Here is a 57,671-nt window from a genome sequence, read left to right on the forward strand (position 1 = left end):
GCTTTGGTAAAACGTCAAGATTGGCATTTCGTTGATAACTTAGGGATTGAAAGCGAAAGTCTTCAAAATATTATTGATGCCAAAAGTCTATCAAAAGGTTTAACTTTAGTAAAGCTAAAGTCAAATCAAATGGCTTTAATTGATAACAATTATGATAAGACAAGCAAACCTGTTTCAGCTATTTATGATGAAATCATCATTCTGAATAACAACACGTTAGCCGTTAAAACAAATGCTAAATGGGGAGTTTTCAAGTTGGGAGAAGGTGCAATCTCTGAAGTAAATTATGACTTAATTGAACCATCTGGAAAAGAAAATTTATTCAAAATTTATCTAAATAAAAAAGTAGGTTTGATTGATGCAAATGGTGAAATTTTGTGGAAACCAGACTTTAATATTATCACAGATGTTGATAATTATGGTTTTGTGAAAGGAATTAGCGAAACGAAGCAACAATTAATTAATATCAATGATTTTAGAGTAAGTAAAATTTACAAAAAAATTAGTGATTTTGATGCTCGTGGATTAGGAATTATTCAAGGAGAAAATAATCTTTTTGGTTTGGTTGATAAAGATTTAAAAACTGTGATTGAACCACAATTTAATACCATTGGTGCAATGGGTGAATTTGATTTAGTTCCAGTAAGTAAAGAGATTGCAGGAAAAGGTTTAAAGTTTGGTTTTATCAATCTGAAAGGCGTAGAGGTTATTCCATTTGATTATGAATCAGTTGGTAAAATCAATAAAAAAGGGCTTTTGGTGGTAAAGGAGACGGTAAGTTGTAATTTGGACGAAAAAGGGAAAAAGATTGGCACTTGTAAAGCAGACAAAGTAATTGATGTAAATGGCAGTACCGTTATTTTACCTATTACAAAATTTCCTGATGCTGGAAAAATCAATTATACCGTTACTGACTCAATGGTGCATAATTGTATCGTTGTTAGGGCATATCGTAATGAAGATAAGAATAAGAATGTTAAGTTTATGCTGGTAAGAGGCGATGATTTTAAAGTAATTACGCCAGAACCTTTCGATTTTGTACAAGCAGTTAGTAAACATCAATTCTTCTTTGTGCGTCAGAATGGGCTTTGGGGAACCTTAGATACCACAGGAAAATACTTGTCAAAATGTCAGTTTAAAACAGTTTTGATGGCTTCTGAAGATTATTATTTAGTACAGAATGACAATGGTAAATATGGTTATCTTGACCAAAGAGGAAAGATTCAAGTCACACCTGATTATGCAACGCTTGAATACTTCAAAAATGGTTTTGCCATTGCCTCTAAAGGAGAAAATCAAGTTGGCTTAATTAATAAATTTAATGCCAAAATTATTCCTTTCGCTTTCAGAGACATTAAATTCAAAGAAAATACCAGAGAATACGAAGTATTAGACAAAGACAATAATCGATTTATGCTTAATCAGCAAGGAGAATGTACTCAAAACTGTAAGCAATTGGAGATTATTCGTTCAAAAGCCAACGGTTCTGATAAACAATAAGCTGATATAATACCAAAAATAGTAAAACCTATTCTTCTCAGAGAATAGGTTTTTTTTTGTTCATTACAAACTAAAAGCTAAATTAGCGTAATTATTTAAAGATAACTCTGTTAAAACCGCTGTAAAAGGCAATCCTAATTCGTTGAAAAAAATACTTTTAACGATATTGTTAGCTTGGGGGAGCAACAATATCACCAAGGCTCAGGTACGCCCTGCAAAGCCCAAACTTTTGTACTCGCAAAAGACTAAATCTGTGCGAACAACCAAGAAAATTGTTCGGAAGAAAGCCCCATCTATTGGCAAAACCAAGCCAATTTCTCATTCCAATACATTAGTAATTCAAAACAAAGAAGCCATTCTATCAATTGCCAAAGCAAAAGATTTATTCAAGTCAGGCTATTTGCTTCAAACTTTCAGGTTATTAAATCAATACAAGGATTCTCCGCAAATGGACGCAGAAAGTTATCGTTATTTGGGCGAATGTCGTCGAAATATTGGTGGAGGAATTGATACAAATTACAAATTAGCCGAAGAATATTTCCTCAAATCCTTAGCTTTTCAAGATAATAAAGATGTGCATTTGTCATTAGGACAGATTTATGAATTAGGAGGTTTCAACCTTCATCGAGATAGCCAAAAAGCAATTTCACATTTCCAACAAGCTGCTAATCAGGACGTAACATTTGCAAAATTTGAATTGGGTAGACTCTATTTTCAAGGATTGGCAGATAGTTTAAAAAATGAAAACAAAGGAATTACTCTTTTGGAAGAAGCTGGTATTCAGGATATTCCAGAAGCTCAATGGATGTTGGGTTCAATCTATACCAAAGGGTATGGTAATAATCCGAGAGATATGACAAAAGCTAAATTTTGGTTCAAAAAGTATAAAGACAATAAAACAATCAAGCAAAATATAAAACTGTAAATTATAAAATCATGAAAACAACATTCTTAGTAGCCGCCACAATTTGGGTGTTCACATTAGTAAAAATTAATGCTCAAACTACCACTCCTCCTACATCAACCATCACAGTAGGGGCATCTGTCAATATTTCGGGAAAACAACGAATGCTTACGCAAAGAATGGCAAAAGCGTATATGTATATCGGGATGAATATCAATACAGAAGCTGCCAATCGAGAAAGAAATAATTCCATTATTCTTTTTGAAGAAAACCTAAAATCATTAATGACTTTCACCCCGACCGATAAAATTAATTTACTATTACTAAAAGAAGAAACACTTTGGAAGGAATACAAAAAACTCATTACTTCGGAAGTTTCAAAAGATAATGCCAAGCAAATTTTGGAAACAAATACCACTATTCTAAATGCTTGCGATGACGTTGTAAAAGCCTATGTAGAATATGCAGGAAGTCTAAAAAAAGAAGTTGACGGCGTATCTTCCGCCATTATTGCAGACAATATCAATACCTCAGGCAGACAACGAATGTTATCTCAAAGAATTACTTTTTATTATGCCGCTTACGTTTGGGGCGTTGCGGAGTCAGCGACGGCTTTACGTTTGAAAAATTTGGCAGAGTTTTTACAACAAAATTTCAGTCAATTAATTACTTCGGAAGTGAACAATACTGAAATTGACGATGCCATTGCGGGCGTTGTGGGCGACTGGCGAGAAATTGAAGAAAAGTGTGTGAAGGATAACTGTTATACCTTTGAAAATAAAGGTGTTGAAGTCGGAAAAATGTATTCCTTTTCCTCAACTGTTTTATCAAAAATGGATAAAATAACAGCAATGTATGCCAAGTTGTTGGAGTAGGTTTATCTCTTATCATTTTACCAAAAAGTCCCTCAAAGATAAATTGAGGGACTTTATTATCCAATACCAAAAGAAAAGTTAAGTCTCATAAATATTTCCTTAAGTATATTTTCTTCTAAATGCCATTTTTCTTTTAACTCTGAACTATCGAAAAATACTAAATACGCTATAAGTATTACAATTGGTTGTCTTCCCAAATACGATTTCGTATTGGCTAAAAGAGACTTCAATAATGATTTATTTCTTTGGATATTTTTTTCTATTTCTCTTATCTCAATATTACGAATTTCAAAAATATTGAAAATATCATTTGTTAAAGGTATATCAATAGAATTCTTATCAAACTTGAAGTCAAGTTCTGATTCGGCTAATTTAATTAGACCGTTTAAAAAGCTTTTCTCATATTCTTCAACCTTTTCCATTGTTTCGTAAGCATTGCAAAAATATTCATCCGTAACTTCCATCAGAGCTTCCGCTTTACTCAATAGTCTTACCAATTGATTATTAGAAGAGAATGCTCCTTTGTAAATTGTATCATGTGCTACTTCCGCAAATGCGTGCTGTAATAATGTTCTAATTTGTAATTCGCAAACATAAAATTCTAAATCTGTATTTGAAAACCCTTTAAAAATTGAAGAAGAACCCAACGGAGTTAAATTTAAATGAATTGCAGTGTAATCAAATTCTTTAGGTTTTTTATCAAAACTTTTGTCTGGATCACGACTTATTCTTACGTTCCAAAACTCTGTATTTGACAAAACAATTTCTTTGACGATTTTAACCTCTCTTAAGGAAGTAAGTACAATTCTTGTACCCACTTTATCTTCAATTCTTTTTAGTGGCTTAGAAGAATTTTTAAACTGATTATTATAAAAAGCCTTACCAATTAAAGATTCATCAGATTTAAGTCTATATTGGGGTGGAATTTGAATTTTGATACTTGCAGATTCAATGTTGGTATAAATTATATTTTGCAAAGTTAAATCAACAAAATTTGCCCATTCAATTAGCTTAGGCTTCAAGCTGTTATAATCTTTAATTAATTGTTCTTCTTTTTGTTCTTGAGTTTCCATAATTAACTTCTATTTGGCAAACCCTTAATTTTTATAATTGTATATCGGTTTTTATCATCCCATACAGCATCTAATTCTTCTTGACTATTAATAATTGAAATATTTTCCTCAAATACATCTTCAGGTGCTTCAATTTTCACCTTATCTAAGAAACATAATTTTCTTTTTTTCAAATCAAAATTAATTAGAGTATTATTCTTAATAAATGAACGGGGGAACCTTGATAAGATTTCATTATTATATGCTTTTCTCAAGTTTTCATCTATAAATTTTTCCCCAATTTCTTTGGGATTTATTAATCCCGTTTTATCCAATTTGAAAAGCCCCTTCAAAAAAACAATTAAATCTCTCTGCTGCGAATAATCTGTAATATTACTTTCTATTATTTTGATAAATCTATCATAAAAATCCTTTGTCTGTAATTTATCATTATTGGCGATACTAAACCCTAAAAACTTACTATAAAAATATTCCGCTGGTTGTAAGCCTGGTCTAAATTGATCATCATACAAAATACTTCCAAAACAGTCATTGGGTTGTTTTGATTGCAGTTTATCTTTTTGAAATAATATTCCAATTTTATAAAACTTACCAGATGGTGACAAAAAAATATTTTTTATAACTTCAATTTTAGAGTTTTTATTTTCATCCTGAGTAGAAATTAATGCCTCGTGTAATTCAACTTTTATCGTTATGATAATTTTCTTGTTATCCACATCAGATGCATCTATTATTATTAGATAGCCTCCAGGAACTCTTTTTGAGTCTTGGCTTTCAGCGAGAAGCCAAGCTATTTGTTTACTTCTATTTATAAAATTGGTATCATCAAGTTCTCTCAAATTATGTGAATAATTATAAAAAGATTTTTCCGTACTATCACTTATTTCAAGATTAAATGACTTACTTTCTTGACCACAAGCGTCATTGATTCTTGTTTTAAGAATATCTATAATTTCATTTTCAACGCTTAAAATACTCTCATATTCTTCAACTGAAGCATCTAATTCATTAGTTTTTGGTAAAATTTTGTGTGTTATTATTCTGTGAAATGTCGAATTTGCAATATCTAACATAGTTATAAGAAGGTGATTAAATTTGTATAACGGTAGTAAACATAGTTCTTTTATTGATGAACACAAAAAGACAACGAGAAAAATATTAAAATTATCAAATGGCAATTACCGCTTTTCCTCCACCCAAAAACTCGCTATGTAATAATTTATCAACATTTTCAAAAGGCACTACCGTTTTATTATAGCCAAAAGTCGTTGCTAAAGAACTCGTTTTATTGTTATCTCCCATTACCATATCCACGTCTTGCATAGACATTTGGCAAGGATGCTCGTAACCACAAGCGTGAGTAATTTCAAGAATTTCTTTATTAAGCGTTTTCACATAATTATAAAAACGTTCACTTTTTAAAGCGGGGTCAATTCCAGCTTGTAACCATTTGCTTGATGTTGCTACGCCCGTAGGGCAACGGTTGGTATGACAAACCTGTGCTTGGATACAACCAATCGACATCATGGCTTCACGTCCAACATTTACCAAATCGCAACCCATCGCAAATGCCATCATGGCTTTTTCTGGGAAACCTAATTTACCCGAACCGATGAAAACAATTTTATCGGCTAAATCATATTTCTGGAAAATTTTGTAAATCTTGGTAAATGCAAAATTAAAAGGCAAAGATACGTGGTCTGCAAAGGCGTGCGGGGCTGCTCCTGTGCCACCTTCTCCCCCATCAATGGTGATAAAATCTGGGCCTTTTCCCGTTTTAACCATGTACTGAGCCAATTCTTCCCACATTTCAGTTTTACCAACTGCCGATTTTATGCCAACTGGTACACCTGTTTTATTCGCCATGTCTTCAATAAAATCTACCATTTCTGGAATAGTTGAAAATTTACTGTGAAAGGCAGGAGAAAGGGCATCTTTTCCCATCGGAATATGACGAATTTCAGAAATTTCCTTCGTAATTTTTGCGGCTGGTAACATACCACCTTTTCCAGGTTTTGCTCCTTGAGAAAGCTTCAATTCTAAGGCTTTGATGAAAGGATTATCGGTAGTCATTTTGACTAATTTCTCCATCGAAAAATTACCTTCATCATCCCGAACGCCAAAATATGCCGTTCCAATATTGACAATTACGTCTGAACCAAATTTGTGATATGGAGATAATGAACCTTCGCCTGTATTATGATAACAGCCAAATTTTTCTGCTCCTTTATTCAATGATTCAATGGCTTTTGCCGACAATGAACCGTAACTCATTCCCGAAATATTTACGACTGAATATGGTTTGTAAGGCTTTTTACGCTTATGAAATTCTCCAATTGTTTTGGCACATGGCACAGCACTTGGTTCTTTTTTATTGGGGTGATTAGCGGGTAATTGATAACCCAACATAGCGTGTTTGATGAAAATATAGCCTACCGAATTAAAATCTTGGTCTGAGCCAAAGCCTTGCAAATTATTTTCTTGCTTAGATGAAGCATAAACCCAAGCACGTTCTCCCCGATTGAAAGGTAATTCTTCTCGATTATTTGCCACTAAATATTGGCGTATTTCAGGCCCAATTTTTTCGAGCATGTAGCGAATATGCCCAATTACAGGGAAATTATGCTGAATGGTATGACGATTTTGTAAAATGTCCCTAATTGCCAAAATGACAATTCCTGCGGGAATTAGTAGCCAGTAGTTCATAGATTAGTTTTAGTTTTTATTTTCTTGACTTAAAGAAACGCCACCCGAAATTATCATTTTCATAACGTCGGAGGTTGGAAGATGAAGTAACGTTACGCTGGTTGTTGGAACAATAAACATTTCGCCCGAAAAGGCATAAGAATGTGGACAATAAACCATTACTGAATCTTCGGGAATATCCAAAAATTGGAGGTCGGACTGAGTAATGAAACCGATTTTTTGAATTCCATTTTCTTTATTAAAAAGTATTTTGACTGGTTGATTAAATTTCTTTTTATCGCCTACAAATGCCTCCACAAGGTCTTTTAGAGAAAAGTAAATGAGCCGAACCAAAGGTAAACGAGCAAGTCCATCTTCAAAAATCTGAACAACAGGAACAGAAATAAAAGTAGAACCCAAGAAACCCACTACCATAATAATTGCCACCATTAGAGCAAGTCCAGTACCTCTAAAATAAAAGTAAAAATGGCTATCGAGAGAGTCTAAAAGGTTAAAAATAATATAGCCCGTAATATAAACAGGAGCTAACAAAAGTAAGCCTTTGACAAAGTAGCTAAACAGTTTTGCGGATATTCGCTTGAATTTGAAGGACATTTTCGATTCCTAATATGATTTTATTCTTTGGATATGTAACATTATATTTTACGTCAAGGTTCTTTTTTTCATTAGGTTTCAAACGAAAATTCCAAGCCAACCGTCCATGCGTAAAATCTATTTCGGCATCCGAACTTTCTAATATTTCAACTTCAACTGAACCATCTTTTGATTGAGGAAATAAATCTTCCACATCAAGTCTCAAAGATACTTTTTTAGGATTTCTAAATTCAATGCGATAAGCTCGATATTCAATAACTTTTTTGCCAACAATCTTTTTAGTATTACCCGTGATGGTTCGTTTAATATCAACTTTTTCATTTCTTGAAATACGCACAAATAAGGTATCTCTGCCTACTCCAGCAGATTTCCTTTGAGCTTTTGTTGCTTTTTGAGCATCAACAATTAATCCAGTTTGTAGAAAAAGTACACAAACTAAAAAAGTTTTGAATATTAGTATGATATTTCTTAGGGTCATCAAGATTAAAACGGATGATAAAGCAGTTAATGTATGTTGCGGGTAATTCTAAAATTTAAAATTATTGTAGTAAAATACCTTATCAATAAAAAACATAAATTATTACGAATTCTTTGAATAAGATGAACGAATCATAACAAACTAATAATCAGCAAATTAAATTCAAAAATCAACTATATTCTAAATCCAAACACCAACATATTTCATTAAGGTCATAGTTATTAGTAATTTTGCCGAATCAAAATTCACCATACTCTTACAAATCAAATTATGATTTACGAATATAGCTATTTACAAGATTTTATCCGAAAAGTATTTTTAGCCATTGGTTGTCCAGAACAAGATGCTCTCTTGGCATCAAAGGTACTCATTTCTGCCGATTTACGTGGAGTTGATTCACACGGGACGGCTCGTTTAAGTGGATATGTGCGTTTATATGACAATGGACGCTTGAATCCTACTCCACAAATCAAGATTGTTCACGAAACGCCTTCTACCGCAGTAATTGATGGAGATAAAGGGCTTGGTTTGGTGGTTGCTCCTCATGCCATGAAAGTGGCGATGGGAAAAGCCAATAATGTGGGTTCTGGTTGGATTTCAGTACAAAATTCAAATCACTTTGGCATTGCAGGTTTCCATGCCATGATGGCTTTAGAAAATGATATGATTGGTTGGGCAATGACCAACGCTGCTCCTTTGGTAACGCCAACTTTCTCGAAAGAAAAATTATTGGGTACAAATCCAATTGCAGTAGCTGTTCCTGCCGAAAAAAATCCTCCTTTCGTAGCGGATTTTGCCAGTACAGCCGTTGCTTATGGTAAAATGGAAATTCTTCAACGCAAAGGTTCTCCTGCTCCAATTGGTTGGGTACAAGACAAAGATGGTAATCCAACTGATGATTCAAATGCCGTGAAAAATGGCGGTGCATTGCTCCCATTGGGTGGCGACCGTGAGCATGGTTCACATAAAGGTTATGGACTTGGAGCGATAGTAGATATATTTTCGGGCGTATTATCTGGAGCAAATTTTGGTCCTTGGGTTCCTCCGTTTGCTACGGCAGGCTTCATGGCAGCAGGCGAACAAGTAGGCAAAGGTACTGGACATTTTTTGGGAGCGATGCGAATAGATGGCTTCCGTCCTGCGGCAGATTTCAAAGCTGATATGGATAGATGGATTGACCGTTTTCATGCCGCTCCGTCGGTAGAAGGACAAAAAGTATTAGTGCCTGGCGACCCAGAAAGAGCATTAGAAGCAGAACGTAAAGCCAACGGAATCAATTTATTAGAACCCGTTGTGAATGATTTAAAGACTTTGGCAGATAGATTTGGAATTGAGTTTTAGTATTGTTTCCAAACAATAAAAGCTACTGACAATTCAAAATAATTAGCAGTAGCTTTTATTGTCTAAAATAAATAAAAGACAATTTTAAGCAAGTCTTTAGAATTATCATAAATATTTTTTTTTATCTACAAATAAAAATTATTATTGGTTATATACAATTTTTCATAAGAATTATTAAGTTTGTGTTATAAAAAAACAAATTATATTTTTCCGTTTTTTTTGTTAAAAGTGATAAAATTTATATTTTTACCAAATCATAAACCCTAAATTATTATTACACAGTGGAAGAAAGAGATAGAGAAGAATTGTTTTCAAAACGAATCAGAGCTGGAAAACGAACTTATTTTTTTGATGTGAAGTCAACTCGCTCAAACGATTATTACATCACAATCACAGAAAGTCGCCGTTATCAGAAAGATGATGGGTTCGGGTACGAAAAACACAAGATGTTTTTGTACAAAGAAGATTTCGGCAAATTTATGGAAGGCTTACAAGAAGCCGTTGATCATGTTAAAAATGAACTTCTACCAGACGTAGATTTTGCACAATTTGACCGTGAGGAAGAAGAAGGCGGAAACAGTTTCGGAAGTGAATTAAAGTGGGAATAATCCGTAAAGCTCAATGATTTTGTAAGCCTCTGAATTTTTAGAGGCTTTTTTGTTGTTATTTCACTAATTTTGCATTCGTTTTAAAATAAGACATCATACAATACATACAATAAATGGGTTTACAATGTGGTATTGTAGGTTTGCCAAACGTCGGGAAATCTACTCTTTTTAGTGCAATATCTTCAAATAAGGCAGAAGCTGCCAATTATCCTTTCTGTACGATTGAACCAAATGTTGGTATCGTAACAGTGCCAGACCAAAGATTAAACATCTTAGAGACGCTTGTAAAGCCTCAACGTGTTTTGCCTACTGTCATCGAATTTATGGACATTGCAGGTTTGGTAAAAGGTGCATCAACGGGTGCTGGTCTTGGTAATAAATTTTTAGCTAATATTCGTGAAGTAGATGCTATTCTTCATGTGGTTCGTTGTTTTGCTGATGATAATATTATTCACGTGGAAGGTCGTGTCAATCCTGTTTCTGACAAAGAAATCATTGATTACGAACTTCAATTGAAAGATTTGGAATCGGTTGATAAGAAAATCCAGAAAGTGGAACGTGCAGCAAAAAATGGTGATGCAAAATCAAAAGCTCAATTGGCTATTTTGCAACAATACAAAGGCGTTTTGGAATCAGGGCAATCGGCTCGTACCGTTCAAGGTCTTGACGCTGAAGCTAAATTTGATGCCATTGGCGACTTATGTTTATTGACTGATAAACCCGTTATTTACGTAGCAAACGTGGACGAAGGTTCTATTGCGGTAGGCACAAACGAATATGTAGAACAACTAAAAGCAAGCGTTGCTCCTGAAGGTGCAGAGGTAATTGTTATTTGTGCGGCATTGGAAGCTCAAATTGCAGAAATGGAAGATGCTGACGACCGTCAAATGTTTTTGGAAGAATATAATTTGACCGAATCTGGATTGGATAAATTAATTCGTGGTTCGTATGCACTCTTGAATTTGATTACTTATTTCACTGCAGGTGTTAAGGAGGTTCGTGCTTGGACAATCCAAAAAGGTTGGAAAGCTCCTGCCGCTGCGGGTGTAATTCACTCAGATTTTGAACGTGGTTTTATTCGTGCGGAAGTAATTAAATTCGCTGACTATGAGCAATATAAGTCTGAAAATGCTTGCAAAGAAGCAGGAAAATTATCGGTAGAAGGTAAAGATTATACCGTAATTGATGGCGATATTATGCACTTTAGATTTAATGTTTAAAATTTAGTAACACAGACTTCAGTCTGTCAGTTAGACAACAGACTGAAGTCTGCGTTACTAAACTACAACTTCAACACTACAAACTCCACTCTTCTATTCACCTTTCTTTCTTCGTCAGTTCCTTTTTTGACAATTGGGCGAGTGTCGCCATAACCAACCGCTTGAATTCTCGCAGATGGAATTCCTTGTTTCACTAAATAAGTTTCACAAGCATCAACACGGTCTTGTGAAAGTTCCAAATTTGCTTCTGGGTCACCCACAATATCCGTATGGCCTTCCAAGCGAATTTCCATCATTGGGTTATCTTGCATCATCGTCACCAATTTATTCAATTCAGCGTAAGAGGCTGCCAATAAATCAGATTTTGATACTTCAAAGTAGATATTTTTCAGAACAATCTTATCTCCAACGGCAATTGGAGTCAAATAAATATCTTTTGTAACTTTCTGACCACCAGCAGTTTTTGACAAATCAACTACGTCATTGGTTACTAAATACCCTCTTGCCGAAGTTGAATAGGTATAAACTTGTCCTTTCTGTAAAGACATTCTGTAAACACCTGTACTGGCAAAACTTTGTACTGAATCAATTACTTGCTTGGAACTTGACAATTTATAATCAATCGTTGCACTAATTGGACGATTGGTCTTCGCATCTCTAACAATCCCCGATACTATTACATTCGTTGCAACTGGAGCAGGCGGAGGAGTATTATCTACTTCTCCAACTTTTCCTGATTTTGTTCTGCTCTTCGTAGGCGAATTATCTGTATTTGTTGGAGGTGTCGGCGTTGGAACTGGTGTTGTTTTGGTTGGCGTTGGCTGATAATCTGCTGGATTCGAAACTGTTAAATTATAGTTATTCCAACAAACATAATTATCAGAATTACATTCATTTAAGTCAAATGTCTCTAAACCTTTATCCAATCGTTCAAAATACACCACGAAATTCAAAGACTCTCCGACTCTCAATTTTCTTCCATATTTAGCTAAATCCCTTGCTTTTGTATCGTTCAAAAACGGGATATTGTCAGCCTTTAATGCTCTAAAAGTTCTTGCTCCATTAGCTGCTATTAATATTGCATTCTCTTGAAAGGCAATATTCTGAGTACCATCATCATAATAAGATTTGCCATTTTTATCTTGATAATTCCCAGCTTGATGTGTGTTCTTGAAGGTCAAATAAAGAATTGTGTATTGGTCAGTCAAACGAATATTGCCCACTACCAAATCTTTATCAGCTGAACGCCCAACTCCTGAGTTTGGAGTACTCGGATAATTAGTCGGTTCTGACTGAGGTGTTGTCTGTGGGCGGTCATTTCCAGAAGGATATTGATTCCCTCCTGTACTGTTGCCACCATCAGAATTTCCACCATTTGTTGGATAACCACCCGACCCTTGAGGATATGTTCCCAAACAACTTTGTAATAATATTGCAACACTGAATAGCAAAAATAATCTTTTCATTTTATCAAAATTTAGTAAATGGTTATTGAACGAAATTTACAAAAACTTCTTGTTTTCACACCATTACTTTAACTAATCATTAACAATTATTGCGTTTTTATCATCGAATAACCCACTAAAGCATCCGCTCTCGACCCTATCGGACGATGATAAACTAAAACTTCATATACATTTTCAGTTTGTGAATGCGTGCCTTCAAAATCAATTTCGCTTCTACTTCCCTGATTATCAATCGTGATATAATTGTAATTATAAATGCCTTGTTTCAATTGCAAATAAATTTCATACGACTGACTTTCAGGCACATAGTGCATCAAATTTCGTTCATCTAACTGCCAATCATGAAATGCTCCGTTTACATAAACCTTTTTATTCTCTAAGGAATCCGACTTTAACATAAAACTAACCCGCACATAATCCGATTCAGTTTCGCCTTTATTGGTTTCGTAATTATCAATAACATACATTCCGTTAAAATCATTGACAGAAATATACGCCAAATGATTTTGCGTTTTTTCGGGATAAAGCTCAATTATACTTTCACGCTCACCTTGAATGATTTTTGAGATATTCACTAACTTTTGTTGTGTGCTTCGTCCATCAAACATTCTAAATTCGCTACCACCTTCAAACTGATTTTCGCCATCGTAAAATTGATAATCTAACTTTTTATTGTAAGAATCAACCATGAACGGAATCAGCGGTTTTGTCACTTTATCATCTCTAAAATTTTGACGAATAATGACTTTTAAATCTTGTTTAGGGTCGATGATTTCATAACCACTAAAATTTATTCCAAAATTAACTTGTTGATGCGTCAAACGCTTTTGAACATTATTGGCAAAGCTCACTCTTCCTCCCACATTTACTCTATTTTGGTAAACCATAAATTTGCGAGTAAACATAATATCCTCCTCATTTCGATTTTTATAAACCATTACGATATAATTACCTGCTAATTTGACCTTTGGAAGTTCAATCGAAAAGTGAGTATATGGAATTTTAGTAGCGAATGAATTTCGATAATCATTAATCGGAAAGTCATTATATTCTGGCAAATATTCAATTTCATTTAAAACCGATGGTTTCCAGTCTGCATTACAATGAAAAATCTTCACTCTAAATGACTGAAATTCAGGATTCAAACAATCAAATTCTAATAATAAAGGTTGGTTATCTTGGAGATTTACAACAGGAGGATTAAGCGTAGATTGAGCATTTTTACCAGAACTCAAAGTTGGATATAATTGAACCGTGCGGATATATGGTTCATAAATATGATTATCGTAGATGATTTTTTTAGGCTCAAAATAATCTCGATTTTTCTTCTTTTGGGCAGAAATTGAGAGGGAGAATAGGGTAAAAATGATGATTAAGTTTTTCATAATAATATTGAGTTAGAATAACCGCAAAATAGACCACAGATATTACGGATTTTACAGATTAAAAATGACACGATTTAAGTCTAATAGTTTACTCTGAAGAGAGTTATAATTAAAAATAAAATCTGTGTAAATCTGTCAAATCCGTACCATCTGTGGTCTATTTCATGAGTATTTATTTTAAGCTAAACTTCCTTCCAACTCCTCAATTTCTAACATCACTCCTTCCCAAGAATCATTTACAGCTTCAAGATGATTAAGAATCTTTTGGTACGCTTCGTTTTCACGTTTCAACGCTGCTGGGTCGTTAAAAATTGTTGGGTCAGCCAATAGATTCTCTTGTTTTACTTTATCGGCTTCCAATTTACTAATTTGATTTTCAGTTTCAGATAAAGTTTGGTTCAGCTTTTTAAGGTTTTTCTGAATTTCTTTCTTGGCAGAATCATCAATAGTCGGCTTTTTCTCTACTACTTTTTCAACGGTTTTCTTCTGCGGTTTCGTTTCGGTCACTTCACCATTCAAAATTCGTTGCTCTTGCCAAGTTTCATATTCGTCATACGTTCCTGGATAAACTTTAATTTCTTCGTCTTCGATATACCAAATTTTATTCGCAATTTCAGATACAAAAAATCTATCGTGAGAAACTACCACAAAAGACCCTTCATATTGTTGTAATGCCTGAATCAAAATATTCACCGACATCATGTCTAAGTGGTTGGTAGGCTCATCGAGTAATAAAAAGTTGGCTTCAGAAATCAATACTTTCGCTAATGCTATACGAGATTTTTCACCTCCAGAAAGCACTTTAATTTTCTTGAAAGCATCATCACCTGTAAATAAGAAACAACCTAAAATACTACGTAATTCAGTTTCTAATTTACCCGTTCCCGTCATTTTCAATTCATCAAGCAAGGTATTATTAACGTCCAAACTTTCCAATTGGTGCTGTGCGTAAAATGAGTCAATCACATTATGTCCCAAAATGCGTTCACCATCAATTGGTTCAGAACCATCAATAATTCTCAAAAGCGTTGATTTACCCTTACCGTTTGCTCCAATTAAAGCAATTTTATCGCCCCTTTCAATCATTCCTGCCGTATTAGTCAAGATTTTCTTTGAACCATACGCTTTCGTCACTTTATCCAAAGTCATGATAAAGCGACCAGGTTGTGTACCAAAATTGAACTTAAAATTCACCTTTGCATTATCATCTACAACCGCATCAATCATATCCAAACGTTCCAGAGCCTTCACACGAGATTGCACCTGTCGAGCCTTCGTTGCCTTCGCTTTAAATCTTGAAATGAATAATTCGGTTTGTTTAATGGCTTGTTGCTGATTTTCGTAAGCACCCTTTTGAATTTCATTTCTAAGGGCTTTTTCTTCAACATAAAATTCATAGTTTCCTGCATAAGAAACCAATTTAGCTCCCGTAACCTCCACAATTGTATTCACGGTATTATCCAAGAAAAATCTATCGTGAGAAACCACTATAATTGCTCCTTCATAAGTATTGATGTAGTTTTCTACCCATTCAATAGACGGTAAGTCCAAGTGGTTGGTAGGTTCATCGAGCATCAATAAAGAGGGTTTTTGAAGAAGTAATTTGGCTAACATTACACGCATTCTCCAACCTCCCGAAAAAGTATGAAGCGGTTGCTGTAATTCTTCGGTAGTAAAGCCTAAACCTTCCAAAATCGTTTCTGCTTCCGACTGAATGGTATAACCTCCTAAATTCTCAAATTCATCCTGCAAACGACCCAATACATCAATATCTGAATCTTCATAATTAGTTTCCATTTTATGAAGGACTTTATCAATTTCAGCCTGAAGGAAATTCTGACGTTCAAAAGCCTGCATGGCTACTGCCAAAATAGACTCCTCACTTTGGTAAGAAAGTAAATCTTGATTTAGAAAACCAACAGTACAATCCCCTGATTTTGAGATTGTTCCACCATCAGGCTGATATTCACCGTCAATGATGCGGAGAAGTGTGGATTTACCCGTACCGTTTGCCCCAACAAGACCGATTTTGTCTTTGGGCTTAATATGTAAATTCGCCCCATCATACATAGGACGAGAACCGAAATAAAACGAAAGATTATTGATTGATAACATGATGCAAAGATACAGGTAAAAGAATTAAGGCACAAAGCATTGCATAATACAGACTTTAGTCTGTTCTCATTAATAAACAGACTAAAGTCTGTGTTACGTCATAAAAAAAGCCTTCAAACAGTTAGTTTGAAGGCTTTTAAAATTTTAAAATCTATTATTCAGTTTCCGCCGTAGCATTAACTCTTGAAAGCGTCAATTCATCACCTTCGCCCGAATAATCAGCAACTATCACATCGCCTTCGGCAAGGTCACCTTTCAGAATTTCTTCTGCTACTGGATCTTCCAAATAACGTTGAATAGCACGATTCAATGGTCTTGCACCGTATTGTGAATCATATCCTTTTTCAGCAATAAAGTCTTTTGCTTTTTCGGTCAATTCTACGCTATAACCCAATGAACTGATTCGAGTGAAAAGTTTTTTCAACATCAAATCAATGATTGAATGAATATGCTCTCTTTCTAATGAATTGAAGACAATAACATCATCCAAACGATTCAAGAATTCAGGAGAGAATGCTTTTTTCAAGGCATTTTGGATTGTTCCTTTGATGGCTTCATCCATATTATCAACCTTCGATTTTGAAGAGAAACCAATGCCTAAACCAAAATCTTTCAAATCTCTTGCTCCAATATTTGAAGTCATGATAATGATTGTATTTCTGAAATCGACTCTACGACCTAAACCATCTGTTAAAATACCATCGTCCAACACTTGGAGTAAAATATTAAATACATCTGGGTGAGCTTTTTCAATTTCATCCAATAATACAACCGCATAAGGTTTACGACGGATTTTCTCGGTCAATTGTCCACCTTCTTCATAACCAACGTAGCCTGGAGGAGCTCCAATCAAGCGAGATACACTGAATTTCTCCATGTACTCACTCATGTCAATTCTTACTAAAGCATCTTCTTTATCGAACAAATACGTTGCTAAAACCTTCGCTAATTCTGTTTTACCTACCCCCGTTGGGCCTAAGAAAATGAATGAACCGATTGGTTTTTTAGGGTCTTTCAAACCTACACGTGTACGCTGAATCGCTTTTACAAGTTTAGCAATTGGTGCATTTTGCCCGATTACTTTTCCTTGTAATTCTTCGTTCATGTTCAGTAGTTTTTGTCCTTCCGTAGCCGCTACACGATTTACAGGAATACCTGTCATTTGAGCAATTACTTCGGCAACACTTTCTTCTGAAACTGTATAACGACGACGTTTTGTATCTTCTTCCCACTCACGTTTTGCACGGTCTAATTGGTCTAAAAGACGTTTTTCACGGTCACGTAATTGGGCAGCCTCTTCGTATTTTTGTGATTTTACAACGGCATTTTTCTCTTTTTTGATATTTTCGATAGCTTCTTCTAAACGAATAATATCTTCTGGAACGGTGATATTTGAAATGTGAACTCTTGCTCCAACTTCGTCCATTACGTCAATGGCTTTGTCAGGTAAGAATCTATCCGAAATATAACGTTCTGAAAGTTTTACAGCTTGTTCAATCGCTTCGTCGGTATAAGTTACGTGGTGATGTTCTTCGTATTTATCCTTGATATTATTCAAGATTTCAATCGTTTCTTCAATCGAAGTGGCATCTACCATTACGGTTTGGAAACGACGAGCCAAAGCACCATCTTTCTCAATATACTGACGGTATTCGTCTAATGTTGTTGCCCCGATAACTTGGATATCTCCACGAGCTAAAGCTGGCTTGAACATATTTGAAGCATCTAATGAACCTGACGCACCACCCGCACCAACGATGGTATGAAGTTCGTCAATGAATAAGATTACATCTGGCGATTTCTCCAATTCATTCATTACCGCTTTCATTCGCTCTTCAAATTGTCCACGATATTTTGTTCCAGCTACTAATGAAGCCAAATCAAGCGTAACGACACGCTTTCCGAACAACACACGTGATACTTTTTTCTGAACAATACGTAAAGCTAAACCTTCTGCAATGGCGGTTTTACCAACACCAGGCTCACCAATCAGGATTGGGTTATTTTTCTTTCTACGTGAAAGAATTTGGGCAACCCGCTCAATTTCTTTCTCACGACCTACAATTGGGTCAAGTTTCCCAGATTCAGCAACTTTAGTAAGGTCTCTTCCAAAATTATCTAAAACAGGTGTTTTTGACTTTTCGGCATTTTTGTTTGTGGCAGAACCGCTATTACCCGCATTGCTACCACCCGCAAACATTCTTGCATCATCATCGTTATCGTCAGTATCTGACGGACCCGATTTGATATTTGGGTTTGATTGATATTCTACCATATCTTTAATTAATTCATAATGTATCTGGAACTTCTCAAGGATTTGTTTGGCGAGATTATCCTCATCTCTGAGAATTGCCATTAATAAGTGTTCCGTTCCGACAAGGTTTGTTTTGAAAATTCGTGCTTCTAAATAAGTTACCCTCAACACTTTTTCGCATTGGCGAGAAAGCGGAATGTCTTGCTTGTTTTTGATGGTATAAGAAGAACGAACCGTACTCCGAGTTGCCTGTTCAATAGTCACACGCAAGTCGTCGAGGGTTGTGCCACATTTTTGGATAAGGTCGAGTGCAATACCTTCGCCTTCTCTAATCATCCCCAAAATAAGGTGTTCTGTCCCGATATAATCATGCCCAAGCCTGATTGCCTCCTCACGGGCGAGTGAGATAACCTCTTTGACTCTGTTTGAAAATTTTGCCTCCATGTAAGAGTTTTGAGTTATGATTTGTTGTTTCTGTAATAGTTACTGGAAATTGGTTATTGGTTGATTAGTTGGAAGAAAGCTCTGAAATTAAAATAAAACAAAGAAAACTAAACTAAAATTTTCAATAACTTATATTACTTTGATGTTTACGTTAATCTAAAAAATTTCAGAATTTGCAATTAAAAGTGTCGTATCAGGTGTCTTAATTCTTTTAGTTGATTTAATTGGACCATCGGCTTCAAATCTTTTAAGATGAATAGATGGAGTATTTAACTCATGCCAAAACTCTCTATAAAAACCCTTTTTCCATGAAACATTTTTAAGTGCAAAATTTCGACTATTTTTAGTAAAATAAATAAAATACCCCCTCTCGAAATGATTAACATAGTTTTTCATTCGTTCTATATCTCTCATTGCACTTTCTGATGAAAAGTTTTGATATTTCCCTTTAACTTTATTCATATTCTTCATTTCAATTACAGCTAAATACTTTCCCTTTCTACGAATAGCAATGTCAGGCTTAACTGTTTCTTGAATACTATGAACATTGTGACTCATTAAAATTTGCAAATCTTCTTTATCTCCAATAATTGTTCTTAAATGGAAGTAAAAACAAGCTCTAAAATCTTCTTCAATTTCAATTCTATCTTCGTAAAAATCATCAACTGTTAGTTTAAAAGCCTTGATAATTGCATTTTCTATTGTGACGATTTTAGTGGTAACAGGCATATATTTTAGTAATTCTTCAAATTTGGATGTATTATAAAACTACAAGGTGAAAGAATTCGTAATCAAGAAAATATTATTTCCATATATCATCAAGAGCTATTTTGGTTCTTTTTCCAGCTTGCATATTACTTTCACTTTCCAATATTTTTTCAACAAATGCTGGATTATAAGGACTTTTATCTGTTTTTGATTTGATGCTTACAAAATCAAATTGTTGTAATAATTCAAGTAGAAAGTTAGCCCGTTCTTCTCGAACATCTAATAATAATTCCATGATTATCAATTTTAAAACTTTACAAAATCTTCTCTATCTGTACTCTTAAACTTTTCAAGATTCTGAAAATGTCAAATATTTCATCATCTACGCATGAAAAATCTTTACTGATAGCATATTCTTTCCCAACTAATGCCATAAAATACCAGTTTCTACCAATGATATACGAACCGTAAATTGGTCGTTCAGCGTTCTGACTTCCATTATTATTTAGTTTCTGGGCAACCAACATGGCTATTAGTGCTTGTCCTCTTGGGTCACCGTAAGGGTCTGTACCTCTTTTATATTCGTTTAAACAAAAATAAGGCATTCGAGGGCTTCTAAAACCTGTTGCAATCATTCCATCCACTTTTCCCGACAATTCGTACTCATCAATTGTTGTAGATAATTCTCTTTCTAAAAAATAAGCAAATTTTTTATTGTCTATTCCTGATGCTACAATTACAGGACTAATTAGTTTATTTTCTAATTCTATCTCGTTCCAATCGTCCCCTCCAAATTGAACATAATTAGTTCTGAGTGATTTTAAATTATAAACTTCATATTCGTTGATGTTATAACTTCTTTGTAATAATTCTTCCAAAACATCGAGATATTCTACTTGAACCAATCCAAATGTGAGTTCAACCTTCTCCAAGGTCCATTCTCTGAAATTACTCTTTTCCATTACTAATTGATTTTCTATTTAACCACAATTCTAATTTATTTGTTCAATCACCGCAGAGCCTTTTAATATTGATAATGCTTGATTTCCCTGACAAAAAAGCAAATCGAGAATAGAGAGATTTGGCACAAATTCATTGCCAAAATTTTGTCTGTATTCTAATGGCTTATAAAGATTATTCTCACTAAAAGGTGTTTTAGGATGAATTAGTCCTCTAAAGTCATTTTCGACTGTTTTTTGATAATTTTCAGTAAATATAATGTTTTTTTCGAGACGGAGAAGTTTCAGACAAATTGTCAGTAATTCTAAATTTATATCGAACAAAAAGTCAGGTTTTTTATCTAATATTTTTTTAAAATATTCTCCATAATATTCAAAAAAAGGCGATTTTCCGTAAGCAGAATGAATTGCTCCCCAATGTCGGCGTGTCCAATCTTGATGATAATCAATTTGTAAATCTCGGATTAATACTTTTTTATTCCCATTTTTAACGGGTATTGTGAGGCTATCAACTTTATTTGTTGTCTGAATTATACAACGATTTCGGTAACTTTGCTTTTCAAAATATTCGTGAGCCTCAATTGCAACAGTTTCGTGTTTTAATATGGCACAGAAATATTCCAAACTTGGTAAATATTGGAGGTCAATGGTCATTGTTTTAATGAGTGAATTGTGAACGGGATGCGTAATTTGAGTGAAAAAGGATTTGCCTTCACAAATTAATGCTATAAATTGTTTTTTATTGCTGAAAGCCGATAGCCAACAGCCAAAAGTCAAAATTATGTTTTTTATTAATCTATTCTCAAAGTTACCGTTTTTTGTGCTTTATGGCATTTCAAATTTTGCTTACTTTATTATTTATCGGGTGGTCGGCTATCGAAAAAAAGTAGTTTTTGAAAATTTACGTAATTCTTTCCCTAATAAATCAGAAAGCGAAATTGAACAAATTGCTAAAGATTTTTATCAACATATTGCTGATTTATTCATCGAATTTATCAAAGGTTATTCTATCTCCAAAGACGAAATTAGTCGAAGAGTTAAAATTGTAAACCTTGACGTTGTCAAAAAATATAGTGATAAAAATCAATCCGTAATTATTGTTACGGGGCATATCGGAAATTGGGAATGGCTACTTCATCCACTTAATTTAACGGGAATTCCGATGGATATTGTCTATCAAAAATTAAGTAGCCCATTTTTTAATGAACTAACGCTATTTATCAGAAGTAGATTTGCGGTAACTCCTTTAATTGAAAAAGATGATACTTTACGCAAAACGATTGAGCGTAAAGATATTACAAGAGCCTTAGTGATGGGGTCTGACCAATCGCCACAAAATTGGAAATCTGCTTACTGGACTAATTTCTTAAATCAAGATTCTGGTTTTTTCACGGGTACAGAAAGAATTGCTCGAAAATTAGACTATCCAGTAATTTTTAGTGAAATGAGGAGAATTAAAAGGGGATATTATGAAATAGAATTTACAGAAATTGCTCTGCCTGAAGAATTTAAGGAATTAGCAATGGGTGAAATTACAGAACGGTTTGTCAGAATTTTGGACAAATCTATTCATCAATATCCCGCAGATTATTTATGGTCGCATAGACGTTGGAAACATAAAAGAACAGAAGAAGATGCTGTAAAAACCAATTTTAGAGAATTGCGGTCATAGTACCGCAGACTTTAGTCTGATTTTTATTATTTCAGACTTTAGTCTGCGGTACTATCCACAGACTAAAGTCTGGTCTACTTAATCTAAATATCCTCCACCCTGCCGAATAATATCAAAATCGTCGGTGGTGGCATCTACAATCGTCGAAGGAATATTTTTTCCATAGCCACCATCAATAACAATATCTACAAGATTCTGAAATTTCTCAAAAATCAATTCTGGGTCAGTTGGATATTCCAAAACATCATCATCATCATGAATTGATGTTGTGATGATTGGATTACCTAATTCCTGTACAATAATTCTTGGAATAACATTATCAGGAATTCTAATCCCAACCGTTTTTTTGCTTTGTGATAACACTTTTGGCACACGATTATTACCGTCTAAAACAAAAGTAAATGCTCCAGGTAAAACCCTTTTCATGAGTTTAAAAGCAGCAGTTGACACTTTAGCATAGTCAGAAATATGACTCAAATCATTACAAATAAATGAAAAATTGTTTTTATTTGGTTTGATTCCCTTAATCTGACAAATTCTTTCTACGGCACGAGCATTATGAATATCACAACCCATTCCATAAACGGTATCAGTTGGATAAATAATCACTCCGCCATCACGCAGGCACGAGACAATTTGCTCGATTTTACGCATATCTGTACCTTTTTCGTATAATTTTATAAATTCAGCCATTGATAAAGTGTTTAAAATCTAAAATTTATATACCTCCGCACAGAGTTGTATTTGAGATACAAAAAGTTGGCAGGTAATTTACAGAAAATTAAAATTGAATATATCCAACTTTCCCAATTTTCTGCATTAAGTTGTTTTAACATTATTAAAACTTCCTTCCCAATTTCAAAATGTTCGGTAAAAAAACTTTGTCTCATTAAGCTTTTCAATCGAATAATTAACGCAAGATTTTCTTCTTGGGTTTCATTAAAGGAAAATGCTTTTTGACAAACAATGAAAGTTGAGGGTGTGAGAGCGTTCTTTTTTTGGATAAATTTTGTTGAATGTGAGTCATTTAACATTCTTTGTAGCATCAATATTTGAGGAACGTAATCAAACTCGCATATTCGAGAAGCACGAAGCCAGAAGTCAAAATCTTCGTAGGTTAAGGTTTCATCATAGCCGCCGAGTTGCTCAAAAATTGATTTCCGAACCATCATCGTTGGCGGATTAAGGTAAAGCTTTTTACCTAACAATTTAGTATAAACATTCCCTGTTGGGTACTCATTCCTTTTCTTTCTAAAGGCATTAAATATTGAATGTTTAATTTCATTTGACTCCTCATCAATGTATTTACAATCTGAAAAGATAACGCCAACTTTTTCAGATTTTTCAAAAATTTTGACTTGTTCACTAATTCGATTGGGTAACATTACATCGTCCGTTGACAAATCTATGATGTATTTTCCTTTAGCCAATTGTAGGGCTTTATTAAAAGAACGACAGTTTCCAATATTTTTATCGTTAAACATTAATAGTGTAGAAAAATTATTTTGCAAGAATTGTAAAATAATTTCACGGCTTCTGTCAATACTAAAATCATCCACCACAATCAATTCAATATTCCCATAGCCCTGATTTACAACAGATTGCAAAGATTCCAATATATAGTTTTCGTGATTATAACATAAGGCGATTACGGTAACGAGTGGATTTTTTTCATTCATAATTACTATTTAAAACAAAAAAATATATTTTGGCACGGGGTTTGTTATAATACTAACATAAGAAAATGATAGACATTTTAGTCTTCATTGATTTTTATGGGTTAGGGTTATTGGAAAGCCACACTTTTATGAAGGGTGGCTTTTTTTGTTTCCATACTTTTCTAAAAATGGCAATTGGACTATTGTTTTTGATTTCCAACACGTTTGCTTTCATCAATACTTGCATTGATTTCAAATCCTAATATTAAAATTAAAGCAATTAAATAAAGCCAAACCATCAATGCGATGAATGTCCCAATTGCTCCGTACAATCTATTATAGGATGCGAAATTGGAAAGATAATATGAGAATAAATTGGTAATGAGAATAGTAAGAATAGATGCCGTAATTGACCCAGCATTGATGAATTTCCAACGTTTATGAATGGTTGGAGCAATATAGTAGATAACTGAAATGGTCGTAAAAAAAACGGCAAATATGACAAAATACGTTATAAATTGTGCTGCATAAAAGGTAATATCTCGTGTCAAAAGCCCTTCTTCAAATAAAAAATCAACCGCAATTCTTCCCACAATTAATACAACAATTGCTATCACTAAAACGAATGTCAACAAAAAATTTAACATCACCGCTATCAATCTTGCTTTGATAAATCCTCTTTGCTCAACTGTTTTATTGGTCATATTAAAAGCTCTCATTAATGCCATCATGCCACTTGTAGAAGCATAAAGAGCGAAAATAAAACCGAAAGATAGAATTCCCCCACGTGGTTTACTCACAATTTCTGTAATGGTTGTTTGAGCTTCTTTGAAGATTCCTTCGGGCATTACTTCTGCAAATAGTGAAATAATACGCAAGTCCAAATGGGCAACTGGCACATAAGGAATTAATGAAAACAAGAAAATTATCGTTGGAAATATCGCTAAAGTGAAGTTATAAGCAACCGCAGCGGCTCTTACATCGATATCGAATTCGAGTATTTTTTTAATCAAAACTACCAAAACTTGATATACTGTTGCGGGTGTGTCTTGCAAGTGAAGCGTTTGTAAAAACAAGCGAACAGAACGAACAGGTTTGGTATTTTTTAATTTTGGAAGCATATAATAAATTAGGCAAAGACATAAAAACTACCGAAAATCGCTATTTCTTTTCGGTAAAATAACTTTCTAATTTTTCTAAGAGTTCTTTAGGAGCAAGCGTAAGTCTATTATTTTCCATTCTAACAAATACTAAAGTAGTTTCTCCAATATGCACAAGAGTTTCTGAGCTATTATAAATCTCGTAATGGAAAACAACTCTTGCCGCAGGTAAAGTTTTGATGGTTGTTCGGATAGTCAATAAATCATCATACAGTGCAGGGGCAATATAACGAGATTTATTCTCATAAACAGGCATCATCACCCCCGAATCCTCCATGGCTTTGTAACTAAAACCCAAACTTCGCAGTGCCTCTACCCGACCAATTTCGTACAAACGAGCGTAATTTCCATAATAAACATAACCCATTTGGTCAGTATCGGCATAACGAACTCGGTATTGATAGTTGTGAATGTACATAAAACGGAGGTAGTAAGTTATGAGGTATAAGTTATGAGTGAAATGGGTAAGTTGTTGCTAACCTTAGATTACATATCTACTAACTCATAACTTATACCTAAACAAATTTTTATTTCATAATTTTAAGCTTGTTCAAGGCTTCTTGATAAATCTTGGCATTATTCAAATGGTCGGGGTAAGTGACCGCAAAGTTATGATAACCTGAAAAATCCTCTTTCGCACAGAAATACATATAATCGTGCTTTTCGTAGTTTAAAACGGCATCAATAGAAGCTAAATCTGGCAAATTAATTGGGCCAGGCGGTAAGCCAATCACTTTGTAAGTATTATATGGAGAATTGAATTGTAATTGTGCTTTGGTAACTCTTTTGATGGTAAAATCTTGAAGTGCAAAAATAACGGTTGGGTCGGCACCCAAAGGCATATTAATTTTCAAGCGATTCATATACACACCTGCTACACGTGGTTTTTCGTCCGCTTTTTTAGTTTCTGCTTCCACAATAGAAGCCATAATTTGTGCTTTAATTGGGTCTAAACCAATAGCTGCGGCTTTTCTTTTACGCTCATCAGTCCAGAATTTATCGTACCAAGTTTTCATTGTCCCCAATAATTTATCGGGCGTAGTATTCCAGAAAACTTCGTAAGTATTTGGCAAAAACATACACATAAAAGTCTCATTGGTGAAACCATATTTATGTGCCGTTGCAGTATCTTCCAAAACTTTGATTAATGCCGTTGAATCAAATTCAAATTTATTTCCAATTTTATGAATTAAATCTTTCTGCAAACGAATATTGTTGAAAGTCAATTTCACGGCATCTTGATTTCCAGAACGAAGTTTTTTGATAAGTTCGTAATTTCCCATATTGGCTTTAATTACGTATCTACCTTCTCTTACATTATCTTTATATTTCAATAATTTTGCTAAAAATTTGAACGATAATTCATCTTTAACAATTTTATTTCTACTCAAAGAATCCCAAACTGTTTCAAAATTTGCCCCTTGAGGAATCAATAAAGCAAATCCTTTTTTCTCATCAACTTGATAATTAGGCGTTTTTGTAATTTGCCAAATGTAATACGAAAACATCGTTGCAAATAAGGCAAAAGTGATAAAAACGTATCGCAGAAGTTTAGTATTTTTTTGCATTTCTAAATTTTTTAAGGTTTTAGGGAAAAGCAGTTTTGAAATTGTTATATCTAATCCATTAATATCTTTACAACACAAAATTACTATTGAAAAATGGATTTAGCCCTATGTTCAATGCTTATTAGGAATATTCTAAACGTATAAAAGGTAGGCTTTTCACATAGGCGAATGGCTATTTTCTGAGTAAAAGTTCTTTAAAATTGAACATTCCGAATAAAAATTTTTATTTCGCACCGAAAAACGGTAATTTTGCAGTCCACAATGGGAAGATATTGCGAGGAAAGACATAACAATAATTCCACAATAAAATTTATGATTAAGCAACTTCTGGGAAATCTTACGGTCTTAGCGGTTGTTTCCACAACTACATTTGCACAGAAATTAGGAGATGAATCGTATGGTATTTCATCTTACTATGCAGATTTTTTTTACAATCGCCCCACTTCTACGGGTGAAATTCTCCAAAAAAATCAATACACAGCCGCTCACATGACTTTGCCCTTCGGGACGATGGTTGAGGTGACCAATTTAGTCAATAAGCGTTTTGTAATTGTCAGAATCAATGATAGAGGTCCTTTTAAACCTGGACGAATTATTGACTTAACACAAAATCCTGCTAAATGGCTAAGAATGAGCCAAGTTGGACTTACAAAAGTACGTTTAAAAGTTGTCGGTTTTGATGGAGATATTATGCTTGAACCATTCGATTCCCTAAGTTTAACGGCTACTCCACGATTTGAACCTAAGTTTTATCAAAAAACAAAACTCAAATACAAAAGGTATTATCGTCTTAAAAAGAACTGGAGAAAAAGAAAATATCCACAATTAAGATACCGTCGTTTACGAGTGAGTTCTTATTTAAGAAAACTCTCAAAACAACGTAGAAAGGAATATTTAGAGAGTCGCCGCAAAAAGAAATAAGTAATTTCTAAAAGTTGATAATCAACAAAAGCTAAGAATGAACAAGTACAAAATTTTCTTCGTGAAAACTTTTGTACTTTTTTTTATGCCGAAAGGTAAAACTTATCGGAACTATCTACAATTTGTCGCAGAATAAAATTAGACCACAGATTGTACTGATTCAACGGATTTACACGGATAAATTTAAAGAAAAATCAGTGTAAATCTGTTTTATCTGTTCTATCCGTGGGCTAATTTTGTCTTGCGATAAATAGTAGATAATTCCGAAACTAATTAATACCTACAACGTTATGGCATAATATTCGTACTTTCGTTTTGTAATTATATTAAAAATTTGGCATTAGGAAACTGCCTACTGCCTGCTTAAAACTGCCTACTGACAATGGATTTAGCGAAAATTAGAGAATACGGAAATATAGAATTCCTTGCCAAACAAATGGTTGAAGGATTCATCACAGGACTTCATAAATCACCTTTTCATGGTTTTTCGGTTGAATTTGCTGAACATCGACTTTACAATACGGGCGAAAGTACACGCCATATCGATTGGAAAGTGTTTGCTAAAACCGATAGACTTTATACAAAACGTTACGAAGAAGAAACCAATCTCCGTTGTCATTTGATTATTGATACGTCTTCTTCGATGTATTATCCAGAGAAAACAAACGGAAAAATCACCTTTTCAACCATGGCGGCGGCGGCTTTGGCATATATGCTTCAAAAGCAAAAAGATGCAATTAGTTTGACTACTTTTTCTTCAGAAATTGAAATTCAAACGCCTGTAAAATCTACGCCTTCGCACGTACACAAGATTTTTTTGGATTTAGAGAATCTACTCCAAAAACCTGCTTCTAATAAGAAAACAGCCGTTGCTGACGTTATTCACCAAATTGCGGAGAAAATTCATAAACGCTCTTTAGTTATCATTTTCAGTGATATGTTTGATAATATCAACGAAGCCGAACGCCTATTTTCGTCAATGCAACATTTAAAACACAATTTGCATGAAGTATTGATTTTTCACGTTACCGATAAAAAAACAGAGTCAGATTTTGAGTTTGAAGACCGTCCTTATGAGTTTATAGACTTGGAGACAAATGAAAGAATAAAGTTAAATCCGTCGCAGGTGAAAGTAGATTATCGAAAGACTTTACAACAATTTTATCATGAATTAAAACTTCGTTGTGGGCAGTACAAAATTGATTTTATCGAAGCTGATATTGCCGAAGGATTTGAACAAATTTTATCGGCTTATTTGGTGAAGCGTGGGAAAATGAAATAATTTTGTTAGCACATGGATTAAACGGATTTTATATACTAAAAATGTATCATTCGTATCAAACCAGTTTAATCCGTGTGCTATTTTATCTTATTGAAAAATAATTTCTTTCATCGTTTCGATATTCATATTTCCTTTTCCAATAATTTTTTTGTCTTTATCTAAAATGTAAATAGTTGGTGTAAACTGAGCATCAAACTCTTGATACAAATTAATTTTTCCCATTTTATCCATTACATTAATAAAAGTTTCAGAACTATATTCTTTGATAAACTCTTTCCAAGTTTCAACGTTATTCCCAAATATTGGGGCAAAAACCGTTATATTTTTCTGTTTATTTTCTTGAATAAACTTTACTAATTGTGGTGTAAAATTCTTACAATGCCCACAATCAGCTGCATAAATATATAAAACTGTGTAAGCAGATTTTACTTCATAAAGTGCTTGTTCTTTGTTATTTATGTCAGTCGCTTTCAAATTCGGAATTTTACTTCCAATCAATAGAGGTTTCAAATACCTTACTCTTTCTTTCACTAATCTTACCGTTGTACTATCCCAAAGCAAAGGGTCGTTTAGGTAATATTTTTGCAAAATATGAACAAAAATAGCGTCTCTTCCCAATACTTTGCTTGTCTCAAAATGGTTCGCCAATTTACTCACCAAATACTTTCGCATGGGTGACGTTTTCCGAGATTTACTCAAAAATTTATCCGTCAAAACAATCAGTGAATCATTTGGTAAAAATTCTAATTGGTCAAAATAATATTTTACGGGTTGATACAAAAATGGCGTTTGCACCAAACGGTCATCAGACAGATTAATATTATCGAAGAAATGTTCTACAAAAAACTTATTTCCCCAAAGTGAATCTTCCGTACCATTTGCCAATTTTGGAGCTGGCGGAATATCCAAAGCCAAATTTGACTTGATAATATTGGAAGCGAAAGTTCCTTCAAAAGCCTTGATAAACTTCTTTTTGTACAAAGCTGATTCTACTTGCAAAGCATACAACTCATTGGTTGAATTGGCATCAGCTTTTTTGGCTAACTCTTCTATCTTTTTGGCATCCTTAAAAGTCTTCTGCTGATAGCTATAAAACAGGTCATTCTCACGAGAATTAGTAAATTTCAGTGTATTGAAAATATCATTTGCATTGGCTTCAAAAAAGAATTTCTGTTCAGAAACCAAAATATCAAAGCTCTGCCAATGACCAATCATCACGTTGTACATACCACCTTTCAGAGGTTTATCACCTTTAAAAGAAATTGTACCGTCGGAACTTACAACTGATGAATCTTGAACAAAATTCTGATTTTCAAAATAATACGTCAAGTAACAAGTTGAATCCTTTAATCCACGAATTCTACCTTCAATTTTATATCCTTGAGAAAAGGTTAAAAATGAAATTATTAAACAACTTAGGGTAATTAATACTTTTTTAAACATTTTTACGGGTAATTTTCGACGAAATTATTTGCCAATTTTCACTTTCTCACGAAGTGTCTGGTTACGGTGAAAGTCAATAAAATCCTCTAATTGCTCCACTGGAAGGCGTTTAGCAATAATTTTCTTATCTTTATCCAACACATAAACTACAGGAGTTGCATAAATATCAAAACCATTTTTAAAATCAGTATAATATTCTTCCTTACCTGTCTGAGGGTTTTTATGAATATCAATTCCATGCATAATATCTTGTAATTTGAACTCTTGAATAAATTTTTTCCATTTTACAGGAGTTCGGTCAATTGAAGCAGCAATGACTTTTACATTTTTTGTTTTTAAACCTTGATATGCCTTGGCTAATTTAGGAGCTGACTCACGGCAATGTCCGCAGTCTGGGTCATAAATAAACAAAATAGTATAATCGGCATCAATTTTCGGAATTACGATTTCTTTCCCTAAAGTATCTGTCAAAAACATATCGGGTAGCGTTTTCCCTATTAAAAGTGGTTTTAATACCGTCACTCTTTCCTTCATTTTTCTCACGGTCGATGTATCCCACAACGTTGGTTCTCCGACATAATAATTCTCCGCAATGTGAACAAAAGCCCCATCAGTACCTAAAATTTTGGGGTTCTCATAAGTGCTTGCAATCTTATAAATCATATATCTACGAATATCCCGACCTTTTGCTCGTGCCAAAACTCTATCCGTTTCCTTCGCTATTGAGTCTGAAGTCTGCACCGTTAAATCATTAAAATAACGTTCTAATTTCTTTTGTAAAAAAGGCGTTCTAATAAATCTGTCATCAGTCAAATCAAAATTATCCCAAAAGTGAGTTTTATAATAATTGAACTGATATTGATAAAAAGCTGTCGTATCTGCTTTAGTAATCATAGGTTTACCAAAGGGAGGAATTTCAGGTTCTTGAGAAGCCTTGATAAGTTTATTAACAAAAGTTCCTTCAGTGTTTTTCAACCAATCTTTCTGAAACTGAGCAACTTCTGCTTGTATGCGTTTGATTTTTCCAGCCACCAACAATGAATTATTCATTTTTCGCTCCATTTCTAAAACCTTCAACTCATCAAATTTAGTGGCCATATCTTGCTGAAACTTAAAAAAAGTTTCATTCTCTTTTGAACCTGTAACTTTCATTTTAGTTATCAAATTTGTGGTATCAGTCTCAAAAGAAAAATCTTGATTGCCTACAATTACATCCATGTATTTACCTTTAGGAAGCGAAATTAGATAAAGACCTTCGGGTAAATTTTTGTCCCCAACAAAGTGAAAACTCCCTTGAGAATCCACCTGAGCCGTATCTTTTATCACTTGCTGATTGTACCCAAAATAGTGAGCCAAGAAAACGGTTGTGTCTTTAATTCCTTTAATTTTTCCTTTGATAGAAAAACCTTCTTTCGTTTGTCCGAAAGAAACATTTGAAAAAATGGTAAGTAAGGAAATTGATAAAATTTTAAATGAAATTTTCATGTTGTTTTAAATATTTCAGGAAATAAGGGTGATAACTGATAATGTTCTTCAACGAAATTATCCTACTTTTATGTATTAATTAAACCAAAATATGTACCAAAGTTAAGGGAACAAGACCATAACTGAAAATCAAACCCCAAATACAAATTTTACAATGTTTTATTTTCTATCAAAAGTCCTTTTTTACCTTCTAATGCCTCTGTCATTAATCTCCATTTGTTTATTATTTGCCTTATTCTCCAAAAATTCCAAACACAAAAAAAGAAGTGTACAAATCACTTTCGCATTGATTTTATTATTGGGCAACGGTTTTATTTCAAATGAGGGTCTTCTTTGGTGGGAAGTCCCTCCTATTTCACCAAACACAATCACGACAACTTATGATGTGGGCATTATTCTTACTGGAGGGATGATTACAAATAAATTATCAACTGAAAGTCAAATACTTACAGACAAAACAGCCGACCGTTTTATTCAACCCTTAAGGCTTTATAAAATGGGTAAATTGAAGAAAATATTAATTACGGGAGGAAATACTGATTTAGTAGTAATGCACGAAGATGTGTCGGACGAAACCTTAAAAGTTGCTCAGCTTCTTGAAGAATTAGGCGTGAATAAAGAGGATATTATTTTGGAAAGAAAAGCAAGAAATACTCGTGAAAATGGACTTTTTACGGCAGAAGTTTTAAAGAAAAATCCTAAACTTGGGACAAAATATTTACTTTTCACTTCTGCTTTTCATATCAGACGAGCAGAAGGTTGTTTTTTAAAAGCTGGCTTAAAAGTTACTACATTTCCAACTGCCTATAAATCTAAAGCAAAAAGTTGGACGTTGGATGATTTAATAATTCCCAGAGAGTCAAACCTTTACGATAATTATATGCTCATCCATGAATTATTGGGATATATAACTTATAAGATTTTGGGATATTGTTGATTCAGTAACACAGACTTTGGTCTGTACAGATAAAATTCAGACAAAAGCCTGTGTTACTCATTTTATTTACTCAAAATACCAGAAAGTCTTAATAAATCTGGATTAATTTCTTTCTTTTTTGTAATGGTATCATGGAAAGGTGTGTAAACCAATTGGTCATTGACAATACCAGCCATTTCGTTTTTATGTCCTGCCAAAAGACCTTCCAAAGCACCTAAACCCAAACGGCTCGCCAATATTCTATCATAAGCACTTGGGCGACCACCTCTCTGAATGTGTCCTAAGTTAGTTACACGAATGTCAACAGGCACATCAATAGTATTTTTAATTCTTTCTGCAATAATTGCTGCATGACCTTCTTCGTCACCTTCAGCAACGACCACAATCGACGATGATTTCTTTTTCTCAAAACCAGCCTTTAAAGTTCTTACAACATCTTCAATGGTTTGTCTTTCTTCTGGAATCAAAATTGATTCAGCTCCTCCAGAAATCCCTGATTGAACGGCAATATATCCAGAATCACGCCCCATTACTTCAATAAAGAAAATTCTATCATGTGAATCCGCCGTATCTCTAATTTTATCAATGGCATCTAAAGCTGTATTCACAGCGGTATCATAACCAATGGTATAATCTGTTCCAAAAAGGTCGTTATCAATCGTTCCAGGAGCTCCTACCGTTGGAATTTGAAATTCATTAAAGAAAATCTCAGCACCTGTAAAAGTACCGTTACCACCAATAGCCACCAAACCCTCAATTCCATGAGACTTCAATTGGTCATATCCTTTTTTGCGTCCTTCTGGAGTCATAAACTCCTTACTACGAGCAGATTTAAGGATTGTACCTCCTCTTTGAATGATATTACTTACCGACTGTGAGTTTAAAGGGATAATATCACCTTTAATCATGCCGTTATAACCTCTTATAATTCCAAAAATCTCGACTCCATGATGAAGTCCACCTCTTACAACAGCTCTGATGGCGGCGTTCATACCCGGTGCATCTCCGCCTGAAGTAAATACTGCAATTCTTTTCATACTGTTAAAAGTTCTGACTCAGTGAATCAAAAACAAATATTAGGGATATTTATAAATTATGTTTAATACCAAATTTTATTCTTTAATTATACCTTAATGAAGAATAATTAAATCATATTTTCGCTAATTACCAATTATATTTTGGTTTTCAAACTTTTGCATAATTGATTTAAGCAAGTTGCAAATTTATTGTTTTAAAATGATGTTTCTAATGAATTTAATAAAAAATTATGGTTAAAATAATTGATTTTTTATTAATAGGATTTTTTCAATAAAAAATATAACCAGTTTATCTAATTGAATTATACTTTTTTAGATGTTTGAATAATAAGCTCCTAATTTAATTCGTATAAAGATTATATTTGTAGCTGTTTATGTGTTCAATAGTCTTTCAATAAGCTAATAAACTGTTGTTCAGATATTTAAAATCTATTTGTTTAATACCTCTTATCATAATAATCTCACGTGAGTACAGCCCAATTAAAAACACAGATTACAGTTTTCTTTTTCATCCTCATATTTTACTCCAATAATCTCTTCGCCCAACAATGGCTCGGAATTTCAGGAAGTAATTATGCAGGTACTAATGCTGTGTATAATAATCCTGCCAATCTTTCAGATTCAAGATATAAATTGTATATAAACTTAGTAGCAAACGATATTTTTATTTCCAATAATTATGTCGGTTGGAATGCTCCATATTCTATTTTACAATTGCTCACAAATACGGCTGCTCAAGAATATCGAAATACTAAGAATGTAATTGTTTTCAAAAATATATATTATGACATCAATGAAAATAGTGACGCTTATCATGCAAATATATTAGATGACCTCAGAGGTCCTTCGTTTTTATATACGCTAAATAACAAAAGTGCCATTGGTTTATTAACTCGAATCAGAACTGCAATTAATTTTTCAGGAGCTTCATTAGGTTTGGCAAATCTAATTCGTTTGGGAACAGACACCTTATTAGTAAAAAATCAAAACTTCAAGATTGCCGAAAGCACCTTAAATGTTAATAGCTATGCTGAATTAGGATTAAGTTACAGTAGAGTTTTACAAGATGATGATGAAGATTTTGTAAAAGTAGGTATTACAATTAAAAGAGTTGTAGGTATTTATAATGCTCACGTCAATATTGAGGAGGCAGATTATAGTATTTTCAACGACCCGACTGACTCTAAAAAACAAATAGTGCGGATAAATCATCTAAAAGCCAATTATGGAAATACTTTGGAGGGAGCATACACAAATGCAAATGCTTCATGGGATTGGGGATTTGGCAATCAGTCTGCGGGCAGTGGATGGGGCATTGATTTAGGAATTGTTTATGAATATAGACCTGAAACACGTAAATTTTCGTATCGAGAAAAAGGCGTAAGAAAATGGGACCAAAGTAAAAATAAATACGAATACAAGATTGGCGTTTCACTTTTGGATATTGGCGGAATCGGTTACAACAATTCTAATTACGTTCGAAATTGGGATGTGGACATCAATAATATAGAATTCAATTCTACTGATGTTAGTAAAGTTAAAGGCTCTGACGATGCCTTCAATCGAATCAATCAGAAAATTGGCTCAAACGATGCAAACAGCGTTAATAATTTCACGGCTGGGCTACCAACTGCTCTTCAAATCAATCTTGATTATCATGTTAGAAATAATTTCTACGTAAATAGTTTATGGGTACAAGGACTTAGAGGTTCAACTTCAATTGGAATGAAGATGCCATCTTCTTTATCAGTTACACCCCGTTGGGAAGGAAAATGGGTTGAAGTTGCCATGCCTTTTGCGGTTTTGGATAATTACAGCGTTCTAACTTTCGGATTGGCAGGAAGATTTGGTCCAGTATTTTTTGGAACAGACAATTTAGGGAGTTTTCTAAATATCAGCCGTCCACGTGGTACAGACCTATATTTTGGTTTATCTGTACCAATATTTAATAAACCTCCAACGCTACCAAATGCTTGTTTTTATGAAAAAATAGAAGGTAGAAATTGGAAGTTTTGGAAAAAAAGAAAGTATTAAACAAATTCTGATAAACTTCCTTTAGCGGCTAAGACAAAACCTTTTTCCGTTTTTGAGATAGTTGCACAGTCATAGAATGGGTCATGGTCAAAAAAGACAATCCACTCTTTTTCACTCGCTTGTTTCAATAACTCCTCCTTCTCAATCATCGTTTGTAATGGACGAATATCATAGCCCATCACATAAGGCACAGGAATATGAGCGTGCGACGGAATGGTGTCGGCAATAAATAATATTTCCTTGTTATTGAACGAAATTTTTGGCATCAACATTTTTTCGGTATGCCCATCAGCCGTGAGAGTTTCAATATTTGCAAAAGGCTTTTCTGCAACTTTATCAATAAAAAATAACTGATTAGCTTCTTGAATCGGCAAAATATTATCTTTAAAAAAAGTAGCTTTTTCTCTTGGATTTGGGTTCAGGGCAGCTTCAAAATGCTCAGAATGCGACCAATAACGGGCATTCGGAAAGGTCATTTCAAATTTAGTATGGTCAGAGTTCCATTTTACAGCACCTCCACAATGGTCAAAATGTAAATGGCTCAAAATTACATCGGTAACATCATTTTCAGAATACCCTTTCGCTCGGATTGATTTTACCAATTCACCATCGCCATGTCTATAATAGTATCCTTGCCATTTAGCATCTTGTTTGTCACCCATTCCTGTATCCACCAAAATTAACTGATTTCCATCTTCAATGAGCAAACAACGCATCGCCCAAGAACAGAGATTGTTAACATCAGCAGGAATAGATTTTTGCCAAAACGATTTCGGAACAACACCAAACATTGCTCCTCCATCCAATTTGAAGTAGCCAGAATCTATCGAATGTAAAATCATTGAATTTATTTTTTAAATTATTTTTTTGTGTAAATTACCTAATAAACAGGAAAATTCAAGCTGCATTGAATAGATTGTCATCAACAAATAATCAAGTCTAACACATGAAAATCGGGATAGTGCTATCGGGAGGTGGAGCAAGAGGAATTGCTCATTTAGGTATTCTAAAGGCTTTGCAAGAAAAAAACATAACAATTTCGGGAATTTCAGGATGCAGTGCAGGAGCAATTGTAGGGGCTATGTTTGCGGCGGGATATTCGCCCGACCATATTTTTGAAATTGTAGTTTCCAGTAATACTTTGAAGGCAATGCGTCCCGCTTGGAGTAGGTCTGGATTGGTCCGAATGCAAAAAGTTGAAGAGGCTTATTTAAAGTACATTCCCCATAATTCATTTGAACATCTCAAAATTCCGCTCACTGTTAATGCAACAGATTTATATGCTGGTGAAAGTATTTATTTTTCCACAGGTGAGTTATTAAAACCCGTCATGGCATCCTGTTGTATTCCTGGATTATTTGAACCAATTGTACATAATGAAGTTACTTTGATAGATGGCGGTGTATTAAACAATATGCCGATTGAACCGTTGTTGGGAAAATTTGATTATATCATTGGAAGTCATTGCAATCCTTATGGAATGCAAAATACGCCAAAATCAATGGCGACAATTGTTCCAAAAGCATTATTTTTAGCCATAAATAACAATTCAAAAAGCAGATTAGCACAATGTAATCTTTTGATTGAACCACCCGCTCTCAAATTTTTTGACCCTTATGATATTCGAAAATCAAGCGAAATTTTTAAAGCAGGCTATGAATTTGCCAAAGAGTTGAACCTGTCCGCCCACTTATCAACATAAATTAAGCTAAATTTAAAAATCTCAGATATACACTTTAGCAATCCATTTTTGGCATTACAAAGAAGAGTATATAACTTTGAAAGATATTTTTCACAAAAAAATACTCATTTGTGATTAAAACGCAATCCTATTTTTTATCAAAAAGCAATTTTTTCTTCAAAATTCAGCTTTTCATTTAGTCTATTTTAATTTTCAACAAAAAACCAAACTTTCATGAACAAACGTTTATTATTCAGTTTAATCATGTTTTTGGGCTGTTCATTGAGTATGATTGCTCAAGACCGCCGAATTACAGGAAAAGTGGTGTCTGCAGGAGATGGCTCACCGCTTCCAGGAGTGAGTGTACAAATAAAAGGCACAAGTAAAGGAACATCTACTGATGCAACAGGTAGTTATGCGATAAATATTCCATCAGGTAAAAGTTCTATTGAATTTCGTTCGGTTGGTTTTTATTCAAAAACCGTAGAGATTGTAGGACAAAGCACTATTAATGTTGCTTTATCTGAAAGTGAAAATTCTTTGGGTGAAGTAGTAGTAGTTGGTTACGGTACTCAAAAGAAGACAAACTTAACAGGTAACGTTGCACAAATTAGTGCTAAGACCATCGAAAACTTACCTGTATTAACAACTGAACAAGCGATTCAAGGTAGAGCAGCAGGTGTTTTCGTTGAATCAGGAAATGGTAAAGTTGGTCAAGGTATCAAAATGCGTATTCGTGGCTCATCTTCTGTTTCAGCTGGAAATGACCCACTTTATGTTATTGATGGTATTCCAATGACTACAACCGCTGCTGGTTCAAGAGCAGATACACCAAACCCAATGGCAGACATCAACTTCAATGATATTGAGTCTATCGAAATATTAAAAGATGCTTCTGCTGCTGCTATTTATGGAGCAAGAGGTTCAAATGGTGTTGTTTTATTGACGACTAAGCGTGGTAAATCGGGCAAAACAAACTTTAATGTGAGTTATTTTACGGGTATGAGTGAAGCAACAGGTCGTCGTGAATTTTTGAATACTGCTCAATATGTAGAATTATTCAAAGAAGCACGTGCCAATGCAGGTTTCTCATTAGCAGGTGGCGAAACACGTTTTACTCGTTATGCACTCGGCGAAAGAGCAAGATGGGAAAATCCAGCCTCTCCTAATTATACCAACACAAACTGGGAAGACCAAGTTTTGAGAAAAGGTAACATCAATCAATTTGACCTCAACATTAACGGTGGTACTGACAAAACTAAGTTTTACGCATCGGGTTCTTACAGCAAACAAGAAGGTATTCTGGTGAAAAACTCATTCGAGCGTATCAGTAGCCGTGTCAATCTTGACCACAAAGCTACTGATAATTTAAGTATTGGGGTGAATGCCAGCATTGCACGTACGCTAAATACTCGTTTAGCAAATGATAACGCTTTCTCTACGCCAATGCAAATTATTGCTTTAGCTCCATTGTCACCAGTAATTGACCCACGTACAGGCGACTATACTGATACTTATAATGACGCAGATGTAACACAGTATTATAATCCTTTGATGAATATTTCTTATGCAAGCAACACTACCGAGACATACCGTACACTTGGTAATGTTTACGCACAATGGAATATTGTCCCGAGTCTTTCATTCCGTACTGAGTATGGTTTTGATATGTCGTTCAGAAATGATGACGAATATTATGGAAAGAAAACAAAAAGAAACTCAGGACAAGCAAATGGCGAAGGTTTTAAAAGAAACATCAATATCTTCAATTACAACACTAACAATTTTTTCACTTTTGGAAAAATATTTGACCAAAAGCATGATTTAAACGTTGTTGCAGGTATGAGTTACCAACAGTCAAAAAGAACTGCTATTGATGCTACAAGTCGTAACTACCCAAGTGATATTTATAAGACTATATCTTCAGGAGCAACTAAAGCTGATGCAAACTCATTTGAAAGAACATTTAGTTTCTTGTCATATTTTTCAAGAGTTAATTACAAATTCGACAATAAATATTTAATTGGATTAAGTGGTCGTGTTGATGGTTCATCTCGTTTTGGAGCAAACAATCGTTATGGATTCTTCCCATCAGCTTCGGCTGGTTGGATTCTTTCAGAAGAAAACTTCTTGAAAGATATTCGTCAAGTTAGTTTCTTAAAATTGCGTGCAAGTTATGGTTATACAGGTAATGCTGAAATTGATAACTTTGCGAGTGTCGGACTTTTCTCAGCATTAAATTCTGCTAATAATTCAGCAGGTTATGCAAGTATTCCTGGACAAACACCTTTTCAATTGTCAAATCCAGATTTGAAATGGGAGAAAACTGCTCAAACTGATATCGGTTTTGAAATTGGTTTCTTCAACAACCGAATTTCTGCAGAAGTTGATTATTATTCAAAAAATACAACTGATTTATTGTTAAACGTAAATATTCCTGGAACAAGTGGTTTTGGGACTCAATTGAAAAATGTTGGAGAGTTAGAAAATAAAGGATGGGAGTTTGTTTTAAAAACAGATAATAAATTTGGAGATTTAACTTGGAGAGCATCAATTAATGCGGCAACAAATACCAATAAAATCTTGAATCTTCAAGGACAAGTTATCACAGGAGGCTACTTGAACCGTGCGGTAGAAGGACAACCATTAAGTGTTTTTGTTGGACCTGAATATGCTGGTGTTGACCCTGCCAATGGAGATGCTTTATATTATTTGAACACAACCAAAGCAGATGGTTCATTAGATAAAACAACGACAAATGATGTAAACCTTGCAGCAAATGTACCAATTGGTAATCCTAACCCGAAATGGATTGGCGGTTTTACTAATGATTTCAATTATAAAGGAATTGATTTGAGCATTACTTTCCAAGGCGTTTATGGAAATGATGTTTATAACGGTGCTGGTAAATTTATGTCAGCCAATGGAGACTTCTATGACAACCAAACTATTGACCAATTGGCTCGTTGGCAAAAACCAGGAGACATTACCACTGTTCCTCAAGCACGTTATGTAGGTGGAAATGGTACTGCTGAATCATCTCGTTATTTATCAGATGCAAGTTATACTCGTTTAAAAACAGTAACACTTGGCTATAATTTTCCTAAAACTATCACAGATAAGTTGAAATTGTCAAAATTGAGAGTTTATGCTACCGCAAACAATCTATTGACATTTACAAAATATACAGGTTGGGACCCAGAAGTTAATACAGACTACTTAACTGGTGTTGCCGCTGGAAATGACTTCTACTCAGCTCCACAACCTAAAACAATCACAGTAGGTTTAAATCTTGGATTCTAATAATCATTATTTCACAAGAATTAAAACATTCAACAAAGACATTTTATAAAATGAAGATAAATAATAAACTCATATTCGCAGTAGCTTTCAGTTTAATGCTGACAAGTTGTGCTGACAAATTAGATGTGAATCCAATTGATGATGTTGACGCAATATCTGCGGTGAAAACATCATCAGACGTTGAAGCACTTTTAACAGGTGCTTATGATTCAATGACAGATGCTGACGTTTTAGGCGGAAATTTACAACGTGATGCAGAACTTATTGCCGACAATGGAGACATTGAATGGCAAGGTACTTTCGTTGCCCCAGGTGAAGTTTTCTCTAAAAGTTTATTGAAAGACAACAATCAAGCACAAACGACTTGGTTAGATAGTTATCGTACTATCAATATTACCAACAATGTATTGGCTAATTTAGCTGTAGTTGAAACAGCAAAAAAATCAAGAATTGAAGGTGAAGCTAAATTAATTAGAGCATGGATGCATTTTGAATTAGTCAGACAATATGCAAAAACATATTTAGACGGAACGCCTACTTCAAATTTAGGAGTGCCAATTTTAACAACGCCCACGACAATTATCACTGAAACAAACTTTGTAAAACGTAATACAGTTGCCGAAGTTTATCAAGCAGTGATTGCTGATTTAACAAGTGCAGAATCATTACTTCCTGCAGGAAATGGCTTCTTTGCTGATAAATATACAGCAGCAGCATTATTATCCAGAGTATATTTAATGCAAGGAAATTACGAAGGTGCTCGTCAGGCTGCTCATAGAGTTATTGCTTCTGGTAATTATACCCTCAATGCGAGTTTCTTCGATGTATTCAATAACAAAACAAACACGACCGAAGATATTTTTGCAGCTCAAGCTACTGACCAAGATTATGTAAACAGTTACAATACATTCTTTGGTTCAACATCGCAAGGCGGTCGTGGAGATATTATTATCAATGAACAACACCTAAATGCTTATGATGTTTCTGATGACCGAGGACTTTTCTTCTATGAATCAGGCGATATTTATACGGCAAAATGGGCTGTTCAAGTAGCTAATATTCCATTAATTCGTTTGGCAGAAATGTATTTAACCCGTGCAGAAGGGAATTTACGTGCAGGTGGTACACCAATTGGAACAACGCCATTGGCTGACATTAACAGATTAAGAGACAGAGTTGGAGCAAAACTTTTCACAACTGTTGACTTGGCAACAATCTTGAAAGAAAGAAGACTGGAATTAGCTTTTGAAGGTCATTGGATTCATGATATTAAACGTAACAAACAGACTATTTCAAAAAGAAATGGTACTGCAACCCAAACTTGGGCTTTCGATTCTCCAAAGTTAATATTCCCAATTCCATTAAGAGAAATTGATGCGAACAAAAACTTAGTTCAAAACGAAGGCTATCAATAGTAGTTTTTAATTTTATTTATTGGAAAAGGCGAGTCATAACAGACTCGCCTTTTTTCGTTAAAATGAGCCTCAGTTTTAAACAAACATACCAAATGACAAATAAATATTCGCATAGCAGAATATTCGTACACTAACTATGAGAATAATACAATTTTTCAAAAAATGGAACTTAAATGATGTTTAATTCCTGTCAATAGTATGTCAGAAAGCTATTCAGTATCACCCTTCCTATAAAATATTATTCTAATAAGTGTCTTCAATCTAATATAATACAAGTATAATCTTTGGAATTTTGTATCTATGCGTAAGATAATTTTGATACAAAAAAAATGGCACTTTCAAGAAAGAACAAAATTATATTCTATAAATTCCGTATTTTCACCTACAAAAAGGCATTTTTTTAAGACAACTCAAAAGAAGTTTCGGGTAATTTCTTTGTTTGTTTAGCTGAAAAATTATATTTTTACAATTATTTAAAATTAATTTCATTAAACAAATTTTCAACCAAAATTAAACAATAGTACATGAAGAAACACTTACTTATGACTTTGCTTATTGCTTTAACTTTTTGTGTGACTGTATTCGCACAAGACAGAAAAGTAAGCGGTAAAGTAACCTCAGCCGAGGACGGCTCGGGTCTTCCAGGTGTAACCGTGCGTGTGAAGAACACCAACCAAGGTTCACAAACTGATGCTTCAGGAAATTATTCTATTTCTATTCCAAATGGTGATGCAAAATTACAATTTTCATTTATTGGGATGAACTCTGAAGAAGTTTCTGTGGGTAGCCAATCGGTTGTAAACGTAAAAATGGGAACTGATATTAGACAACTTTCTGAAATTGTAGTAACGGGTGTTGGTGTTGCTACCAATAAAGCAAAATTAGCCTTTGCCGTAGAATCAATTTCTTCAAAAAGTCTTCCACAAGCTCCAACAGCTTCTATTGACCAAGCATTGGTTGGTAAAATTGCAGGTGCTCAAATTACAAGTAGTAACGGAACTCCAGGTGCTGCAACTAACATTGTACTTCGTGGTATCAACACCATCAACCGTGGAACGACTCCAATGATTATGATTGATGGTATTCAGGTGGCATCAACTGATTTAAACTCAATTGACCTGAGTGTTATCGACAGAATTGAGGTTGTTCAAGGTGCTGCATCTGCTACTATTTATGGTGCTCAGGGTGCAAACGGAGTAATCCAATTATTTACCAAAAAAGGTAAAAGCGGACAGTTAAACATTGATTTTTCATCAAGTGTTTCTCAAAATTCATACTTGAACATTGGTGGAGTTAGAAAAGCTCAATTACACGCTTTTGGTACTGATGCAAATAATAATGTATTGAGTGCAGGGACGGGAAATCCAATTTTAGTACAAGACCCTGTAACTGGTCTATATAATGGAAATGTTATTTATAACCCATTGGATGTCAACAGTACAACAAGCAAGCAATACAATGCAAACTTAAAGTATTATGACCATTTCAATTCGTTTTTTGTTCCTGCAAATACAGTGAATAACAGCCTTTCTATTTCGGGAGGTAAAGATAAGTTTGACTTTGCCTTTTCGCTTTCAAACAACTATCAAGGAAGTAACGTAACCAATAATGGAGATTTTAAAAGAACAAACCTTACTGCCAATATTGGTGCCGAAATTGCTCCAAAATTAAAGTTTCGTTCTATTACTCAATTAGTTTATACAAAGAATACAATTAAGTCAACAGATAGAAATATTTTATTTGCCATCAATAATACTCGTCCATTCGCAAATTATGGACAGACTTTATCTAATGGAGATTTTGCAGGATATGTAGGTGATGCTGCTGGTGTCAATGGTTTTAACCCAAATTTCTATCAGCAATATTTAGGTCATAACGGCAATAAAATTGATGTTATTCAAAATTTAAGTTTGAACTATGAATTGAATAAATTTGTAGAGTTAGATGCAAAATATGGTGTAAACTTTCAAAGAGATGAAGATATTTTGACCTATGGGTATCAAGCAGCCAATCCGAATATTGCAGCTTTACCATCTAATTATTATTTATCTAACTATGGTTCTGATAAAAAAGGTGAAATTGATAACTTCAGTATCACTAAAAATGCACAAAACTTTTTAGCAACTGCTACTATTCGTACTGACTTTATGAAAGACTTTAATTTAAGTCTTCCTATTACAACTTCAACACAATTAGCATTTGACTGGCGTAAGCAAACCAATGACCAATATGTAACGTATCAATTAGGTTTACCTCCGTACACACCGTTTACTCCAGCTCAAGGAAATACAACATTAGTACGTGCATGGACTAACTCAGGAACTACCAATGCACCCTTAGGTACTTATGTTGAACCTTTCGTTACTTATGGATATGTTGTCAATCAAAGAATAGAATATGGTGAAATAGCAGGAGTATCGGGTGGATTTCGTACTGACTACTCTTCAGCTTTTGGTGCAGGTTCAAAACCATTTACGTTTCCACGTGGGGATGCTTATGTAAGACTTTCTTCGTTGGATTTCTGGAAAAGTAGTGCCATTGCTAATACTTTGAGCGAATTCAAATTAAGAGCTGCTTATGGTGAAGCGGGTATTCAACCAAGACCATTTGATAGATATATCACGCTTGGAACACGTAATGTGGGTTCAATCGGTGCTTTTTATCTTCCAACTGCCCAAGCCAATCCAGACTTGAATGTTGAGGTTTCGAAAGAATTAGAAATTGGTACAGATTTATCATTGAATTTGTCAAAAAATGTAAATGTATTAAATGACATTCGTTTATCTGCAACATACTGGAAACGTGATACAGAAGGAGCAATCTGGAACGTAGATGCAGCTCCATCAACAGGTGCTGGTACAATCAAGACAAACGCATTCGGCATTGGTTCAAGTGGTATACAAGCTCAAATTAGTGCTATGGCGTTTAAGAGCCAAGATTTCACATGGAATACTACTATCAACTTCAGTAAACAAACGTCTCAAATCAATTCAGTTTCTGGAAATGGTGAAATTGTCATTATCTCAAGTGCAGGTAGTACAAATTATGTGTTGAGAGCAGGTGAAAAAGTAGGTCAATTATATGGATTCAAATATTTAACTGATTTAGCTTGGAAAAAACCTGATGGAACACTTGAAATACCAGAAAATCAACAATCACTTTACGAGGTAGCAAGTAATGGTTATGTTGTAAATAAAACGACAAAACAGCCTTATTTCACTGCTGGAAGATATAGTTTTGGCGACCCAAATCCTGACTTCAATATGTCATTCATCAATGATTTTACCTATAAAGGATACATCAATGTAGGATTCCAAATTGACTGGGTGCAAGGAAGTCATATTTACAACCAAACTAAACAATGGATGTATCGTGACGGTATTCATGCAGATTACGAAAAAGAACTTACAGTTAATGGTCAAACAGGTGCTTGGACTGCCTTCTATCGTGGAGTTTATGCTCAGCGTCAGGCAAATGGCACAAAGGATTATTTCTATGAAGATGCTTCATTTGTTCGTTTAAGAAATATTTCAATCGGCATTGATTTAGCAAAAGCATTCAATATCAAAACATTCAAGAAATTACAATTGGTACTTTCAGGTCGCAACTTGTTGACATTTACAAAATATACAGGGTTTGACCCTGAAGTAAGTTCAGGAACAAACAACTCTGCATGGGATAGAGGTACAGACCACAACACTATGCCTAACTTACGTTCTTACCAAGTTGGACTTAATTTCGGATTCTAAAATTCACACATTCAGTAGAATTGAAATTAAAAGTTATTGTCAGTATTATAATTGATATTTCTAAATAAATAGATAATCAAAACATTAAGGAAATGAACAAAATAAAAAAATATATTTTGATGAGTTGTGCCGTATTTTCGCTCGCATCTTGTCAAGACCAATTGGACATTAAAAATCCAAACGCTCCTACCCCTCAAAGTGCGGCAACTGAATCAGGAATTATATCTTTAGGCTTGGGCGGGGTGTATGGAAATGGCTTTCGTGATTTAAAATACTTTGATGGTGTAAATGGTCGTTTTTGGGCTGGAGCTATCGGTTTTCATGAAATCATGGCTGACGTTGTAGGAATGGAAGCAGCTAACCAATTTGCCAATCAAATTGGATGTCCAGACATGGTAACATTAGACAATGGCACAAAAGTGTTAAACCCAAGTAATCCAAGTCAACAAATTCCTTTTTTACGTTCAGTAAATATCAACTCTAATGCAGGTGCAAACCCAACCTATTTTGAGTGGGCGTATATGTATTCACTAAACAATGCCTGCAATACTATTTTGGATGTAGTTGAAAGTGTTAAGTTCACAGGGGATGCAGCAGTAAAAACAAACGTATTAAAAGCATGGTGTTATTGGTGGAAAGGATTTGCCTATTCTCGCATTGGTTCAATGTACTACGCAGGACTTATCAATAATACAACAGGAACAACAAACAACAAATACGTTACAAAAGAAGATATTATCAAAGAAGCTAACGCAAATCTTGATAAAGCAGCAACTATTTTAGGAGGTTTAACTGCTACGGCTGATTATAGAGCGATTTTAGGTGGTTTAATACCAGATTATTGTCAAAAAGGAAAAGGTGGAATTTTAGCTCCAGATATGTGGGTTCGTAATATTAACACCTTGAAAGCAAGAAATATTTTGGTTAATACACCAACCAAATCAATGACTGCTGCTCAATGGACATCAATCTTGGAATTAGCAAATAATGGGGTAAAATCAACAGATTTAATTTTCACAAGCCGTTCTGGTGGTGCTGGAGATAATGACTTTATGTCTGCTTCGGCAGGTTCAGTAATTGCGAAAACACTTTCAGCAAAAGCAGGTCAGAATACCTATAAATTAAGTGAAAGACTTGTTCAGGAATTCAAACCTGAAGACAAACGTTTTCAAAACAACTTCACCCTTACTGCCACTTGGGTAGGTGATGCTGGTCGTGGAAATGCCTTTAATACTCGTTATGCTCTTATAGACGGTGGTAAAGGAATGGCAGGCGTAGTTGTTTACGGAACGCAATCAGAAGGACTTTATGAACTTGCCATTGCAGGTAATTATGAAGAAAATGAATTAATGAAAGCAGAAGCAAATCTTTATCTAAACAAGCAAGAAGATGCTTTAAAAATCATTGATGCTGTGCGTACTTCTCAAGGTGCTGGTCTTGCTGCCACCGCAGGAACAGGTTTATCTTTGGATGCTGCTAAAGAAGAATTCAGACGTGAAAGACGTGTAACTTGTGCATGGAGAGGTTTATCTTTCTATGATGCGAGACGTTGGGGCGTTCTTGAAAATGGAAGAACAAACGCTGTCATTATTGATAAAGCGGCTGTACTAAACACAAAAGCAACAATCAATTATAACTACTTAGATTATTTTGACGTGCCAGATAACGAATTGGCTTACAACAAGCCAGATGCGGCATCAGCACCAGTTAAAAATCCAAAATGATAAGTATTTAGCGTAAATATTTAAACGGTCTAACATTTATTTGTTAGACCGTTTTTGTTTATCAATAAAACCGTTGGTATAGAATAATTTTGTAAGCTCAATATTCGTTCTTATCTTTAAATGTGTTTGTCAAACCCTTAATTGAAGACAAACACATTTTATTCCTCATCATTATTCAACATTACAAATGAAATTAAAAAATCTATTACTTTGTACAGGCGTTGCCTTGACACCATTTTTTGTAAATGCTCAAACAAAAAAAACACCCGCTAATAAACCTGCTACCAAAGTTGTAACTAAATCAGTAAATGTGACTGTTCCAACAACTTCGTCGGCATCATTAACAACTTTGAAAGACTCTGCAAGTTATGGTCTTGGCGTATTAGTAGCTCAAAATTTCAAATCTCAAAATATTGAAATCAACGCAGAGTTATTACAAAAAGGTTTTAACGAAGTCATGAAAGGTGAAAAAACACCGATTAGCGATATGCAAGCTAATAACCTGATTCAGAAGTATATGCAACGTGAACAATCTAAAGCTTTTGAACCGAACCGTTTGGCAGGAGAAAAATTTTTAGCTGATAACAAAACGAAAGAAGGCATTGTTACGTTACCAAGTGGATTACAATACCAAATTATCAAAGCAGGTGATGGTCCAAAACCAGCATCATCAGATAAAGTAAAAACACATTATCACGGGACTTTAATTGATGGAACTGTATTTGATAGCTCAGTACAAAGAGGCGAACCAATTACATTTCCAGTAACAGGTGTAATTCCAGGATGGGTTGAAGCTCTTCAATTAATGCCAGTAGGTTCAAAATGGAAATTATTTATTCCACAAGCTCTTGCGTATGGCCCACGTGGTAGTGGCCCAACTATCAAACCATATTCAGCACTTGTATTTGAAGTAGAATTATTAGGAATTGAGAAATAGTAGAGAAGTAGTAAACTTTGAGTATTAAGTAGTAGGTCTCAAGTATTAAGCATTCGGTAAAACTGGTTTAAGATTAGTTAGTTTTTGAGATAATAAACATACTTCATCACTAACAATTAAACCAACACTAAACGAGCAAAATCGCTCCTGTTTATTCTTAATACTTAGTACATAATACCTAATACTTAAAGTTAATACTAAAAAAAGATGAGAAACAATATGACAAAATACTTGCTTTTGCTCTTACCAATATCGCTGTTAGCGTTCTTTGGTCTGAAATCTTTTTCACATAACACTGAAAATCAAACTCTTACGGCATATCAATTCGCCGCAGATGATTTGCAACCAACGGCTACCCAAAAAAAAGTAGAAAATTTGGTTACAGAAATTCTTGGGCAGTATCACTACCGTAGAGTGCCTTTAAATGACTCGTTATCTTCTAAAATTTTGGATAATTATGTCAAAGAATTAGATTTCAATAAAATGAATTTCACGGCTCAAGACGTTGAAGATTTTGATAAATTTCGCTATGAATTAGATGACCAATTGAAAGATGGTGATTTAACGGCAGCGTATCAAATCTATAATGTTTATCGAAAAAGAGCAAAAGAAAGATTCGCATTTGTTACTTCATTGTTGAATAAACCTATGAATTTCAAAGTTGACGAAACTTATACGCCTGACCGTGAAAAAGCATCTTGGGCAAAGTCTTCGGCAGATTTGGATGACCTCTGGAGAAAGGCTGTAAAAAGCACTTTGTTAGACTGGAAAATTAGTGGTAAGGCTGATACAACTGCCCTAAAAGACTTAAAAGAGCGTTATAAACGTTCGGAAAAATATTTTGATAAAACAAAAAGTGAAGATGTTTTTCAACAATTCATGAATTCTTTTACCGAAAGCGTTGACCCACACACCACTTACTTTATTCCTAAAACTGCCTCAACTTTCAATCAAGAGATGTCTCAATCTTTTGAAGGAATTGGTGCAACTTTGAGAAATGAAGGTGATTATGTACAAATTGTAGATTTAATAGTAGGTGGCCCTGCATTTAGAAGTAAACAATTAAATCCTAAAGATAGAATTGTAGCTGTTGCTCAAGGTGACGACAAACCCTATCAAGACATTGTTGGCTGGTTTACTGATGACGCAGTTAAACTAATCAAGGGTGCTAAAAATACGGTTGTTCGTCTAAAAATACTTTCAGCAGATGCACCAACAGGTTCTGTTCCTAAAGAGGTTCGTTTGGTTCGTGAAAAAATTAAATTAGAAGAAGGAACTGCCAAAAAAGAAGTTTTAAACTTCAATCGTGACGGGAAAGAATACAAATATGGTTTAATCACTATTCCATTATTTTATCGTGACTTTGAAGGGGCAAGAACTGGTGAACAAGGTTTTAAAAGTACAACTTCGGACGTAAAACGTTATTTGAATGAATTGAAAGCTGATAAAGTTGATGGCGTAATTATCGATTTGAGAAATAACGGCGGAGGTTCTTTAACAGAAGCAGTTAATTTAACAGGTCTTTTCATTACACAAGGCCCTGTGGTGCAACGTAAACAAGCAGATGGTGAGATTTCAGCAGAATATGACCGTGACCCTTCTGTTACTTATGATGGCCCAGTTTCGGTATTAGTAAACCGCTTTTCAGCCTCAGCTTCTGAAATTTTTGCAGGTGCGATTCAAGACTATAAGCGTGGTTTAGTAGTTGGTGAGCAAACTTATGGCAAAGGGACAGTTCAGAGTTTAATTGACTTAGAGCGATTCTTGAAAGGTGAGCCAGAAGGTGTTGGACAATTGAAAATTACGATGGAGAAATTTTACCGTATCACAGGAAGTAGCACCCAACACAAAGGCGTAACTCCTGATATTGAATTGCCTTCATCTTTCAGTGCTTCTGAGTTTGGTGAAAGTTCTCAACCAAGTGCTTTGCCTTGGGATATGATTCCTACAACAAGATATAATCCAACCAATAATATTACTGAAAAAGAAGTAAGTTTCTTACGTGGGAAATATCAAGAGCGTTTGAAAATAGAAACTGATTTGAAAAAACTTTTAGCAGAGATAGAAAACTATAAAAAAGCGAAAGAGAAAAAATCAATTTCATTACAAGAAGATAAACGTCGTAAGGAAATTGAAGACCAAAAGAAGAAAAATATCATTGACCCAGCCGACGATTTAGCGGGAGAAGTGAAGCCTGTTGAGACAAAAGAAACGGTAAAACCTGCAACAGACTCTACAAGTATAGCTCAAGCCAAAGTTAAGGCATTAAAAGAGAAGCACGAAAAAGATACTTATTTGAAAGAAACGGAACGTTTGATGACTGATTTGATTTTGACAACACCAACAAACGGTGTTAAAGTTACTCAGGTCGAGAAGAAAAAAGAATAGTATTACAGATTCCATAAAAAAGCCTTTCAGAATTCAATCTGAAAGGCTTTTTTGTATTCAAATTTTATCGCTTGGCTTCCATTTCGGCTGCAATTTTCTCAAAATCAATTGCCCCGCACGACCCACAACCTTTGGCACAACCTGCTTTATCGTTAAAACTAAAATTCTTTCTAACAATATTTCCTAAATATGCGATAGCTGAAATAAATATTAAAACAATGATGATATTTTCCATTTTATTCCGATTCTGGAGAATCAGGTTACAGATTTATTCCGATTCTGAAGAATCAGGTTACAGATTTATTCCGATTCTGAAGAATCAGGTTACAGATTCCAATTTCGAGTGATGACCTCCTCTAATTCTGAAAACATTCCACAACCTGCAATTAGTTCACGCCCGAAAACAAAATCATCACCACCTTTAAAATCAGAGACAAATCCACCTGCTTCTTGCACAATTAATGTACCTGCGGCAACATCCCAAGGTTTAAGATTATATTCAAAGAAACCTTCAAAACGTCCACAAGCGGTATAGGCTAAATCAACGGCGGCTGCCCCAAAACGACGTAAACCGTGAGATTTTTGCATCAATTCTTTCAAAATACTGATATAATTATCCATCAATTCAAAATCATAATATGGAAAACCTGTGGCTATCAAACTATCTTTTAAATGCTTGGCAGATGATACTTTTATCGGACTTTCGTTCAAATATGCTCCTCCGCCCAACCATGCCGCAAAACATTCGTCACGATTAATTTCATAGACAACTCCAGAAATAATCTTATCATTTTGCTGCAAAGCAATCGAGATAGCAAAAACGGGTACGCCGTGCATATAATTGGTTGTGCCATCAACAGGGTCAATAATCCATGCAAATTCTTGATTATCTGTTTTTTCACCAGTTCCTTCTTCGGCAATAAAACCTGCTTCTGGCAAGATTTTCTTTAAGCCTTCCACTAAACGAATTTCAGATTCCTTATCTACATACGAAACCATGTCGTTTAATCCTTTATATTCAATACTGTCACGATTAAATTCTGCGGCTGCTTTTCTAACAAATTCGCCCGTCTGACGAGCCAATGCTGATACTTGTGAGGTTATTTCTTGTAAATTCATTTTGCAAAAATATAAGATTTAACGAAACAATAGACCGCCGATTTTACGGATTAAACGGATTTACACAGATTTTGAAATTTTATCCGTGTAAATCTGTCAAATCTATAAAATCTGTGGTCTAATTTTTCCTACAATCTCCGTACTAACTTTTTCCCCAAGAACATCACTAATAATACTGCTCCGACTGCCAATAAAATCGGTAGAAAAACACTCAGAATTGAAAAAACGATAGAAAGAATGTTCTCAATTGTGGCAATGATAGGATTGCCAAAACCCGCTGTGGTAGCCGTTGAAGTCAGTCGAGTAACGGTTGTACCTAATTGAACAATACCTGCACTGCCTCCGCCTACTAAAAAACCTAAAACCCATTTCATTGTTGGTGGTAAATCTCCTGCAATGAATGAAGTCGTCAAAATTGTTCCTGCAATGATAGAAGCAGGCGTAGCGATTGAGTCCAATAAATTATCGACCCATGGAATATAATAAGCAATGATTTCTAAAACCGTTGCCGAAGCAAAAATATAAAAAGCGGTCATTGTCCCCATCCACTCAAAACCAGTTCCAAAATGATAATGCCCTGCCAAAGCTGCGATATTCGTCACGAGCATTGGCACAAATATTCTGAATCCACAACAAGCAGATAGACCAATACCCAAAGCAAGAGAAGTGATTAGTTCCATAAATTATTATTTTTTTTATTCCAAAAATACAAATGTTCACATCCATCTAACGATTAGTTTAACATTCGTTAACATTGGGCTTACACGTCAAAGGTAATTTTGCCGAATCATAAAACCCTAAAATATTCTTATTTCAAACAAAACACAAATTTCATGACAAACAATTCCGTATTAAAAACACTCAAATATTTATGGGTAGCACTCATTTTGCTAAGTATAAATATTTCCTTTTCCCAGAGTCGAAATGATAACATTTCGGTTTCAGGAACCGTTACTGCAATCGATAGCAAAGGAGGTTTCCCAGGTGTAAATATTACCGTAAAAGGGACTTCAAAAGGTACTTCTACCGACCAAAATGGCAATTTCACGATTGTAGTACCAAATTCAAAATCAGTTTTATCAATTTCTTACGTTGGGTATTTACCACAAGAAATAACGGTTGGAAATAAAACAAATTTAAACATAACCCTCAATCCAGATACAAAAAGCTTAGGTGAAATTGTAGTAGTTGGTTATGGGACTGTTAAAAAAACTGATTTGACAGGCTCTGTAAAATCCCTAAAAAGTTCAGAATTTAACAAAGGTATTATAAACTCACCACAAGACCTTCTGCAAGGTAAAGTAGCGGGCGTAAATGTGACCTCTGCCAGTGGAGAACCTGGTGGTTCACAAAGTATTACCATTCGTGGGCCAGGTGGTGTAAGAACTGGGAGTACACCTTTATTTGTGGTGGACGGTTTGGCATTAGACAATTCAAGTACAGGTGGAGCTACAAACCCATTGACATTCTTAAATCCACAAGATATTGAAACTATTGATGTTTTGAAAGATGCTTCTGCAACGGCAATTTATGGTGCTCGTGGTGCAAATGGTGTGATTTTAATTACGACTAAAAAAGGAAAAACGGGAGTTTCAACCGTTAGTTATTCTACAAGTATTGGTGTTTCAACAATAGCAAGAGCGTTACCACTTTTCACGGCAGATGAATATCGTCAGCAAGTTGCGAAAGTTGGTGGCGTTTTGGAAGACTTAAAAGGTAATACTGATTGGCAAAAAGAAGTCACCCGTACTGCATACACCAAAAATCATAACTTAACATTGGCAGGTGGAGCTGAAAAATTGACTTATTATGCTTCTTTCGGATTACAAAAACAAGAAGGTATTTTGAAAGCCAACGACCTAAATCGTTATACAGGACGTATTAATGTTAATCAAAAGTTTTTGGAAGACCGTTTAAATGTTGACGCAAATCTGAATGTAACCTACACAGAAAATAACCGTCCTCCAATTGGAGCTATGTTAGGAAATGCCATTTCGATAAATCCAACCTATCCAGCTTATGATGCAGCGGGCAATCCTGCAAGCTATCTAAATTTCGTAAATCCATTGATTACGTTAAAATTGGAGAAAGACGTTACAGCAACCAATCGCATTATCGGTAATATTTCACCGTCTTTGAAAATCATAGAAGGATTGATTTATAAATTAAATTATGCCGTAGATTATTCAACTTCAACTCGTGATTTGCAGTCTTTGGCAAATGCAGTTCCGTTCCAGAATGGTCGTTTAGAGAGTATTTATGCCAAAAACAGCAATAGTTTAATTGAAAACTATTTGACTTATAGTCGTGATACAAAAGAACATAGCTATTCTGTTTTGGTTGGACATTCATTTCAAAATTTATTCATTCAAGAACGTACTTCAAGTATCAACAAATTCCCGATTACTGATATTGAACCAATTTATAACCCCAGTTTAGGACAAGAATTAACGTTGGCAAATAACAGACCTACGGGTTTTGCTACAAAAAATGAGCTTCAATCATTCTTTTCAAGAGTAAATTATCAGTATAAAAATAGATATTTATTAACGGCAACAGTTCGTGCTGATGGTTCATCAAAATTTGGAGCAAATAATAAATATGGCATTTTCCCTTCATTCTCAGCAGGTTGGAGAGTTTCAGAAGAAGATTTTATGAAATCATCACCCATCAGCGATTTAAAATTACGTGCAGGATGGGGAAAAACAGGTAATCAAGAAATTCCTTCTAAAATCACCCAAGCCTTATTTACTTCTGTGGTATCAGGCTCAACAAGTTATCCACTTACTGCTGGAACAACTTATCCTGCGGGAACTACTTACACTCGTTTAGCCAATCCAGATATTCAATGGGAAGTTTCAACGCAAACAAACATTGGTCTTGACTTTGCCTTGTTAGATGGTGCATTGTCTGGTTCGATTGACTATTTCAATAAAATTTCGGGAGATATTTTGTTAGAAGTTATTCCTTCTGACCCTGTGCAACCCGCAGGAACATATTGGACAAATGTAAAGGATATGACAATCGTCAACAAAGGCTTAGAAATGGAATTAAGTTACCGTAAAAAAAGTGCTAATGGACTGAATTATGAAATTAGCGGAAATACAACTTTTATCAGTAATGAAGTTAAAAATTCGCCGTATTCTGTAATTCCATCGGGTAGTGCATCAGGTTCGGGTTTAACTTCTGCAACCATCAACGGATATATCAGCGGACAACCAATTGGTACATTCTTCTTGAAAGAATTTACAGGTTTTGACGATAAAGGGTTGAGTACCTACCGTGACGTTGACGGTGATGGTTTAGTGACTGACAAAGACAGAATTGCCGCAGGAAGTGCTTTACCGACCATGCAGTATAACTTTTTTGGAAATATCAGATACAAAAACTTTGATTTGTCTGTCAATTTTAATGGCGTTAGTGGTAATAAAATTTATGATAACACTGCCAATTCTAACTTCTATAAATTGAGATTATCAAAAGGAATTAATACCACTCCCGAAGCCATTGCTTCAACCAATGAATCAACGAATAACTCAGCTCCAGTGTCAACAAGATACCTCAAAAATGGTGCGTTTTTAAGATTAAACAACTTGGCTTTAGGGTATAATTTCAATACAAAAGCTTTGGGTATTAATCGTTGGGTATCAAATCTTAGATTATCAGTTACGGGACAAAATTTATGGGTAATTACTGATTATAACGGTTACGACCCAGAAGTTAACACTGACCGTACCATCAACGGTATTTCGTCGTATGGTATTGATTATTTAAGTTATCCAAAAGCCAAATCTGTAATAGTTGGTTTAAATGTTTCATTTTAATTGAAAAAAATATGAAAAAGAAAATATATGTATTACTGATGCTAATGGGTATGTCAGTAATTGAAAGTTGTACCAATTTAGAAGAACAAATTTTGGACGAAACAGGAGCTTCAAAGCTTACTGACAAACAAGCAGCAGACGGAATTATTGCCCCCGTTTATGCACGTCTCCCAGACATTTTCTTGCATACCAATTACTTTACTTTGCAGGAAATTTCAACGGATGAAGCCATTTTACCATATCGTGGAGGTACAGATTGGGGCGACAATGGTATTTACATTGCCATGCACCAACATACTCAACAAAGTACCGACCCAAATATTAGAAATACTTGGAATTTTATTCTACAAGGACTTTCGAGGTCAATTACCGCTATGAATACATTACCGACGTTAAACGACCCAAATGCAAAAACTTATTTAGCAGAAGCAAGAGGTATGCGTGCCTATTACTCGATGCTCACTTTGGATTTATTCGGAATTGTTTTGGTAAAAGAAGACATTGGAGAAACCTCAAAAATTATTCGTGGAGAAGAAGCATTTCAATACGTAAAAAATGAATTATTAGCGGTTGAACCTAATTTGGATAATACCGTTGGACCTGGTCGTTTATCAAAACCAGCCGTTTGGGGCTTGTTGGCTCGTTTGTATCTAAATGCAGCCGTTTATCGTGATATTTATGGAGCTAATTTCACTTTCAAAAATGATGAAATGGATAAAGCAGTTGAATATTGTGATAAAGTTATTAGTTCTGGTCAATATCAATTATCTAAAGAGTATTTCGATATTTTTGGGTCAAATAACCATGATAATAAAGAGTTGATTTTTGCCGTTGACCAAAGAGCAGAATTGAACGGGCATAACCGTTTAGCATACTTCTCTTTATCGGGCGACCAGTTTCCATTAACCGCTTTTCCAAATGCAAACGGTACAGATGGCCCAGCGATTACACCTGATTTTTACAGAACTTGGACAAATGAATATGCTCCAAAAGACCCTGCTGGAACTGACCCAAGATTTTACAAGCAAAATTTATCAATCTATTCAAATCCTGCCGATTCTTGTGTAGCTGAAGCAGATTTTAATATCAACAGAGGAATTTTGAGAGGTCAACAATATGGCTTAATCAGAAAAAATGGAGTGTTCTTGAAATGTCCAGATGGCAAAAACTTTAAGGTCGGAAAATTATTCCATGATACCAGAAATAAGTCAACTTTGCCAGTAATTTTCACAGAACAAGTTGATTACACCACAGCAGGTAGTAATTATCCTACGGGCTACCGAGTAGAAAAATATGAATTCAGTAAAAAATCGGTAAGCGGTAGAAATTTTGGAGAAGCAGACATTGTTATTTTACGTTTAGCCGATATTTACTTAATGCGTGCCGAAGCAAAACTACGCAAAGGAGACGCTACAAGTGCTTTAGCTGATGCCAATATTGTTAGAGCTTCAAGAAATACTCCTCCGCCAGCACTTAAAGCAATTTCAATAGATATTTTATTTAAAGAGCGTGGTTTTGAATTTTATTGGGAAATGCTAAGACGTAGCGACATGATTCGTTTTGGGAAATACGAAGGTACTTGGACAGAAAAAACGAATACGGATAAACTGAAAAGAATTTTCCCTATTCCACAAACTGCCATTGACGGTGCTTCTAATTTACCTGGTTATTTAAAACAAAATCAAGGATATTAATAATGATTAT

General features: G+C 34.5%; 45 protein-coding genes (1 of these 45 cut by a window edge). 20 read left to right on the plus strand and 25 right to left on the minus strand.

Annotated elements, in window-relative coordinates; all coding sequences use genetic code 11:
• From VB796_RS16215 to VB796_RS16225, 3 genes are all read left to right on the plus strand, one after another.
• Nucleotides 1-1,500: the 3' portion of a WG repeat-containing protein gene (locus tag VB796_RS16215; protein ID WP_323347614.1), read on the plus strand. It extends 456 nt beyond the left edge of the window; 1,500 of the gene's 1,956 nt are visible here — the last part of the coding sequence; the start codon falls outside the window, past its left edge; its stop codon occupies nt 1,498-1,500.
• A gap of 142 nt (nt 1,501-1,642) precedes the next feature.
• Complete coding sequence (locus tag VB796_RS16220; RefSeq protein ID WP_323347615.1) at nt 1,643-2,425, plus strand: tetratricopeptide repeat protein; 783 nt, start codon at nt 1,643-1,645, stop codon at nt 2,423-2,425.
• A gap of 11 nt (nt 2,426-2,436) precedes the next feature.
• On the plus strand, nt 2,437-3,279 hold the full coding sequence (locus VB796_RS16225; RefSeq protein WP_323347616.1) for a type IV pili methyl-accepting chemotaxis transducer N-terminal domain-containing protein: 843 nt from the start codon (nt 2,437-2,439) through the stop codon (nt 3,277-3,279).
• Nucleotides 3,280-3,335: 56 nt separating this feature from the next.
• Here the strand turns inward: VB796_RS16225 and VB796_RS16230 are convergent, their stop codons facing one another.
• The 5 genes from VB796_RS16230 to VB796_RS16250 form a co-directional block, all read right to left on the minus strand.
• Entirely contained in the window at nt 3,336-4,352 is a 1,017-nt protein-coding gene (locus VB796_RS16230; protein WP_323347617.1) for a RelA/SpoT domain-containing protein, read from the minus strand.
• Nucleotides 4,353-4,354: 2 nt separating this feature from the next.
• Nucleotides 4,355-5,425, minus strand: coding sequence for a nucleoid-associated protein (locus VB796_RS16235; protein WP_323347618.1), 1,071 nt, complete (start codon nt 5,423-5,425; stop codon nt 4,355-4,357).
• A gap of 94 nt (nt 5,426-5,519) precedes the next feature.
• Complete coding sequence (locus tag VB796_RS16240; protein ID WP_323347619.1) at nt 5,520-7,058, minus strand: FMN-binding glutamate synthase family protein; 1,539 nt, start codon at nt 7,056-7,058, stop codon at nt 5,520-5,522.
• Nucleotides 7,059-7,067: 9 nt separating this feature from the next.
• Entirely contained in the window at nt 7,068-7,652 is a 585-nt protein-coding gene (locus VB796_RS16245; protein ID WP_323347620.1) for a DUF502 domain-containing protein, read from the minus strand.
• Entirely contained in the window at nt 7,612-8,130 is a 519-nt protein-coding gene (locus VB796_RS16250) for a DUF4139 domain-containing protein (RefSeq protein WP_323347621.1), read from the minus strand. The genes VB796_RS16245 and VB796_RS16250 overlap by 41 nt, the downstream gene beginning before the upstream one ends.
• Before the next feature lie 270 nt (nt 8,131-8,400).
• Here VB796_RS16250 and VB796_RS16255 point away from each other — a divergent pair, with 270 nt between their 5' ends.
• From VB796_RS16255 to ychF, 3 genes are all read left to right on the plus strand, one after another.
• A complete protein-coding gene (locus tag VB796_RS16255) occupies nt 8,401-9,471 on the plus strand; it encodes an Ldh family oxidoreductase (RefSeq protein WP_323347622.1) in 1,071 nt (356 codons plus the stop codon).
• 281 nt (nt 9,472-9,752) lie between these two features.
• On the plus strand, nt 9,753-10,079 hold the full coding sequence (locus VB796_RS16260; RefSeq protein ID WP_109741083.1) for a DUF3276 family protein: 327 nt from the start codon (nt 9,753-9,755) through the stop codon (nt 10,077-10,079).
• Nucleotides 10,080-10,192: 113 nt separating this feature from the next.
• Nucleotides 10,193-11,299, plus strand: coding sequence for a redox-regulated ATPase YchF (gene ychF / locus VB796_RS16265; protein WP_323347623.1), 1,107 nt, complete (start codon nt 10,193-10,195; stop codon nt 11,297-11,299).
• Between the two features lie 62 nt (nt 11,300-11,361).
• Here ychF and VB796_RS16270 read toward each other — a convergent pair whose 3' ends face one another.
• From VB796_RS16270 to VB796_RS16305, 8 genes are all read right to left on the minus strand, one after another.
• Complete coding sequence (locus tag VB796_RS16270; protein ID WP_323347624.1) at nt 11,362-12,765, minus strand: OmpA family protein; 1,404 nt, start codon at nt 12,763-12,765, stop codon at nt 11,362-11,364.
• Between the two features lie 86 nt (nt 12,766-12,851).
• Nucleotides 12,852-14,150 carry a DUF5103 domain-containing protein gene (locus VB796_RS16275; protein WP_323347625.1) on the minus strand — a complete coding sequence of 433 codons (1,299 nt, stop codon included), beginning with the start codon at nt 14,148-14,150 and terminating at the stop codon, nt 12,852-12,854.
• A 177-nt stretch (nt 14,151-14,327) separates the two neighbouring features.
• The gene (locus VB796_RS16280; RefSeq protein WP_416233528.1) at nt 14,328-16,220 is read right to left on the minus strand and encodes an ABC-F family ATP-binding cassette domain-containing protein; all 1,893 of its coding nucleotides are present in this window, start codon (nt 16,218-16,220) and stop codon (nt 14,328-14,330) included.
• 199 nt (nt 16,221-16,419) lie between these two features.
• Nucleotides 16,420-18,963 carry an ATP-dependent Clp protease ATP-binding subunit gene (locus tag VB796_RS16285; protein ID WP_323347627.1) on the minus strand — a complete coding sequence of 848 codons (2,544 nt, stop codon included), beginning with the start codon at nt 18,961-18,963 and terminating at the stop codon, nt 16,420-16,422.
• A gap of 156 nt (nt 18,964-19,119) precedes the next feature.
• A complete protein-coding gene (locus VB796_RS16290; RefSeq protein WP_323347628.1) occupies nt 19,120-19,692 on the minus strand; it encodes a hypothetical protein in 573 nt (190 codons plus the stop codon).
• 73 nt (nt 19,693-19,765) lie between these two features.
• Nucleotides 19,766-19,966 carry a DUF2683 family protein gene (locus VB796_RS16295; RefSeq protein ID WP_323347629.1) on the minus strand — a complete coding sequence of 67 codons (201 nt, stop codon included), beginning with the start codon at nt 19,964-19,966 and terminating at the stop codon, nt 19,766-19,768.
• A 19-nt stretch (nt 19,967-19,985) separates the two neighbouring features.
• A complete protein-coding gene (locus VB796_RS16300) occupies nt 19,986-20,633 on the minus strand; it encodes a hypothetical protein (protein WP_323347630.1) in 648 nt (215 codons plus the stop codon).
• 30 nt (nt 20,634-20,663) lie between these two features.
• Nucleotides 20,664-21,284: a WbqC family protein gene (locus VB796_RS16305; RefSeq protein ID WP_323347631.1), complete on the minus strand. Its 621-nt coding sequence runs from the start codon at nt 21,282-21,284 to the stop codon at nt 20,664-20,666.
• Nucleotides 21,285-21,411: 127 nt separating this feature from the next.
• Between VB796_RS16305 and VB796_RS16310 the strand changes: the two genes are divergently transcribed.
• A complete protein-coding gene (locus VB796_RS16310) occupies nt 21,412-22,302 on the plus strand; it encodes a lysophospholipid acyltransferase family protein (RefSeq protein ID WP_323347632.1) in 891 nt (296 codons plus the stop codon).
• Between the two features lie 78 nt (nt 22,303-22,380).
• Here the strand turns inward: VB796_RS16310 and VB796_RS16315 are convergent, their stop codons facing one another.
• From VB796_RS16315 to mltG, 5 genes are all read right to left on the minus strand, one after another.
• Nucleotides 22,381-22,995, minus strand: a complete 615-nt coding sequence (locus tag VB796_RS16315) for an L-threonylcarbamoyladenylate synthase (RefSeq protein ID WP_323347633.1) — start codon at nt 22,993-22,995, stop codon at nt 22,381-22,383.
• An 11-nt stretch (nt 22,996-23,006) separates the two neighbouring features.
• On the minus strand, nt 23,007-23,981 hold the full coding sequence (locus VB796_RS16320; protein WP_323347634.1) for a glycosyltransferase: 975 nt from the start codon (nt 23,979-23,981) through the stop codon (nt 23,007-23,009).
• 179 nt (nt 23,982-24,160) lie between these two features.
• Nucleotides 24,161-25,081: a YihY/virulence factor BrkB family protein gene (locus VB796_RS16325; protein WP_323347635.1), complete on the minus strand. Its 921-nt coding sequence runs from the start codon at nt 25,079-25,081 to the stop codon at nt 24,161-24,163.
• A 40-nt stretch (nt 25,082-25,121) separates the two neighbouring features.
• Entirely contained in the window at nt 25,122-25,538 is a 417-nt protein-coding gene (locus VB796_RS16330; RefSeq protein WP_323347636.1) for a thioesterase family protein, read from the minus strand.
• A 109-nt stretch (nt 25,539-25,647) separates the two neighbouring features.
• Nucleotides 25,648-26,688 carry an endolytic transglycosylase MltG gene (mltG, locus tag VB796_RS16335; protein ID WP_323347637.1) on the minus strand — a complete coding sequence of 347 codons (1,041 nt, stop codon included), beginning with the start codon at nt 26,686-26,688 and terminating at the stop codon, nt 25,648-25,650.
• Nucleotides 26,689-27,000: 312 nt separating this feature from the next.
• On the opposite strand from mltG, the gene VB796_RS16340 reads away from it, so the two are divergent.
• Nucleotides 27,001-27,609, plus strand: a complete 609-nt coding sequence (locus VB796_RS16340) for a septal ring lytic transglycosylase RlpA family protein (protein WP_323347638.1) — start codon at nt 27,001-27,003, stop codon at nt 27,607-27,609.
• 382 nt (nt 27,610-27,991) lie between these two features.
• Nucleotides 27,992-28,891: a DUF58 domain-containing protein gene (locus VB796_RS16345; protein ID WP_323347639.1), complete on the plus strand. Its 900-nt coding sequence runs from the start codon at nt 27,992-27,994 to the stop codon at nt 28,889-28,891.
• Between the two features lie 87 nt (nt 28,892-28,978).
• Here VB796_RS16345 and VB796_RS16350 read toward each other — a convergent pair whose 3' ends face one another.
• Nucleotides 28,979-30,334, minus strand: a complete 1,356-nt coding sequence (locus VB796_RS16350; protein ID WP_323347640.1) for a redoxin domain-containing protein — start codon at nt 30,332-30,334, stop codon at nt 28,979-28,981.
• 24 nt (nt 30,335-30,358) lie between these two features.
• Nucleotides 30,359-31,819, minus strand: a complete 1,461-nt coding sequence (locus VB796_RS16355) for a DUF4369 domain-containing protein (RefSeq protein WP_323347641.1) — start codon at nt 31,817-31,819, stop codon at nt 30,359-30,361.
• A gap of 286 nt (nt 31,820-32,105) precedes the next feature.
• Here VB796_RS16355 and VB796_RS16360 point away from each other — a divergent pair, with 286 nt between their 5' ends.
• Nucleotides 32,106-32,756 (plus strand): YdcF family protein, encoded by a 651-nt coding sequence (locus tag VB796_RS16360; RefSeq protein ID WP_323347642.1) that lies wholly within the window; start codon nt 32,106-32,108, stop codon nt 32,754-32,756.
• Between the two features lie 62 nt (nt 32,757-32,818).
• Here VB796_RS16360 and pfkA read toward each other — a convergent pair whose 3' ends face one another.
• Entirely contained in the window at nt 32,819-33,793 is a 975-nt protein-coding gene (pfkA, locus tag VB796_RS16365; RefSeq protein ID WP_323347643.1) for a 6-phosphofructokinase, read from the minus strand.
• Between the two features lie 465 nt (nt 33,794-34,258).
• On the opposite strand from pfkA, the gene VB796_RS16370 reads away from it, so the two are divergent.
• Nucleotides 34,259-35,827 carry a DUF5723 family protein gene (locus VB796_RS16370; RefSeq protein ID WP_323347644.1) on the plus strand — a complete coding sequence of 523 codons (1,569 nt, stop codon included), beginning with the start codon at nt 34,259-34,261 and terminating at the stop codon, nt 35,825-35,827.
• On the opposite strand, the gene VB796_RS16375 is transcribed toward VB796_RS16370, so the two are convergent.
• Entirely contained in the window at nt 35,824-36,669 is an 846-nt protein-coding gene (locus VB796_RS16375) for an MBL fold metallo-hydrolase (RefSeq protein ID WP_323347645.1), read from the minus strand. The genes VB796_RS16370 and VB796_RS16375 overlap by 4 nt on opposite strands.
• 104 nt (nt 36,670-36,773) lie before the next feature.
• On the opposite strand from VB796_RS16375, the gene VB796_RS16380 reads away from it, so the two are divergent.
• From VB796_RS16380 to VB796_RS16410, 7 genes are all read left to right on the plus strand, one after another.
• On the plus strand, nt 36,774-37,529 hold the full coding sequence (locus VB796_RS16380; protein WP_323347646.1) for a patatin-like phospholipase family protein: 756 nt from the start codon (nt 36,774-36,776) through the stop codon (nt 37,527-37,529).
• A 213-nt stretch (nt 37,530-37,742) separates the two neighbouring features.
• On the plus strand, nt 37,743-40,811 hold the full coding sequence (locus tag VB796_RS16385) for a TonB-dependent receptor (protein WP_323347647.1): 3,069 nt from the start codon (nt 37,743-37,745) through the stop codon (nt 40,809-40,811).
• Between the two features lie 50 nt (nt 40,812-40,861).
• Nucleotides 40,862-42,226 (plus strand): RagB/SusD family nutrient uptake outer membrane protein, encoded by a 1,365-nt coding sequence (locus tag VB796_RS16390; protein WP_323347648.1) that lies wholly within the window; start codon nt 40,862-40,864, stop codon nt 42,224-42,226.
• A 524-nt stretch (nt 42,227-42,750) separates the two neighbouring features.
• Entirely contained in the window at nt 42,751-45,975 is a 3,225-nt protein-coding gene (locus VB796_RS16395) for a SusC/RagA family TonB-linked outer membrane protein (protein ID WP_323347649.1), read from the plus strand.
• Nucleotides 45,976-46,067: 92 nt separating this feature from the next.
• A complete protein-coding gene (locus VB796_RS16400) occupies nt 46,068-47,699 on the plus strand; it encodes a RagB/SusD family nutrient uptake outer membrane protein (RefSeq protein ID WP_323347650.1) in 1,632 nt (543 codons plus the stop codon).
• A gap of 187 nt (nt 47,700-47,886) precedes the next feature.
• A complete protein-coding gene (locus VB796_RS16405; protein ID WP_323347651.1) occupies nt 47,887-48,636 on the plus strand; it encodes an FKBP-type peptidyl-prolyl cis-trans isomerase in 750 nt (249 codons plus the stop codon).
• 219 nt (nt 48,637-48,855) lie between these two features.
• Complete coding sequence (locus VB796_RS16410) at nt 48,856-51,024, plus strand: carboxy terminal-processing peptidase (RefSeq protein WP_323347652.1); 2,169 nt, start codon at nt 48,856-48,858, stop codon at nt 51,022-51,024.
• A gap of 64 nt (nt 51,025-51,088) precedes the next feature.
• Here VB796_RS16410 and VB796_RS16415 read toward each other — a convergent pair whose 3' ends face one another.
• The 3 genes from VB796_RS16415 to VB796_RS16425 all read right to left on the minus strand — a co-directional run bounded on the left by VB796_RS16415 (nt 51,089) and on the right by VB796_RS16425 (nt 52,823).
• The gene (locus tag VB796_RS16415) at nt 51,089-51,259 is read right to left on the minus strand and encodes a FeoB-associated Cys-rich membrane protein (RefSeq protein WP_323347653.1); all 171 of its coding nucleotides are present in this window, start codon (nt 51,257-51,259) and stop codon (nt 51,089-51,091) included.
• Nucleotides 51,260-51,348: 89 nt separating this feature from the next.
• Nucleotides 51,349-52,143, minus strand: a complete 795-nt coding sequence (locus VB796_RS16420; RefSeq protein WP_323347654.1) for an inositol monophosphatase family protein — start codon at nt 52,141-52,143, stop codon at nt 51,349-51,351.
• Nucleotides 52,144-52,271: 128 nt separating this feature from the next.
• Nucleotides 52,272-52,823 carry a DUF4126 domain-containing protein gene (locus VB796_RS16425; protein WP_323347655.1) on the minus strand — a complete coding sequence of 184 codons (552 nt, stop codon included), beginning with the start codon at nt 52,821-52,823 and terminating at the stop codon, nt 52,272-52,274.
• Between the two features lie 153 nt (nt 52,824-52,976).
• Between VB796_RS16425 and VB796_RS16430 the strand changes: the two genes are divergently transcribed.
• Entirely contained in the window at nt 52,977-55,967 is a 2,991-nt protein-coding gene (locus VB796_RS16430; protein ID WP_323347656.1) for a TonB-dependent receptor, read from the plus strand.
• Nucleotides 55,968-55,978: 11 nt separating this feature from the next.
• Entirely contained in the window at nt 55,979-57,661 is a 1,683-nt protein-coding gene (locus VB796_RS16435) for a RagB/SusD family nutrient uptake outer membrane protein (protein ID WP_323347657.1), read from the plus strand.
• The last annotated feature ends 10 nt before the right edge of the window (nt 57,662-57,671 follow it).

Source organism: Arcicella sp. LKC2W (assembly GCF_034931005.1).
In the GTDB taxonomy this organism is placed as follows: Bacteria; Bacteroidota; Bacteroidia; order Cytophagales; family Spirosomataceae; genus Arcicella.

Bases quoted from the DNA above. Each gene is read 5' to 3' on its own strand.
- VB796_RS16310 (WP_323347632.1), top strand. From the start codon at position 21,412: ATGTTTTTTATTAATCTATTCTCAAAGTTACCGTTTTTTGTGCTTTAT.
- mltG (WP_323347637.1), bottom strand. From the start codon at position 26,688: ATGCAAAAAAATACTAAACTTCTGCGATACGTTTTTATCACTTTTGCC.
- ychF (WP_323347623.1), top strand. From the start codon at position 10,193: ATGGGTTTACAATGTGGTATTGTAGGTTTGCCAAACGTCGGGAAATCT.
- VB796_RS16430 (WP_323347656.1), top strand. From the start codon at position 52,977: ATGACAAACAATTCCGTATTAAAAACACTCAAATATTTATGGGTAGCA.
- VB796_RS16425 (WP_323347655.1), bottom strand. From the start codon at position 52,823: ATGGAACTAATCACTTCTCTTGCTTTGGGTATTGGTCTATCTGCTTGT.
- VB796_RS16375 (WP_323347645.1), bottom strand. From the start codon at position 36,669: ATGATTTTACATTCGATAGATTCTGGCTACTTCAAATTGGATGGAGGA.
- VB796_RS16225 (WP_323347616.1), top strand. From the start codon at position 2,437: ATGAAAACAACATTCTTAGTAGCCGCCACAATTTGGGTGTTCACATTA.
- VB796_RS16230 (WP_323347617.1), bottom strand. From the start codon at position 4,352: ATGGAAACTCAAGAACAAAAAGAAGAACAATTAATTAAAGATTATAAC.
- VB796_RS16285 (WP_323347627.1), bottom strand. From the start codon at position 18,963: ATGGAGGCAAAATTTTCAAACAGAGTCAAAGAGGTTATCTCACTCGCC.
- VB796_RS16270 (WP_323347624.1), bottom strand. From the start codon at position 12,765: ATGAAAAGATTATTTTTGCTATTCAGTGTTGCAATATTATTACAAAGT.
- VB796_RS16325 (WP_323347635.1), bottom strand. From the start codon at position 25,081: ATGCTTCCAAAATTAAAAAATACCAAACCTGTTCGTTCTGTTCGCTTG.
- VB796_RS16435 (WP_323347657.1), top strand. From the start codon at position 55,979: ATGAAAAAGAAAATATATGTATTACTGATGCTAATGGGTATGTCAGTA.
- VB796_RS16380 (WP_323347646.1), top strand. From the start codon at position 36,774: ATGAAAATCGGGATAGTGCTATCGGGAGGTGGAGCAAGAGGAATTGCT.
- VB796_RS16290 (WP_323347628.1), bottom strand. From the start codon at position 19,692: ATGCCTGTTACCACTAAAATCGTCACAATAGAAAATGCAATTATCAAG.
- VB796_RS16390 (WP_323347648.1), top strand. From the start codon at position 40,862: ATGAAGATAAATAATAAACTCATATTCGCAGTAGCTTTCAGTTTAATG.
- VB796_RS16320 (WP_323347634.1), bottom strand. From the start codon at position 23,981: ATGAATGAAAAAAATCCACTCGTTACCGTAATCGCCTTATGTTATAAT.
- VB796_RS16300 (WP_323347630.1), bottom strand. From the start codon at position 20,633: ATGGAAAAGAGTAATTTCAGAGAATGGACCTTGGAGAAGGTTGAACTC.
- VB796_RS16280 (WP_416233528.1), bottom strand. From the start codon at position 16,220: ATGTATGATGGGGCGAATTTACATATTAAGCCCAAAGACAAAATCGGT.
- VB796_RS16355 (WP_323347641.1), bottom strand. From the start codon at position 31,819: ATGAAAATTTCATTTAAAATTTTATCAATTTCCTTACTTACCATTTTT.
- VB796_RS16330 (WP_323347636.1), bottom strand. From the start codon at position 25,538: ATGTACATTCACAACTATCAATACCGAGTTCGTTATGCCGATACTGAC.
- VB796_RS16395 (WP_323347649.1), top strand. From the start codon at position 42,751: ATGAAGAAACACTTACTTATGACTTTGCTTATTGCTTTAACTTTTTGT.
- VB796_RS16275 (WP_323347625.1), bottom strand. From the start codon at position 14,150: ATGAAAAACTTAATCATCATTTTTACCCTATTCTCCCTCTCAATTTCT.
- VB796_RS16250 (WP_323347621.1), bottom strand. From the start codon at position 8,130: ATGACCCTAAGAAATATCATACTAATATTCAAAACTTTTTTAGTTTGT.
- VB796_RS16410 (WP_323347652.1), top strand. From the start codon at position 48,856: ATGACAAAATACTTGCTTTTGCTCTTACCAATATCGCTGTTAGCGTTC.
- VB796_RS16305 (WP_323347631.1), bottom strand. From the start codon at position 21,284: ATGACCATTGACCTCCAATATTTACCAAGTTTGGAATATTTCTGTGCC.
- VB796_RS16345 (WP_323347639.1), top strand. From the start codon at position 27,992: ATGGATTTAGCGAAAATTAGAGAATACGGAAATATAGAATTCCTTGCC.
- VB796_RS16400 (WP_323347650.1), top strand. From the start codon at position 46,068: ATGAACAAAATAAAAAAATATATTTTGATGAGTTGTGCCGTATTTTCG.
- VB796_RS16350 (WP_323347640.1), bottom strand. From the start codon at position 30,334: ATGTTTAAAAAAGTATTAATTACCCTAAGTTGTTTAATAATTTCATTT.
- VB796_RS16415 (WP_323347653.1), bottom strand. From the start codon at position 51,259: ATGGAAAATATCATCATTGTTTTAATATTTATTTCAGCTATCGCATAT.
- VB796_RS16405 (WP_323347651.1), top strand. From the start codon at position 47,887: ATGAAATTAAAAAATCTATTACTTTGTACAGGCGTTGCCTTGACACCA.
- VB796_RS16255 (WP_323347622.1), top strand. From the start codon at position 8,401: ATGATTTACGAATATAGCTATTTACAAGATTTTATCCGAAAAGTATTT.
- pfkA (WP_323347643.1), bottom strand. From the start codon at position 33,793: ATGAAAAGAATTGCAGTATTTACTTCAGGCGGAGATGCACCGGGTATG.
- VB796_RS16385 (WP_323347647.1), top strand. From the start codon at position 37,743: ATGAACAAACGTTTATTATTCAGTTTAATCATGTTTTTGGGCTGTTCA.
- VB796_RS16235 (WP_323347618.1), bottom strand. From the start codon at position 5,425: ATGTTAGATATTGCAAATTCGACATTTCACAGAATAATAACACACAAA.
- VB796_RS16245 (WP_323347620.1), bottom strand. From the start codon at position 7,652: ATGTCCTTCAAATTCAAGCGAATATCCGCAAAACTGTTTAGCTACTTT.
- VB796_RS16340 (WP_323347638.1), top strand. From the start codon at position 27,001: ATGATTAAGCAACTTCTGGGAAATCTTACGGTCTTAGCGGTTGTTTCC.
- VB796_RS16240 (WP_323347619.1), bottom strand. From the start codon at position 7,058: ATGAACTACTGGCTACTAATTCCCGCAGGAATTGTCATTTTGGCAATT.
- VB796_RS16295 (WP_323347629.1), bottom strand. From the start codon at position 19,966: ATGGAATTATTATTAGATGTTCGAGAAGAACGGGCTAACTTTCTACTT.
- VB796_RS16420 (WP_323347654.1), bottom strand. From the start codon at position 52,143: ATGAATTTACAAGAAATAACCTCACAAGTATCAGCATTGGCTCGTCAG.
- VB796_RS16315 (WP_323347633.1), bottom strand. From the start codon at position 22,995: ATGGCTGAATTTATAAAATTATACGAAAAAGGTACAGATATGCGTAAA.